We start from the raw sequence: 46,116 nt of genomic DNA, 5'->3' as shown, positions 1-46,116 counted from the left end.
ACCCAAAACTATGAGATGTATGCCTGTGCATTTGGGCAAGTTGCTCGCCCAGCGCCTCCGATGCCTTTTGCGTAGTATGCCCGGGTGCTATCCATTCCATTAATAAATAGCTTTCCGTATCCGTCTCGCCTTGTAACAGGACTTTCGGCACAGCTATAGTTTGGGTACTGCGGATAGTTTCCAGGCCTTGTGCTTCAAGATTAAACATGCCGGGGAAATTAAAACGGTCATTTACTTTTAACAAATAACTTTCTTTAACTGTTTGCAGATGGTAGACATGGTTGATACTACCACCGCTAACCGGGCTAACATTTGTAATGACTACGCCCAGCTTCGTTTCAATATCGTTAATAAGTTTCTTTGCAACAGACATTATTTCAGGATAATTAATTTATCAGGATAAACAGTTAATTTATTAGCCGTATGCAATTATCGGTTTAAAAAGTTATTTTTGCGGTTCAATGGAGCATATTCGTAATTTTTGTATCATCGCGCACATCGACCACGGCAAAAGCACACTTGCCGATAGGTTATTAGAATACACTAACACTATAACCCAACGCGAATCGCAGGCACAATTGCTTGACGATATGGATTTGGAACGCGAGCGGGGAATTACTATAAAAAGCCATGCCATCCAGATGGATTATGAGCTTAACGGGCAAAAATATATCCTTAACCTGATAGATACCCCCGGCCACGTAGATTTTTCATACGAAGTATCACGTTCTATAGCTGCCTGCGAGGGCGCTTTACTTATTGTTGATGCGGCACAAGGCATTCAGGCTCAAACCATATCCAACTTGTACCTTGCGTTGGAAAACGACCTGGAGATTATCCCGGTACTCAATAAAATGGATCTTCCCGGCGCTATGCCCGAGGAGGTTAAAGACCAGATTGTTGAGTTAATAGGTTGCAAACGCGAAGAGATTTTGGCAGCATCGGGTAAAACCGGTATGGGCGTACACGATATTTTACGTGCCATTGTCGAACGCGTCCCCGCCCCTGTCGGCGATCCTGAAGCTCCTTTGCAGGCTTTGATCTTCGATTCGGTTTATAACTCTTTCCGTGGTATTGTTGCTTACTTCAAAGTAGTAAACGGCGAGATCCGCAAAAACGATAAAGTAAAATTCTTTGCTACCGAAAAGCAATATATTGCCGACGAGGTTGGTACATTAAAGCTGAAGCAATCGCCCCGCGATGTTATCAAAACGGGCGACGTAGGTTATATCATATCTGGTATTAAAGAAGCACGAGAAGTTAAAGTTGGCGATACCATAACCCGGGTTGACCGCCCGTGCGAAAGCGGTATCCAGGGTTTTGAAGAAGTAAAACCAATGGTTTTTGCCGGTATTTATCCTGTTGATACCGACGAGTACGAAGAATTGCGCGAATCAATGGCCAAACTGCAGTTAAACGATGCATCATTGGTTTTTGAACCGGAATCATCGGCAGCTTTAGGTTTCGGTTTCCGTTGCGGCTTCCTCGGCATGCTGCACATGGAGATTATCCAGGAGCGGTTGGAGCGCGAATTTGATATGACGGTGATCACCACTGTTCCCAACGTATCCTATATCGCTTACACAACAAAAGGCGATCCTATTATTGTAAACAACCCATCAGACTTGCCCGATCCAAGCAGAATTGATTATGTTGAGGAGCCATACATTAAAGCTACCATTATCACCAAATCCGACTACGTTGGGCCGGTAATGTCGCTTTGTATCCAAAAACGTGGCTCGATCGTCAATCAATCGTATTTAACTTCAGACCGCGTTGAGTTAATATTTGAATTGCCAATGGGCGAAATTGTATTTGACTTTTACGATAAACTGAAAACCATATCAAAAGGCTATGCCTCGTTTGACTACCACCAGATAGGTTACCGCCGATCTGATTTAGTGCGTTTGGATATCCGTTTAAATGCCGAGCCGGTTGATGCTTTGTCGTCATTGATATTCAGGGGCAACTCGTACGACTTTGGTAAAAAGATTTGCGAGAAACTGAAAGAGCTTATTCCCCGCCAGCAGTTTGAGATTATTGTACAAGCCTCTATAGGCGCCAAGATTATCGCCCGCGAAACGGTAAAAGCTTTGCGTAAAGATGTTACCGCCAAATGTTACGGCGGTGATATTTCCCGTAAACGTAAATTATTGGAAAAACAGAAAAAAGGTAAAAAACGCATGCGCCAGGTAGGTAACGTAGAGATACCACAATCGGCATTTATGGCGGTTTTGAAACTCGATTAAGCCCCCCAGCCCCCTGAAGGGGGAGCTTTTTGATAAGCAAGGTTGGCTAATAACATAAATTATACACTATCGTTCCCCCTTTAGGGGGTTAGGGGGCTATACATGAGACTTCTCGACGGAAAATACGTATCAGAAAAACTTAAGGTTGAAATTGCCGAAGCGGCAGCAAAAATTTTGGCCGAAACTGGCAGGCAGCCACATTTAGTTGCTGTTTTGGTTGGCCACGATGGTGGCAGCGAAACTTATGTAGCCAGTAAAATTAAAAATTGCGAAAAGGTTGGTTTTAAATCAACCCTGGTGCGCTTTGAGGATACGGTTACCGAAGATGAGTTGTTAAAAAAAGTCGAAGAATTAAATGCTGATGCCGATATAGATGGCATTATTGTGCAACTCCCATTACCTAAACACATTGATCCCGAGAAAGTAACAGAACGTATCGACCACAGGAAAGATGTGGATGGATTTCACCCGGTGAATCTGGGTCGGATGCAGCGCAACCTGCCATCATTTATCCCGGCTACACCGTATGGCATCACATTAATGCTGAAAGAATATGGTATTGAAACCGCCGGTAAGCATTGTGTGGTTGTGGGCCGTAGTAACATAGTTGGCTCGCCTATGAGTATCTTAATGGCGCGGAATACTACTCCCGGCAATTGCACAGTAACCATTTGCCATAGCCGTACCCCGGATATTAAAAAATTTACGTTAGATGCCGACATTTTAATTGTAGCCATCGGCAAAAAGAATTTCATTACTGCCGATATGGTAAAAGATGGCGTTGTAGTTATTGATGTAGGCATGAACCGTGAAACATCAGCCCTAACCAAATCGGGCTTTAAACTTTATGGCGACGTTGATTTTGAAAATGTAGCTCCTAAAGCCTCGTGGATCACTCCTGTACCAGGTGGTGTTGGCTTAATGACCATTATCGGGCTACTGAAAAACACTTTAGCTTCGGCCAATAAAGAAGTGTATAGTTAGTTTGATTGGGTTGAGTAAGTTAGATTGACTAAGTTAGATTGAGTTGAATAAGTTGGATTGAGTTGATTAGGTTAGATTAAGTAAGCCGTAATAATATCTCACTTAGTCTAAATACCGTATCCAACTTATTCAACTCAATCCAACTTAATCAACCTATCACTTAAACGCCTGCTTCACCTTATCCCAAAAGGAATTAATACCAACGTAGATATCGTCGCCCCTTATATCTACAGTATAGGTTTCCAAAAAGTCATTCTGGCCCTCCCCGCCCTTGCCGGTAGTTAGGTTATAGGTGTAACGATGATAAGGGCAAACTATCTTCCCTTTAACGCACAAACCCTGGCTTAGGTCAAACCCGGCATGCGGGCAGTCAATTGCAGTTGCGTAAATCTTGCCCTCAAAGCCCACCAGGCAAATGCTTCTATTTCCGGCTTTAACTTTTTTGATGAATGGTTCAGGAGTATTTTTTATTTCGGCAATTTTATACCAGTTCATAGTTATTCAAAATATTCCAGTTTAGCTTGCCGTTCATCACCATAATAACCAATATCATATACAATTCTGGATAACATTGTTTTAATGGCTATCGTATCTTTCGCGTCGTACATATCATATCGATAAACCAACAGATCGTTCTCCTCACTTAACTTAAACCCTAAATTCCTGAATAAATGAAGTTGATTTGATTCAAGATCGTCCGGATCATCCCCGTCTACAAGATTACTTGCTTTCGTAGAGATATTTAATATTTTTTCCGGCCCCATCTCAAAATCAAGATAAAACGGTTCTCCCCTGTGAGAAAAATTCAACCTCAATTTAGCAAACTTGCCATCTCGTAAATTAAAAAGGGCGTCATCAATATTTTGAGTATCATTAAAATAAGTATTTGACTTGCGCCTTAATTGCAGAATTTCTTCTTTTTCCGCAAGAAGCCTTTCTTCCCAAAAAGACTTTAAATAAATATCTTCGTCTCTGGTGTAAAAATTCTGCATTCTTTCAAGACGGTTCTCTCTTTCATAAAAAGGGTCTTTAAAACAATTGAGCATAAATAACTGGCTATTAACTTTAATTAATGCCTGGCCATAGTGATGTACATTCAAATATTCATGTTCCTTAATATCTTGTTTTATATGTGATTCGAGTGACAGTTTCTCCGCTTCCAGTATTTCAATAAGTAAGTCGAGTTCAGATTTCATCAGTGGACATGAGTATTTGATCTTAAAAATCGATCTTCAAATTCATGACCGAAGGGTTTTTAATTACCTCGTCCATATTAGTTACCAGCGTAATGCTTCGCCTGTCGGCCGAGAGTACGGCTCTAGGGTTATTGAGTTTTTTTATCGGTTTGGCAAAATTTAACACCACCTTGTAGGGCATATCTATCAGCATGGCTTTAGCCATCATAAAAGTTGATTTTGTTTTCTTTAAAAACGCGTTAAACTTTATCTTATCAACTATGCGGTAAAACCGGTGCGGCGTTATCTCATAGGAGTAATAGTCCTGCCCGGCAACCATTTGTTTAGCATCAAGGGTTTTACTATTGTTCTGCCCGGTTGACAAGGCGCTGATTTGACTATTCAGGGCTATTTTAGATACGTTTTGAAGGTAATATTTAAGGTCGGCAGCATCTTTGGCTTTATGGTTGATTGCAACCTTCATAATGCTTTTCTTCAGGTTCATATTTACAGTAAGGTCGCTGCTTTTTGCCAGTTCAATTTCGGCAGCATTCATTTTTTGCTGCGTGCTATCGGGCATAGCATTGTAAAAATTGAGTGTGGTATCCTTAACTAAACTGAACTGAGGGGTTTGTTTCAATGAATCGGATACCAGGTTTACCAACACCGAAACAGCCTTGCTCATGTCGAAGCCATACGCAACGTTACAGCTGCCGTCGCTTTTAAAGTCATAATGCTCTTCAATATCAACGCATGAACTAAAACATAACAAAGCCAAAAAGATAATTGGAACGTACAGTTTTTTCATGGCGACAATTGTTTTACAAATTAATTATGATTTCATGACGCTAAATTACGATTCAAAACTTATTATTTACAGTTATACAGGCACTTAAATATTGTTTATTTGACAATAAGTACTAACAACCGTATGCCGGGTGTGCAAAACGCATAAACGTTTTACCCTGCGTTTACCATTCAGCTTCACGCTTTCGGCTTATTTAGGTACTTTTGCAAAATATTATGGCACACCAAATTCCAGATGATGGCACGCTGCTTCCTTTAATGGAAGAGTTTTATACAATACAGGGCGAAGGATACAACACCGGCAAGGCCGCTTATTTTATCCGCCTTGGCGGCTGCGATGTTGGCTGCCATTGGTGCGATGTAAAAGAAAGCTGGGATGCCGAACTACATCCGCTTACCGCTGCCGATCAGATTGTTGCCAACGCATCCGTACATCCTTCAAAGGCAGTTGTGGTAACCGGTGGCGAGCCGTTGATTTATAACCTTGATTATTTAACCAGCCAGTTACATGACCGGGGTATAAAAACTTTTATTGAAACATCCGGTGCATATCCGCTATCAGGCGATTGGGATTGGATTTGCCTGTCGCCAAAAAAGTTCAAAGCACCAACACCGCAGGTTGCCGAACATGCTCATGAGTTGAAGGTAATAGTATTTAATAAATCGGATTTTGAATGGGCCGAGTATCACGCCAAAATGGTATCGCCCGATTGCAAACTGTATTTGCAACCCGAGTGGTCAAAATCAAAAGAAATGACCCCGCTTATTGTTGATTATGTGATGAACAATCCCCAATGGGAAATTTCGTTGCAAACGCATAAATACCTGAATATTCCGTAATATTTGTAACTTACAATATAAATTATCGTATTGTAGCAGATGAGAGTTGTAATCGTCTTTGCCCTGTTTTTATTCTTTTCTGTTACTGCATGGTCTCAGCAAAGGCAATATTCTACCAAAAACAGTGAGGCAATAAAATATTTTGCCCAGGCCGGTCAAAACCTTGATGAGCATTACTACGATGATGCTATCGAAAACCTGCAAAAGGCAATCGCCGAAGATTCGAAGTTTGTTGAGGCCCATGCCCAGCTTGCCGACGTATTAAAAATGCGGCACCTTTATAAACAGGCAATTGATGAATACCTTAAAGTTATCCAGTTAAATCCTGAATTTAATCGCTCCATTTACCTGCGAATTGGCGAAACGGAAATTTTTGAAGCTAAATACCTTCAGGCACAACAACACCTCGAAAAATATCTCACCTATCCCGATTTAACGCCTCAGAATAATGCGTTGGCCCAAAAACTTATAGCCGATACAAAWTTTAGCATCCTGGCTTTACAGCACCCGGTGCCATTTAAGCCGATTAACATGGGCGCCAATATCAATACAGCCGATGATGAGTACCTGCCGGTGGCAACGGCCGATGAAAGTATGCTCATTTTTACCCGTAAGATAAATAAAAACGAAGATTTTTATAAAAGCCTGAAAGTAAAAGGTAAATGGGATACGGCCACCTACCTGAGCAACCGCATTAACACCGACCAATACAATGAAGGCGCGCAATCCATATCGCAGGATGGTAAATACCTTTTTTTTACCGGCTGTAACCGCCCGGATGGCCGTGGCCGCTGTGATATTTATATTGCACAAAAAAGGGGCGATGACTGGGGCAAACCTTTTGACCTGAGCCCGCCGATAAATACCCCGGGCTGGGAATCACAGCCATCCATTAGTGCCGATGGACGTACGTTATATTTTGTTAGCAATAAAAAAGGTGGCTACGGAGGCTACGACATATGGAAATCGTCGCTAACAGATAAAGGCTGGGGCGAGCCCGAGAATATGGGGCCAAATATCAATACCTCCTATGATGAGCAATCGCCGTTTATTCATGCCGACGACAGTACCTTTTATTTTTGCTCAAATGGCTGGCCGGGCTTAGGCAACAAAGATTTGTTTGTAAGCAGGCTCGGCAAAGACGGCAAATGGCAAAAGCCTCAAAACCTGGGCTATCCTATTAATACCAATGGCGATGAAAACGGCCTTACACTTACTGCTTACGGTAACTACGCCTTTTTTGCTTCAGATAACCTCAATGGTTTTGGAGGGTATGACATTTATACTTTTGAACTCCCCGCAAGCTTAAGGCCTCATATTGTAACTTATGTAAAAGGCAACGTAAATGATATAAAAACCCATGAGCCGCTGGAAGCCGCCGTTGAGATCATCGATCTGCAAAACAATACGCCGGTTTACCAGGATTACAGCAATGCCAACGAGGGCGACTTTTTGGCTACCATAACATCGGGTAAAAACTATGGACTTAATATTTCAAAAAGCGGCTATTTGTTTTATTCAGATAATTTCTCGCTGGTTGGTTACAAAGAGCAAAAACCTTTTCATATTAAAGCCCTATTATCCCCCATCGAAGTTGGCAATAAGGTAATTCTGAAAAATATTTTCTTTGATACAAATAAGTTCGACCTGCAGGCCGAATCAAAAGCAGAGTTACTAAAGCTTGTTGAATTCTTAAATGTAAACCCAACTGTTCATATCGAAATATCAGGCCATACAGATAACGTTGGCGCTGTTCAGTTTAATCAAACACTATCAGAAAACCGGGCGAAATCAGTCTATCAATATCTTGTTACCAACGGCATACCGGCTGCCCGCCTTGTTTATAAAGGCTACGGCGAAACCCAGCCTATTGCGCCAAATACCACCGACGAAAACAGAGCCAAAAACAGGCGTACAGAGTTCATGATTATTGCGAAATAAAACGGTTGTTGTTTAATCCTATGTTGATTTTGGTACCTTAGGCCAACTAACTATAACCTCAAAAATGAAAACCATTTTATTGTCCTTATTCGGTATAGCGTTTTTTTGCTGTGCCGCTACATTTCAATCGCCTGATGCCGGCAAACCCTGGCAAAATAAAATGCAGCAACTACCTGGCAGGCTGGAGTGTGAATTTTATAATATCGGCGGCGAGGGCGTAGCCTATCATGACAGCGACAGCACCAATAACGGCAGCGGCAAGCTTAACCCTGCCAACGGAACTTTTTTAAATGAGTTCAGGATGAAAGAAGGTGTTGATATATCGTACACCAAAGCTCATGACCATATTGACGATAATCCGTACAACAAGGTACCACGCGACATGAACAAATTTTATGTTGGTTGGACACAACCCGGCGAATGGATCAACTACACCGTTAATGTAACCAAATCAGGAACTTATGCTATCGGCGTCTTATATACATCAAATGGCGATGGTGCTATCTCTATAGATGTTGATAGTAAAGATGCCACCGGGCCCATGAAAATAGCATCAACCCACGATGATCAGGATACCACTTCGTGGCGGCAATGGCATCATTGGAATGGATCAAACTCCATAGGCTCAATAACTTTAACCAAAGGTGTACATGTGCTAAAGCTTCACATTGTTGCTAATGGTAACATGAACCTGGATTATCTTGATTTTAGATAAGCTGCACATGAATATGATCATCATGCCTTACGGCCCTGCATCCATGAAACCTTATTTTGGGGGTTGTTAACTTTAGCCTTGTCTTTAAATGGGGTTCAATGAATATTTTACCTATTGATTTTTCAGAGGCAAGTATTTCAACCAAATTTTTGKTACGGTTGCCATCAAATATAAAATTCGCTTTGTTTTTTTGAGGGACGATCTTCATCAGGAAACTATATTGCCAATAACCCTGTTCGCTGCAAAAAGCAGCCGTATTTATTTCATCGGGCTGCGGGGTTTCGCTAATACCATAGCCAATGGGTGATGGCGCAAGGTTTGTAGCTTTTGATGTTTTGCTATCGAGGTAACAAAAGGCAAAATCAAGCTTTTTGCCATCGTTGTGACTTAGGTGGGGACATAACGGAAACTTATTAATAAAAGGAAAACTGGCATCCAAATAATTTATAACCGTACCGGGATATCTTTCATTCATTTGCTTGGCGACATCAAAAGCAACGTCTTTTAGCTGTGGCCGCACATAGTTACGATTAAAAATACATGTCAGGATATTGAGCGGTTGCAGGTTATTGGTCTTTGTCATCGGCAGCGGCACCCGCCCCAATAACTTAGCCAACGGTGGTACAATTAAAAATGTGCATGCAACATAAAAAAACAGGAACGCAGCAGTTTCGATAGCAAATATGGCATAACGGTTAACAAATTTCTTTTTAATAAAGGCATGCGTTAAAAACGACAACAGGTACACAACCCCACCTATTTGAGTGAACAGCGTTAATATTCCAAAAATCAAAAATATCGCTATCAGTTTTAAAGCTTTTGCCAATTGATTTAAAATTAAGGTTTTTGGCCAATAAAAAAGGGAAACAATGATTGCTTCCCTTTTTTACCTATATCGTTTTATGTTAGTTCCCCATTTCGGATAGGAACTTAATCCTCATCAATTGTACTTCTTCACGGGTATAATCATCGTTACCTAATTCGGCAAGGGCATCATCTATCGAGTCGGCTTCGGCGGTGCGGAAGTAATCAAATACCTCTTCCTGCTTATCCTCATCAATCACCTCATCAATATAATAGTTAAGATTAAGTTTGGTACCCGAGTTAACTATGGTTTCAACTTCTTTCAATATCTCTTCGTAGGTAAGTCCTTTTGAGGCTGCAATGTCATCCAGGTTTAAATGACGATCGATGTTCTGAATAATGAAAACCTTAAGGGCCGATTTGTTGGCGGCACTTTTAATTACCATATCTACAGGGCGGTCAATGTCATTATCGTCTACATATTTCTGAATAAGGTCGGTAAACGGTTTACCAAACTTCAAAGCCTTACCGGCGCCCACTCCCGAAATTTGTTTCAGTTCCTCGGTATTCACCGGATAGTGTGTACACATTTCCTCCAGCGACGGATCCTGGAAAATAACAAACGGAGGCAATCCTTTTTGTTTGGCCAGCTTTTTACGCAGATCTTTCAGCATTTGCAGCAACTGGGTATCCAGGGCGCCACCGCCTTGTTTAGGGCCGTCTGCTTCATCATCGTCATCTGTCCCCTCTATCACATGGTTCATCACAAAACGGATGCTGTGCGGGTTCTCAATAAACGAATTACCCAGCTTGGTTAACCGGAGTAAACCATATTGGTCAATATCTTTTGATAAATAGTTACTGAGTAATGCCTGGCGCAACAACGAATTCCACAGGTTTTTACCCTGCTCCTTGCCCGACCCAAAGTAATCAAGGGCATCGTGCTCGTAATTTTTAATTTGCGCGTTATCCTCACCCATCAGTATGCTGATGATGTAATGATCGTCAAACTTCTCGCCAATGTGTTTAATCAGGCTCAGGGCTTTATGCAAATGTTCTTCGCCATCAAAATGATCTTTGTGGCCACAGCAATTATCGCACATGTTATTACAGCCGGCCTCGTTAAAGTTCTCGCCAAAATAATGCAATAACTGCTTACGGCGGCAAACCGACGACTCGCAATAGTCAATAACTTCCTTCAATATCTGTGTACCAATCTCGCGTTCGGCAACAGGTTTGTCCTTCATGAATTTTTGCAGCTTGTCAATATCTTTTTCCGAATAAAAAGCAACGCAAACACCCTCGCCGCCATCACGGCCTGCCCTACCGGTTTCCTGGTAATAGCCCTCCATGCTCTTAGGCACATCGTGGTGAATTACATACCTGACATCCGGTTTGTCAATCCCCATCCCGAAGGCGATGGTAGCCACAATAACGTCAACATCTTCCATCAGGAATTTATCCTGTGTATCGGCGCGCACCTTGGGGTCTAACCCGGCATGATATGGCAGGGCTTTAACACCGTTCAGGTTAAGGGCTTCGGCAACCTCTTCAACCTTTTTGCGGCTGAGGCAATAAATAATGCCCGATTTACCCTGGTTTTGTTTTACAAACTTTACAATCTCTTTAATCACGTTACGCTTGGCACGTACTTCGTAAAAAAGGTTTGACCGGTTGAACGATGATTTGTAAATGGTTGCATTGTTCATTTGCAGGTTTTTTTGGATGTCCTGCTGAACTTTTGGTGTTGCTGTAGCCGTCAACGCAATGATTGGTATATTATCGCCAATATTACTGATCACCTGCCTTATCTTGCGGTATTCGGGGCGAAAATCGTGTCCCCACTCCGAGATACAGTGCGCTTCATCTACCGCAACAAATGATACCTGGTTAAGGCGTAAAAAATCAATATTTTCCTGTTTGGTTAATGATTCAGGAGCTACATACAACAGCTTGGTTTTGCCGGCCAACACGTCTTCTTTAACCCGGCCAATATCTGCTTTGGTGAGCGACGAATTCAAAAAATGAGCTATACTATCTGAGCCTCCGAAGGCCCTTAACTGATCTACCTGGTTTTTCATCAGGGCAATCAATGGCGAAATTACAATTGCAGTACCATCGCTCATTAGCGCCGGTAACTGATAACACATGGATTTACCACCACCTGTAGGCATAATTACAAAAGTATCATTACCCGCCAGGATATTAGTGATTATCGCTTCCTGCTCCCCCTTAAAGTTGTCGAATCCGAAAAAATTCTGAAGGTTATCAAATAGCGACTTCTTAGTTTCTATCATTATCTTAAATAATCTTAAAGTCCGATTTAAAAGTTTAAAGTAACAAAAATTTATGAATAAACGAGGGATTTACTTTTTAATTTTAATCAAATATGATTATTAAGTGAAAAACATTTTTTTTACCTAATCCATTTTAATCCTTGGCAAATTTAACCTGCTATCGTTTAGTTTTATTTGAGTGATAAATAACAGATTATTATCTATTTTTGTTACTGCAAAACCAAATTTAAATTTCCGTAACAGCGTGTGAGCAAAAAACCATTAAGCTGATAGTTTGATCCTGGGGATTTCCTTTTTTGCTAACGGCCGGTAACAAAATATTTCTGTTATAACCTGTAGATATACACAACTCAATAAAAACCAACCACACCAAAACCAAAATTTTATGAAAATTGCTGTAATTATTGTACGCACACTTGTAGCCCTGATGTTTTTGTTTGCATCTGTAACCTATTTTGCCATGGTTTACTTTCATGCATTTGCTATGCCCCCTGTAACAGGCAATATGAAAGTTTTTAACGACGGATTGGAAGCCTCGGGTTATTTAATGTTGTTTATAAAAATAACCGAATTGGTTTGCGCGCTGCTTTTACTATTTGGCAGGTACGTGGCCCTGGCTTTGGTGGTTTTATTCCCGGTAATGATAAATATCGTTTTAGTGAACGCCTTTTTGTCGCCATCGGGGCTCACTATGGTTATACCACTGCTGGCAGGTGTATTATTCCTGGCTTATACACAACGCGATAAGTACGCGCCTTTATTTACAGCAAAATAAACAATTGGGCGATTAGTTTTAAGTTGAAACAAAATCCGCTGTTGTCAATTGTTATAATAAAAGGAAATTATCATGTTAAAAGAAAGCAAAGCATTCAGTGGTTTTTCGGTAAACGACATTGCCAAAGCAAAGGAATTTTATGGTAAAACATTAGGCCTCGAAGTAAAGGAAGACGTCTCGATGCCAGGCATTTTACACCTGGAAATTTTGGGCGGCAACGCAATTGTATTATACCCCAAGCCTAATCATGAGCCAGCCACCTTTACCATACTTAACTTCCCGGTACCGGATGTTGAAAAAGCTGTAGATGAATTAACAACCCGCGGAGTTAAATTTATTGTTTACAACGAAGAAAACTTCAAAACCAATCAAAAAGGCATATTTACAGCCGGCGGTCCCGTAATAGCCTGGTTTAATGACCCGGCGGGTAACATCCTGTCGATTATTGAAGAAGCTAAAAGCTAAATAAACAAAGCCGGAAATTAGCTTAAAATAGCCTGAAGTCGTAAGCCCGAAGTCATAAGTAAAACTAACTTCGGGCTTACGGCTTAACTGGCTGCCAATATATTATCTGTGGGCTTCTTTTTTAGTACCAATGCGGTAATAACGGCTACAATTAATCCTACAGGCAAAATCTCCATATAAGTAAACAACACCACAAAAACAGGGTTCTTGTACATTTGCTTATAGGTATCCATTTTAGCGGCTTGTTCGCTAAGTTCTTTTGCACTTGCACCGCTGGCCCTGGCTTCGGTGAGTGTATGGGTTGCGTACTTTTCCATAAAATCGGGCATAAATTTATAGTAGATGATTAGCCAGGTAACCACGTATAAGGTAGATGCGATGAGCGAAATATATAGCCCTATCATAAAACCCTTCCCAAAGGTGATTTCGCCGCCGTTATATTTATCCCTGTAGTTTTTAACAGCTACAAATATCATCGAGAACGCGATGAGCATGGTAGCGTACCCTAAGTACATGTTGCCGTGGGTTTTTCCATCGGCATAACACATGGTTACAGTCACACCCATCAGGGCGGAAACTATGGCGCCTGCAATTAGCCCAAAAGTGATTACATTTTTTCTCATCGTTTTAAATATTTGGTACAAATTTGAAGGTTTGTGATTAAGCAGCAGTCATACTTTAGGGTGATTTCGAACAAATCACCCTAAAGTAGCAGCTTTTCAGGCAATGATTCCCAGCTTTTTAGCTTTATCAACAGCCTGGGTACGGCGTTCAACGTCAAGTTTCCAGAATAAATTTGACGAGTGGGTTTTAACGGTATTTAACGAAACAAACAACCGGGCAGCAATTCCTGGTTACTTAAACCGCTGGCCATTAATTGCAGTACTTCCACTTCACGTTTGCTTAAATTGAGTTCGGCTAATGCGGTTTCGTTTAAAACAAAATTATCGCTTGGGTAAACGTAAACCTCCTTCTCAACCTGTATGGTTTTTACTTTTGGCGAACTTAGCTTTAATGCCAGCCAGATACCCAGCGATGTAAAAATAATGGCTATGGCACCAATATAAATCTCAAGGGCGTGGTCTATGATAATAAAACGATACTCCAGCCACCGCATTAAAAACAGCAGCACGGCGAGCGAGCCCCCATAAATAATAATATACTTATTTTTTGCAAACCGGTTCAAATGCTTTTCATGTTATTCCCTTCAAAAATATAAAATAGCAGTTCAATGTCTATGTAATATCAAATAGCACAGGGTTAAAAAATATCAACACATCAGGTATTTTTTTCCCTTTATTAAAAGCATCTACCCAAAATGGGAATATATTCCTCAACTGTAGATAGGATTCAGCTATAATAACCTAAACGAAAGCTATATTAACGCCTTAATTAATAGCTAAAAGCCTTGTTAGCAAATAAAAGCATTATTGGTGCCTTAGGTAAAATTTTTATCTGTATTTTCGGTACAGTAATTGACTTAATGCGGACAAACTGGTTACCTGCGTAAAGATTTTTAGGAAATTACACTAAAAACAAAACTCTCGTCATCATTTTAACGTACACCCGATTACTTTGAAAACCATTAAAAATATAGGAATTTTAATACAATTAAAGCCTGGCCTTTGCCCGAAATCATTATTAGTTTATATGTTTTAACTGCTTTACCAGATTCCCGAAATTAACTATATGAAGAAAACATTACTGATTGTCGATGACGATTTAAGCATACTAAAGTTACTCAGTTTTATCCTTTCTAAAGATTATGATTGCGTTGTTAAAAACAACGGCATTGATGCATTTGGATGGCTGGAAGAAGGGCATTTTCCAGACCTGATTCTTTCTGACCTTCAGATGCCCTATTTTGACGGGCAGTCATTTGCCAAAAATGTTAAAATAAGTGGTTTTTACCGGGATATCCCGGTGTTGTTGTTGTCTGCGGCACATGACCTGGATGAACAGGTAAGCAAAATGCCTTTTAAAATTGACGGCTACATGCACAAACCCTTCAAACCAAACGAACTAAAGTCAGCAATTAACCAACTTCTACAAGTTTATGAATCATCAAACGTCTGATTGGAACGAAAATTCCGGTTCGCACATCAGGATCGCTTATGCAGGGTTGGAATTAAAAGACCAGATATTAAGCGGCCTTAGCAACTTTAATCTCATTTGTAATGATACCATCACTCAGCTTGATGTTTACCTGGGCGAGCAATCTATTTTAACAGTTCCGGATATCATCCTGATGGAGATTGATAAAGAAGGCAAATGTTTTGCACTGGTAGAATCTATAAAACGAAGCTTTTTACTAAATGGCTCTATCATCGTTTTGCTATCAACCCAAAATGATAAAGCCCTCAAACAAAAAGCGCTGCAATTAAGGGTACATGATTATTACAGTGTTCCGTTTTCTGTTGATGATTTGCGCGAAAGGCTAAACTTCCTGGTAACTTTTAAACTGATAAAACCGAAGCTGCTTGAGTTATCAAAAGAAGTTGATACAACTTATAAGATGCCTTTTGGAAAACGTGTTATTGACCTGGTTATATCAGGCTCAATGCTTTTCTTCCTATCCCCCATTTACCTGCTTGTAGCCATAGCCATTAAGTTAGATTCAAAAGGGCCGGTATTTTATAAAAGCAAAAGGGTTGGCACAGGGTACAAAGTGTTTGATTTTTATAAGTTCAGATCGATGCGCACCGATGCCGATCAGCTATTGGCTAAACTATCTACCGAGAACAACCAGTACGCAACCGAAGGCGGAGCCAGTAAAGCAGCTTTTGTAAAAATCAAAAACGATCCGCGTATTACCAGGCTTGGTAATTTTTTGCGCAACTCCAGTCTCGACGAACTTCCGCAGCTTTTCAACATCCTCAGGGGCGATATGTCTGTAGTAGGTAATCGCCCTTTGCCTGTTTATGAGGCCGAGATGCTTACATCCAACGAATGGTCTATGAGGTTCCTGGGCCCCGCGGGACTTACCGGCTTATGGCAGATTAGCAAACGCGGCAAAGAAGATATGTCTGAAAGAGAAAGAAAGAAATTGGATAACTTTTATGCTCAAAAGTATTCTATTTGGTTAGATTTACGGATTATTGTAGGTACCGTACCCGCTCTCTTTCAAAAAGAAAAAGTATAAATTAATGAACAGAAATATAGTAGTTGCTTGCTTTTTGTTAACCATTACACTGTTTTCCAGGCAGGTATGTGCCCAGGAGACTTTTATAAACACTGTAAACATGACATACCTGGATAAACTGATAGCGACAGCTAAAAAGAACTATCCGGAGGTAAAGGCAAAGCAAAGCCAGGTAAAAATAGCCCGCAGCACTTACAATCAAACAAAATTTGCGTGGGTGGATGGCTTAACGGCATCGTACATTTACAGCCCGCAAAATCTAGTTAACCAGGCCAAGCCAAGCATATTTAAAGGCTATCAGTTAGCCCTAACGCTTAATATAGGCCAATTGCTTAGAAACCCATCTAATACCAATATTGCAAACGAATCATTTAAAATAGCCCAATACCAGCAAACAGAATATATGCTTAGTCTTGAAGCGCAGGTAAAAAGAAATTATTTTGCGTATTTGGCTGCTATGGCCGAATTGAGGCTTCGCTCGGGCGCGGTAACAGATGCAGGAACTGCTGTTAAACAGCTTAAATACGCATTTCAAAAGGGAGAAACCACATTCCAGATCTATAACGAGCAATTGAACGCATATTACAACCAAAATGCGTTTATGTTACAGGCTGAATTGGCCACCTGGACCGCCAAAACAAACCTGGAAGAGCTATTAGGAATTAAACTGGAAGACGTAAAGTAAAATGGAGTTAAGCTTTTTTTTAAAACTATTAAAAAAATACCGGTTAGTACTCATTTTTATACCACTTATAACAGGTATAGGTACTTTCTTTTTAGTTAAAAAACTGCCCGATACCTATATTTCGCATGCGCAAATTGCTACGGGTATAATTGATGCATCGCGGCACCTGCTGGATAAAGATGCAAACGCAAGTCTCCAAACCCAACAGGCATTCAGCGAGTTTAGTAACCTGATGGCCATCATGAAGCTTAAGCGGATAGTGAGCCAGGTTTCCTACTCGCTAATAATACATGACTTAAAGTACCCTACCTACCCGTATAGCAAACCAAGCCAGATGCTTGCAGAAATGGCCGAATACCAGCGCGACGCCGCGCTAAAGCTTTTTGAGTACAAATTTAACCACTTTGAACCCCTGTTGCTTTATAACAAACAGGAGCGCATTTTGAACGACCTCCTGCATTCCATGAAATATGATGACGAATCCTTGCGCAAGGACCTGATTATTTACCGGGACGAAGACAGCGATTTTATAACTATAACTTATAATTCGGCCAACCCGGAATTATCTGCAGATGTGGTTAATATATTGTGTACCCAATTTATCAACTATTATTCAGAAGCCGTAAAGAAAAACCAATCCAATGCCGTTTCATTTTTATCCGAGCTGTTAGTTCAAAAAAGAAACGCCCTTCGTGATAAAACGGCACAATTGCAAAAATACAAAATAGACAACGGAATAATAAACCTTGAAGAACAGTCAAGAGCCATCTTTAGCCAGATAATTAGCTATAATGACAAAAAACAGGATGCAGAAAAAGAAATTGCATCATATGACGGGACACTAAAAAAGATTGACAGCAGGTTTGATCCCGGCGACAGAAAATATTTTGAGTCGGTATCAAGCAAAATTAACCAGGCTATTACAGTAACCCAGGATGAACTTCATAATACTCAAAACAGGTACATCCGCAGCAATTACGATCCTAAATATAAGCCTGCTCTTGATTCGCTTCAAAAATCATTATCGGCTCAAATAAATGTCTCATCAGACCAATATATTACCAATCCGCTTACTCATAAAGACGACTTGGTTAAGCAAAAACTGGGCCTTGAAATAGCACGCGACCTGGCCAAATATGGCCTGCAATCTATCAATACCGAACTGGCCAAACTGAACGCCAAATTTGCAAGCCTGGTGCCGTTTGATGCCAAGGTAAAAACTTACGACTTTGACATCAACATTGCCAGCCAGGAATACCTTGACGTGTTGAATAAATACAATGCTACCAACCTTAAGTCGAATTTCAACATCGAGCTGATACAGGTAGAGAAAGCCGAACCCGAAGCCCCGCAGCCATCCAAAAAGATGCTGCTGATAGTTATTAGCGTTGTGGTAACGTTTTTTGGCTGTGTGTTTATATTGTTCCTGATGTTTTATTTTGATAATACCATAAAGGAGCCGGCCCAGCTTGTAAATAAAACCCAATTACCACTACTGGGCTACCTGAACAGGATACCTGGCACCGACCTGGATATCAGGAAACTTTGGGATATTGAAAACAGGGATAAAATGCAACAATATAAGGATTTGTTGCGATCTGTAAGGTTTGAGATTGACCAGGAATTACGCGGAGAAAAAATAGTAGCTATTACCAGTTTAAGCCCGCATGAGGGTAAAACACTTTTTGCGGCAAGCCTGGCATACTCCTATGCTATGATCAATAAAAAGGTTTTATTGATTGATGGAAATTTTGACAGGCCGGATTTAACAAATGCACTACACCCTTTGCTGTTTTTAGAGGATTATTTTAAAAACAATCCGCACAACAGTATAGATGTAAACAGCAGCGTGGCTACTACCCTGGGTAACCATGGCAGCGATGTTACCCTGCTTGAAATTGCCGATGAAGCCTTTATTAAAAACCGGTTTGACGACTTAAGGTCAAAATATGATATTATTATTATTGATACAGCTCCGTTAACTGCCTTAAATAAATCAAAGGAATGGTTACTGTTTGCCAACAAAACTATTGCCATTTTTGAGGCAAATAAAGAACTGACCAACACGCAAAAACCTCACCTGGCATTTTTAAAAACGTTGGGAAGCAAGTTTGGCGGATGGGTGCTTAATAAAACAACGGCAAATAAAAAGAGAACATAACCCTGTATAAGGCATTTGCCGGTTTATTTTCAACCAGGGTAATTTTAGCTTTAGTATTATGAGAATAGATCCCATTGAAGCAAAGCGAGAGCCCTTTGAAGATTTAACACCGCTTCAAAACAAGTCGCGCAAAGCGGCAATCACAATAGCCTTTATCGGCGTGTTTGTATGGGCAATTAAAATTTTGTTTTTGTAAACCTTTGGCCATAGCAAATGCAGCACGAAACAACTAATAATACTAAGGTGAACGAAACATTTGGGGAAAGGCTGCTGCGCCAAAAGTTTTCAAATCCTTTTGTGCTTATATTTTTAGTACTGGCCGCTTTGTTCGTAAGCGTTGTGGTGTATAAACTTGGTATTATTGGCGCTGGTGCTATCATGGCAATTGTAATAGGCCTGCCCGTTTTAGTTGGCATTGTTGCCTATCCAAAATTTGGGATAACGATACTAATAGTTGCATCATTTTTTATTAGCTACATTTCTGAATTTTTGCCTGCCCAGGTGCCAATAGGCACCTTGCTGGATGCTATTACCTATTTGCTTATCCTGGGGTTTTTTATTAAGCAAAAAAGCGAAAACGACTGGAGTTATTTTAAAAACCCTATTAGTGTATTAATTATAATTTGGCTTGCATACAATATGATTGAGGTAGCTAATCCAGCTGCTGCATCTGTGCTGGCCTGGATTTATACGGTACGTACGGTTGGCTTTATCATGCTCATGTACTTTGTGTTTGTTTATCATATACGTACGGTTAGCTTTATTAAATATTTGTTTAAACTGTGGCTCCTGCTCGATATTATTGCCGCCGTTTCGGCATTTCAACAGGAAAAATTTGGTTATTTATCTTTCGAAAAAAAATGGCTCTATTCTGACCCCCAACGGGTAAGTTTGTTGTTTATAAATGGGCACATGCGCAAATCGGGTATCTTTTCCGATCCCGTTACGTTTTCCTATAACATGGTTATAGGTGCGCTGCTTTGTATTGCACTTATCATGAGTAATATTAACATCCGCAAAAAAATAATTTTGGGATGTATAGCCATTTTTTTTCTTACGGTTCTGCTTTATTCAGGAACCAGGGCGGCCTACGTTTTATTACCGGCATCGTTACTTATTTTGGCCGTACTGAATTTTAACCGCAAGGTACTTATAGGAACCGTTACGGCTGGTTTAATGCTTGCTTTTTTGATTGTAATGCCTACATCAAACCCGGCAATAAAAAGGTTCCAGTCTGCTTTTAGCCCATCCAAAGATGCATCCTATAATGTGCGGGCCGAAAATCAAAAAAAAATAAAGCCATATATATTGTCTCATCCGATAGGTGGCGGGCTTGGATCGGTCGGGATCTGGGGCCGCCGTTTCTCCCCCAACTCTATGCTTGCCAAATTCCCACCCGATAGCGGATATGTACGGGTGGCGGTAGAGATGGGCTGGATAGGCCTTCTTTTATTCTGTACCCTGTTTTTTGTGGTATTAAAAAATGGCATCAACTCCTTTTTTCTGATAAAAAACCCCAGAATCAAAAACTATTGTATGGCCATGGTACTGGTTATATTCGCCTTTAACATCGGCAATTTTCCGCAGCAGGCCATTGTACAATACCCATCCAATATTATTTTTTACTTATCTATTGCCATTATTGTTGCCTGCATGCGGTTAGACCTTGAACAACAAGCCATAACGACGGGTAATAATACAGAAACCACAGCATTAACCGATTGAATTGAGCCGATGTCGATAGTAACCACCATAAAAACAAACCCGAGGTTAAAAAAGTTAGTCCACTGGATGCTGATACCAACTGGCGAATCGAGGCCCCGGCGTTGGGTGCGCTGGTTTATTACGCCGTTTTATTATCCGCGGGGCAAGGGGGCTATTGTAAGGTATTATGCACGGCTGGATATTTTTCCGTTTAACAAATTCTCGTTGGGCAGCAAAAGTATTATCGAAGATTTTGCAACCATCAACAATGGCGTAGGCGATGTTATAATAGGCAGCAATTGCGGCATCGGCATCAGCAACGTTATTATTGGCCCGGTTACAATGGGCAATTATGTAATGCTGGCGCAAAACATTGTTATTTCGGGCTTAAACCATGGTTACGAAGATATAAGCCTCCCTCCCAGGGCACAAAAAGTGATAACCAGGCAAATCATCATTAATGATAACGTATGGATTGGCGCCAACTGCGTAGTTACTGCGGGCGTAAATATTGGCAAACATGCAATAATAGGTGCAGGCAGTGTTGTTACAAAAAACATACCTGATTATTCAGTAGCGGTAGGCAATCCGGCAAGAGTCATAAAAAGATATAATTTCACAACAAATTGCTGGGAAAAGGCGTAACAAAACAAACCATGCCGTTTATTAAAAAGCTTATCAATAAGCATACACTTTCCCTGGCAAGCAATGCAATTATGCCGGTTTTGGGCATGGCCATACTGGGTGTAATGGCGCGGCATCTCTCTAAAGGCGACTTTGGTGATTATATATTTTTCCTTGTTGTATTTAACCTTGCCGATACGTTCAGAACAGGTTTTCTGCAAACGTCGCTCATAAAATACTATGCCGGGGCCAACATCGAAAGAGCATCCAATATAGCCGGATCTGCCTGGTACATTGGTTTAGTTATAGTGCTCATTTTTGGTTTGGGCAATCTGTTATTATTTTTCATTCTTTCGTATACCGGCACAAGCCCCAACATGTTTCTTATAACAAAATGGCTTGGCATCGTTTACTTATGCTCGCTTCCAACAACAATAACAATATGGATACTACAGGCCCAGCAGCGTTTTGACAGGCTTTTTTTAGTACAGTTAATTAACCAGGGCGGGTTTTTCCTGTTCGTGTTACTGCTTATCGTATTCCGCCAAATCAGTTTACAAAATTCAATTTATTGCTACTGCCTAAGCAGTGTTATCAGCAGCCTKTTCACCATTTTTATCGGATGGTCAAAAATCAAAACACTGGGCAACAGAAGCTGGGCTTCAATAAAAGACATGRCCCATTTTGGCAAATATAGCGTTGGCACATCAATCAGTTCATACCTGTTGCGCAGTTCAGATACAATTATTATTAAAATGATGTTCCCCACAAATTTGCTTGGTGTATATTACATTCCGCAAAGGCTAATGGAGATATTTGAGATTCCTTTAAGGGCCTTTATTGCTACAGCATTGCCTGTGATGTCTTCGGCGGTACACCGCGAGGATAAAAAGCAGGTATCGTATATCATGAAAAAATATGCGGGAATGCTTACCCTCGCACTAATACCTGTAGCTGTCCTATCCTTTTTATTAGCCGATTTTGTTATCGGTTTATTATTCGGCATCGGTTATCAGCACTCTGATGCAGGCAATATTTTCCGTATATTTATGTGTTTTGTAATGCTGCTTCCAATTGATAGATTTTTTGGGATAACCTTGGACATTATTGGGAAACCCCAATTAAATATGATAAAGGTTTTTATTATGCTGACAGTTAATGTAGTTGCCGATTTTACAGGTATATTCATTTTTCACAGTTTATACGGTGTTGCTATAGCATCCATTTTTACTTTCTTTTCGGGAGCCATTTTTGGTTATTGGGCGCTAAAAAGGCACTTACAGTTTTCTGTTAGGGATATGTTTTATTTAGGGTACCTTGAACTGAACCAACTTATCAGCACCGGATATAAAAAGATGAGGAACAGATAAACAAGCAATTTCCGTATGGAGCTCAGGAACCGCAATATCATCATATTTTCACAAATGCAGTTTGATGGCCGCCTGGAATCAACAAACTATACCTTGGCAAAATACCTGGCAAAAAACAATAAAGTATACTATGTTGACAGGCCCTTTACCTGGCGCGATTATATGATGTATAAAAATACGCCGGCTTTTAAAATCAGGAAGCCGCATTTCTTTTCACCTCCCAACAGCATTATTCAGACAGAGATACCCAACCTTAAAATAGTGATTTGCCCGCCGGTGCCATCCATTAATATGTTACCCGAGGGGAAAATATATCGCCTGGCTGTTAAAATGAATGAATTAATAGTTGCCTCGCGGGTAAAAAAAGTAATAAAACAATTTAGCATCGACGATTACATTTACATCAACTCGTACAACTACACCTACCCCAACTTTCATAATTTAATAAAGCCATTACTAACGGTTTACCATTGCGTCGATCCGCTGATAGAGGTTTACCAAACCAGGCATGGTTTAATATCCGAGGATATTGTTGTTAAAAACGTAGACCTGGTAATTTGCACCAGCAATGAATTAAGGAACAAAAAGCTTAAGTTAAATCATAACACGCACCTTATTCCAAACGCGGCAAACATCAACCACAGCCAAAAAGCGCTTGATCCTGAATTGCCTGTAGCTGCTGTTTTATCGGGTATCGGCAAACCAATAATAGGGTATTTTGGTAACATCGAACGCCGCGTTGATTACAACTTGCTCAAAGAATTATTAGATCAAAATCCCGACAAGAATTTCGCTTTTGTAGGCCCGGTGGATAATAATTACGCGGATATGTCGGTATTTGAACGGCCCAATGCCTTTTTAACAGGAGCAGTGCCTTATGAGCAAATGCCCGCAGTTTTAAAAGGTTTTGATGTAGCCATTATCCCATTCAAAAAAGATGAGGTAAGCAGTTCTATTTTCCCCCTGAAGCTTTTTGAATACCTTGGCTCGGGCAAACCAACGGTATCATCCAATTTTAATACCGATTTAAAAGAATTTACAAAAGATACGGTTGCTTACTGTAAAACTGCCGAAGAATTTACCATTGCCATAAACGAGGCTTTAAAGGACACGCCTGAACTACAGAAAAAAAGACTTGCAGTGGCTGCCGAAAATACCTGGGAGCACCGCGTTATTGAAATAGAAAAACTTTTGGCATTAAATTTAAAGCTAAAGCTTAAAGCGATAAATCAATAATAACGCAACTTTTTTATTAAAATACAGTAAAAGTTATAAAACATAATAAACAATGGAGATCATCAAGTTTATTGCTTCGGTAATCATGTGGGCGGCTTTTATATACCTGGGAATATATTGCCTGTACCTTTTTATCTTCTCGGTTTTAGGGAAGTTGGTACCTATAAAATATCCTCCCGCTGCTACTTCATTAAGCAAGTTTGTTATCTACATCTGCGCTTATAAAGAAGATGAAATTTTATTGAATTCTGCGGCAAACGCGTTAACGCTTGATTACCCTGGCGACAAATTCCATGTATGTGTGATAGCCGATTCGCTTAAGCCCGAAACTTTGGTAAAGCTAAGGCAAATGCCATTGCAGGTTGTTGAAGTGTTTTTTGAAAATAGCACCAAATCAAAAGCGCTGAACAAAGCTATTGAAAATACGGTGCCCGGATTTGATGCAGCGGTAGTTTACGATATTGACAACGTTGCTGCGCCCGACTTTTTGTACCAGATAAACAACTACCTGCAGGCAGGCGAAAAGGTGGTACAAGGCCACAGGATAGCCAAAAACAGTAATACCAATGTAGCAGTGCTTGATGGCATAAGTGAAGAGATTAACAACCACATTTTTAGGAAGGCGCAACGGGTATTTAATCTTTCGGCGGCTATTATAGGCTCGGGAATGGCGCTGGAATATAACTTATTCAAAACAACCATGGGCCAGATTGATGCTGTTGGAGGCTTTGATAAACAAATGGGGCTGATACTTACCCGCCAGAAAATTGGCGTTGCCTATGCCGAAAAAGCCTATGTATATGATGAGAAGGTAAGTAACCCCGAAGTATTTAAAAAACAACGTAAAAGATGGCTTTCGGCCCAGTTTAACTTGTTGCGCAAATACGGCATGAGCGGCTTTAGCGAATTATTTTTGCGAGGTAATTTTGATTATTTTAATGAGGTTTATCAAACTGCTATACTGCCCCGTGTGCTCATGCTTGGTTTAATGCCGTTTATGTTGGGCATATCTTTAATAATACCAGGTATTTGTCCCGCCTGGCAATTATGGCTGGCTGCAACCTGTTGCTGTTATATTGGTATTTTGGTTGCAATACCGGGTCAGTTTTTTAACGGCAGGTTACTTATCGCTGCTTTAAAACTGCCATTGATTTTTTTTACTATGTTATTTTTATTATTTAAACTTAAAGGAGCCAACAAAAAATTTATTCATACACCACACGATCATACAACATGACCAAAGCTCAATAAAAACTACTGGGTTATTTTTTGAAACCTCTTCTTTAAATTAAGGAAAGGGGTTTCATATGCATAAAATGATAGTGAGGCCAGTGCTATTGTGCAAGCAATTGTAAAGCAATAAATTATTATGTTTTGAACTACCAGGTTTGCCGACTGCATATATTTTTCTGTGATAAAAAGTATCAGGAATAACGGAAACTTGTGCAATAGGTAAATACCATATGAAATTTGCCCTATAAACTTCATGCTTTTACCCTGCAACGAGTAAATACTTGTATTTGTTTGACATAAATTTACTATCAGCAGCGAAGATAATATAGAAAGTATTACATCGCCGTGCGCAATATAATGGTTAAGGTAAAAAGCAGTAAAAATAATAAAGGCAAGCAAAATTAGTACCTGAAAATATTTATTAAACATCAGATCGAAAAGAGACTGCAATTTAAATTTAACTGTTGGGTGCTTAGTATTAAAATATAAAACAGCTACCACAGCCCCTATCATCATATTATCAAAACGGGCGTAATAAAAAAACTCATTAAATGTTTTCCAGATAAACCATTCATGAGGCAAACGCACAACAACAACGCCAAGCGTCCATATAAATAAAATGAAAACAAGCAACGTATAAAGGATATGTGAAATTTTCTTGATCCTGAAAAAATGTGGATGAAAAATATAAAATTGCTCTTCGGTACCTATAGACCATATGGTATCAAATACTACAGGCAGCAAGTGTAAGCAAAATGCAAGGTTGGGTAAAAACAATAAAGACAACCACAAAGCCTTGGTTGAACCCTCATGAGGATAAACAAAGAAACCTACAAAAACCGTAAGGAAATATAGTGGCCATATCCTTAGCGTTCTTCGGATATAAAAGTCTTTAAAATTTATAGCTGTAAAATTTCTCTTTTCCTCAAGCAACAGGTATGTTATTAAAAACCCGCTTAACGAGAAAAAAACAGTTACGCCAACTCTTCCGAAATTTAAAACATTTAAAAAATCAAGCCGTTTAAGATGAAAATCAACCTTGTGAAGTTCAATATGGCATACTAAAACCATTGAGGCTGCCAAGGCGCGTATACCATTTAAATTAGGAAAGTAGAGCTTCTTTTTACTGTTTAAAGTCGGCGTTTTGTTTAGTATATCATTCATATTTAAAATTCACAAAACATTTTTAAGCAATATACGCGAATATAGCCATAATATATTTAGGTAATCTATCTTGTAAATAGCGATTTATTATAAAAATGCAATTTGTTTTATTAAACTAAATAGTTAACTTTTGTAATTGTAAATCGCGCTAAACAATTATGTGTGTTATCTATAAATGAAAAAAGTTTCTATTATAACCATAAACTTTAACCAGCCGGCAGTAACCGAAGAGTTGCTATCGTCCATAGAAAAAACAAACACCTATGAAGGCCTGGAAGTAATTGTGGTTGATAACGCCAGTAAAACAAACCCAGTTCCCGGTTGGCTGGCAAAATATCCCAATATTAAATCCATCCGGTCGGAAGCTAACCTGGGCTTTGCCGGGGGTAACAACCTGGGTATTAAACATGCCACGGGCGATTATATTTTCCTGGTAAACAACGATACCGAATTTACGCCTGGCCTTGTAAGTGAATTGGTAACTATTTTAGAGACACATGATGATGTGGGCATTATCTCGCCCATGATAAAATATCACAGTGATAAAAGTTTAATTCAATACGCCGGCTATACGCCTATGGATTATTATACCTGCCGTAATAGTTGTATTGGCTTAAAACGAAAAGACCAGGGGCAGTTTAATCACATCACCGGCCCAACAGCCTATTGCCACGGTGCAGCCATGATGATTAAAAAAGAAGCCATTGACAAGGCCGGGCTTATGGCCGAAAATTTTTTCCTGTACTATGAAGAGGTAGACTGGTGCGAGATGATCAAAAGAGCCGGCTACCAGGCCTGGCTAAACACGGATGCATTGATATATCACAAAGAATCCATATCTGTTGGAAAAAAAAGCAAGCTTAAGGAATATTTCATGAACCGTAACCGCATCCTGTTTACGCGGCGTAATGCACCCGGCTACAAAAAGGTAATCTTTTTTATTTATTTTCTGTTGCTGGTGGTGCCGCGTAACCTGATAACTTATATTAAAAATAAAAACTACGATTTTATACCCATGCTTTTTAAAGCAATCTGGTGGAATTTCACCCACTCAAAAAACAGCACTAACTTAGGTTACAATATAAAAACCATAGCATGAAAATAATTTTACTGTTAAGCCTTTTTATTGTGTTTTATACGTTTGCAGGATACGGCATCCTGCTATACTTTATTATAAAACTAAAAAGAATGGTGAGGGGGCCCAAAAAACCTATAGCCGAAGATTTGAGCGTTCTCCCAACCTGTACGCTGGTTGTGGCCGCCTATAACGAGGAGTTTTTTATAAAAGAAAAAATAGCCAATAGCTTACTGCTCAATTACCCGGCAGGTAAATTGAAAACAATTTTTATAACCGATGGCTCGTCTGATAACACTCCGGGCATCATTGCGGGGTACCCCCAGATCCAGCTTTTGCATCAGCCGCAGCGCGCCGGTAAAATAGCTGCCGTTCATCGGGCTATGGAGTTTGTGGATACAGACGCCGTTGTTTTCACCGATGCCAATACCTTTTTGAACAAAGATGCGCTAATAAAAATCTGCAGGCATTACGCCGATCCTACCGTCGGCGCGGTGGCCGGCGAAAAACGCGTGCATTTTGACGAGAATGCCGATGCAAGCGCCGCCGGCGAAGGTTTTTACTGGAAATACGAATCGGCCCTTAAAAAATGGGATTCTGAATTATATTCTGTTGTTGGTGCCGCCGGCGAGTTGTTCAGTGTAAGGCGTTCGCTTTATTTGCCGGTACAGGCAGATACGGTATTGGATGATTTTATGATATCTATGCTGATTGCCGAAAAAGGCTACCGCATTGTTTATGAACCCGAAGCCTACGCTACCGAAACCGCATCTGAAAATGTATCCGAAGAGTTAAAACGAAAAATACGCATAGCAGCTGGTGGCATCCAATCAATATTGCGGCTAAAAAGTTTGTTTAATCCTTTCCCCTACCCAATCCTTTCCTTCCAGTACATCAGCCACCGGGTATTGCGATGGACAATTACCCCCTTCCTGCTCATCCTATCGTTTGTGCTGAATATTGTCCTGGCTTCAGAACCCGGCGCAACGGGATGGCAACTGCTATTGTTTGCGCAGGTATTATTTTACCTGCTGGCATTTTTAGGCTACATCATGGAAAAGAAACAATTACGGGTAAAAATATTGTTTATCCCCTATTACTTTTGTGTGATGAATTATGCTGTTTTAGCCGGTATCATCAGGTATTTTACCACTACACAAAGTGCCGTTTGGGAAAAAGCACAACGCCGGCAATAAAAATTATCATGTTGGCATACCTGCCGGAAAATTACCACCATGAAGCAAATTGAAGTGCACATTGAACTATTAACAAATATTTTATGGCAGCCCTCAACCGATTGCAGTTTTAAGTTAAATAGTGATGTTGACATTTGGCGGATTTATATCCCTTCGTATAAAAACCAAACTGCACAGTTTCTAAATATCCTGCAGCCCGATGATATTGTACGGGCAAACCGTTATGTACAGGAAAAAGATTGGATTCGGTTTATTATCAGCAGGGCGGCATTGAGGGAAATAATAAGCAGGTATATCAATCAACCGGCAAGGGATATCATCTTCGGCAGYGGCCCAAATAAAAAGCCATTTATTGCGGGAGCTGATTTGCGGTATAATGTATCCCACTCGGCAAACTGGGTATTAATAGCGATTGCAAAAACCGATGTTGGCGTGGATACCGAAACAATAGATGCCTCGTTTAATTTCCAATCCATACTGGAAGATTATTTCAGCCCCGCCGAAATTAGTTTTATAAATGATAACCCGGAAAATTTCTTTTTGTTGTGGACACGAAAGGAAGCCCTAATCAAAGCCACCGCCCAGGGCCTGGATGAAAACCTCAAACATATCCCCTGCCTCGACGGCATGCACATCACCAACACTACTATTTTAAAAACCGACAAAAACTGGTTGGTAAAAAGCTTCAAAACCGATGCTGAAAACCTGGGAAGCATAGTGTGTGAAAAAACCATTCAAAAGTTGCATTTTTTTGAAATAAACTTGTCAAAAAATGTATGATTTGTGTGGTTTTTTTGTTGCTTTTGTTTGAACTATTTACCTTTAAACAACCCGTATTTTAATATGCAGTAGATAGCCCTTACGCCATCCTTCCACCCTATTTTCTTGCCTTCTTCATAAGTACGGCCATAGTAAGAAATACCCACTTCGTAGATCCTGATTTTGGGTACCCTTGATATTTTGATGGTAACTTCGGGCTCAAATCCAAAGCGTTTTTCGGTAAGGGGGATAGCCTGTATCAACTTGGTATCAAATAGTTTATAGCAGGTTTCCATATCCGTTAGGTTAAGATTGCTAAACATATTTGATGCAAAGGTTAACCACCTATTACCTATGGTATGCCAAAAAAACAATATGCGGTGCGGGTTGCTCCCCATAAACCTGGAGCCGTAAACAACATCGGCAAAACCGTTTACTACCGGCTTCAGCAAATCGTTGTACTCGGACGGATCATACTCTAAATCAGCATCTTGTATTATAAGATATTCACCAGTTGCTTTTGAGATACCGGTATGCAGGGCTGCCCCTTTACCTTTATTTACATCGTGCTTAAAGTACTGGATATTAACATCCGGGTTGGATTGCCGGTATGAATTAATGGCAAACTCTGTATTGTCCTTTGAGCAATCATTTACAATAATAATCTCTTTTTGAATTTCATTGGTGAGGTTAACCGCTTTAATTTTATCCAAAATTAAGTGTATGGTATTCCCTTCGTTATAAGCCGGGATAATAATTGAAAGTTTTTGAATGCCCATTATATTGTTTATCAAAAAATCCGCTTCCGGATATGGTAGTGATATAAAGCTTAGTTATATCTTTATTGAAAATATTACTTAATGCAAGCTGTATTAAAACGAATAAAAACTTACTTAAAAAAACCAAAATTAATATTTCTGCTTGTATTCCTGTTCGTTTTAACCGTGTTGTTTTGGTTTTGTTTGCCAAAGCCACTATTTAAAAACCCTACATCATACGTAATCGACGATAATCAGGGCCAATTGCTGGGGGCATCTATCGCCAAAGATGGCCAATGGCGCTTTCCCTATAACGATAGCGTACCCGAAAAATTCAAGCAATGTATCATGGCCTTTGAGGATAAACGCTTTGAGCATCATCCCGGTTTTGATGCGCTGGCTTTTGGGCGTGCCATCAAACAAAACCTCAGCTCAAAAAAAATTGCCAGTGGCGGCAGTACGCTTACTATGCAGGTGATAAGGCTGGCTACCAAACACAAACGCAACATCTGGAACAAGCTGCTGGAGATTTTTATGGCGCTACGGCTCGAGCTCACTTACAGCAAAAAAGAAATATTAGCCCTTTACACCAGCAACGCGCCATTTGGCACCAACGTTATTGGCCTGGATGCCGCCTCCTGGCGCTATTTTGGTCGTAGCCCCGATAAACTATCCTGGGGCGAAATGGCCGCGATGGCTGTATTGCCTAATGCGCCGTCATTAGTACATCCAGGTAGGAACAGGCAAACATTGCTCAACAAACGGAACAGGCTGCTTAACCGGCTATATAAGCAGGGTGTTATCGACAGCATAACAGCCGAACTGGCAAAACTGGAACCCGTACCGGAAAGGCCCATGCCGCTGCCGTCCCTTGCTCCGCATTTACTACAGCGCTTTAAAAACGATTACGATGCCAAGCCAATGGGCGATACCCGTATTCGTACAAGTATTCGTTCGGGCTTGCAGCAACAAGTCAATGATATTTTGGAGCAACATCACCAGGTTTTAAAGGCGAACGACATTAACAATATCGCCGCTATTGTGCTGGATGTTGAAACCGGCGAAACGCTTGCTTATGCCGGTAACATTACCCATCATGAAGACCCGCAAATGGAAAGCGATGTAGATGTAATTGACGCCCCCCGCAGCCCCGGAAGTACGCTAAAGCCACTTTTGTATGCTTCGGCTATGCATAACGGGTTGATATTGCCTAATAGTTTACTGCCGGATGTACCAACCTTAATAGCCGGTTATCACCCGGAGAACTTCGATATGGGGTATGACGGTGCTGTACCTGCCTCGAAAGCCCTGGCCAGATCGCTTAACKTACCTGCAGTAAAACTACTGCAGCAGTATAAATTTGAGAAATTTTACGATTTTTTGCACAAAATTGGCATCACCACCTTAACCAAACCGGCAAACCATTACGGATTATCACTGATACTGGGCGGTGGTGAAAATACGCTTTGGGAACTTACAGGTGCTTATGCGGATATGGCCAGGGTGCTTAATCATTATGATAAATACAACGGCAGCTACGATCCTGGGGATTTTCACAACCCTGTTTATGGCAAACAGGAAGTTAAGAAACCCGACCTGGAAAAATCAGGCCTGCTTGATGCCGCTTCTATCTATGCCACTTTCCAGGCCATGGAAGAAGTAATGAGGCCGGGCGAAGAAATGCTGTGGCAGCAATTCAGTTCGAGCCAGCGCGTGGCCTGGAAAACAGGAACAAGCTTTGGCTTCCGGGATGGTTGGGCCATTGGTGTTACCCCAAGGTATGTGGTGGGTGTTTGGGTTGGTAATACCGATGGCGAAGGGCGGCCTGGTTTAACCGGTATTAACGCCGCTGCCCCTGCCCTGTTCGAGATTTTCAGATTGCTGCCCGTATCAAAAGACTGGTTTGCAATGCCAACCGGCGAAATGGTAAAAATTGACGTGTGCAGGCAAAGCGGCTACCGCGCCGGCCAGTATTGCCAGGATATTGACCAGGTACTGGTACCTAAAACCGGCTTAAGAGCGCCTGTTTGTCCTTATCACCAGCTTATTCATCTATCTGCCGATGGCCAATACCAGGTAAATGGTAATTGCGAACCACCGGATCAAATGCTTAACAAAAAATGGTTTGTGCTGCCACCATCCATGGAGTATTATTATAAATCCCGCAATTACCAATACCATGTACTTCCGCCGTTCCGGGCTGACTGCGCCGAGACGGAGAATGGGAATACCATGGAGGTGATTTATCCCAAAGATGGCGCAAAAATATACATCCCCCTTGAGGCCGATGGTACACGCGGACGGATGATTTGTAACGCTGCACACCGCTTACCGGGCATGAAAATATTCTGGCACCTGGATGATCAGTATATGGGTACTACCAAAGATTTCCACCAGATGGCTTTAAACCCACCGCCGGGCAATCATATCCTTACCCTGGTTGATGGTAATGGTAATACCGTTAATATTGGATTCGAGATATTAAGTAAGTAAGTGAGTGGTGAGACTTATTTCTGCGAAATAATAAAAAGAGAGGCCTTACACCCAACGTTTTTTGTGATTGATACGATGATGCAATAAAGAACATTAATCAGCTAAAAAAATGAAAAACTTAACTTACACAGTACTTATTTTATTACTTGCGTTCCTCACTATTTCGGGATGCACCAAAATTTCCGATCCGGCTAATAACGGGAAAATTGTAGCCAGTAAAACCGAAGTGAAAATAAACGAGCCAGATTCGCTGGTCTTAGTAGGTGCAAGCGCAACCGATTCTGTCCATTGGTCTGTTGCCCCGGCTGGCTTCAATATCCTTACAAGTTCTAATAACGCGTCGCGCATTGTTTTTACCAAATCCGGAAATTACACAGTTTCTGCAACAAAATTGGGTGCCTTGCCGGCAAGCATATCAATTAAAGTGAGCACGGATTCTGTCGTAACCACACCCGACACCGCAAAAATCGTTCAGCTTACCGGCGATCAGTTAACTATGAGTCCTGGAATTTATTTTAACGCCAAGGGGGATAGTCTTGGATTTGATTTTAACGTAACCACTGCCAATAGGTACTGCGCCAGTGGTTTACTCAAATACAACCAAAGTGTTGATGCCAATAATAATTTCAACATCGATTTTCTGTATGTGCAAGAGCCTAAGGTTTGCAAGAGTACCAATGATATACCGATGGTTGTAAGTCCGTTGAGGTTTTACCAAAAATACGAGGTAAATGGTACTTATCCGTTAAAGGTTACGCTTAATGGCAAAGTTTACACGGGTAGCATTGTCATAACTCCGGCTCAAGTAATTTTTAATTGGAATTATACGTCCGGAGTACTAATACCATTTAAAACCTATAACAGATCATCTAATACATTCCTGCATTAATTCTTTAATAACCGACTGATCCCAGAAAAGATCGGTCGGTTATTAAAGAATAAAAATATTAATCCTGTTATAATATTAAAAAATATTACTGTTTTTACCCAACGTTTCATGACTTTTACCCGAAGAGCATTTTACGTGCACACATATGTGTGATTTTTTTGAATGAATCTACCCAAAAAACAGGCTGAAAAACTGGTAAACGGATGCATTGATAACGACCGAACGGCGCAGGAAACATTGTATAAGCTGTTTCATGCAGAGATGCTTCGTGTATGCTATAATTACCTCCCCGACAAGCAGCTTGCCAAAGAGGCTTTTAATACAGGCTTCCTGAAAGTTTTTCAATCGATAAAGACTTTCGATACAGAAAAAGGAGAGCTTGGTGGCTGGATCAGGAAGATCATGATTTACACCGCTATTGATCTATGTCGCAAGGAATTAAAATTCAACACAACAAATACAAGCGAACTGGATCCGGATGAACATTTTATTTCACCGTTGGTGCTGGAGAAGCTTTACTTTGAGGACTTACTCCAAAACATCCGCACTTTGCCTTTTGCCACCCAAACCGTTTTCAATTTATCAGTTTTAGATGGTTTTAGCCACAAAGAGATTAGTGAACAATTGAATATAAGCGAGGGCACTTCCCGCTGGCATTTAGCCGAAGCAAAAAGAAAATTAAGAGAATTACTTGAACCATCAATAAGTAGCATCCGGCCAAAAGAAAGGAGTGAAAAAGCAAAATGAAAAACTCACTAAACTACCTTAAACTTTGGCAGCAAAAGCGTAGCGAATTACCTGTTAATGACAGCGCCCAGACAGACTGGCTGCAAATGCAAAACCTACTGGATTTGCATTTACCGTCGGCGGCACCTCATGATATTCCGCAAAGCGATAAAGTACTTAAGGCTTCAAAAATTATAAAAGCAGCTAAAGGATTTAAAGCACTTGTTTTACTTGTATCAACAACGGCAACTATCGTTACCGGCGTGTACACATACAGTCACTTCCATAAAATCAAGCACAGCGAGCCTGATAATGGGATCAAAAAACACATAGCACATGTAATTGCCGACAGTTTAAAAACTATTGATTCATTAAACCAGGCCGATAGCACAACTTATGGGGTCAACAACCCGCCGCAAATCAAATCCACCCCGGCAAACGCCGATAGCTTAGCTAATAATAACATGCCGGATAGCGGGTTGACCGGTAAAAATGTGCCGGTAAACAAAAATACCGGCATCAAAGCAAGTACCGGAAATTCTGTTTCAAATAAAAATTCCGGGCCATATGGTATATTAAAAGGAGGCAAAAACACAGGCACTTACACACTGGCAAATAGCCAAAACACAATGGTAAACCAACCTGCCCAACATGGCCACGCAGCAAATAGCAGCCATGCTTTATACACAAATAACAAGCAGCCATCGGGCGGCACTATGCCAACAAGCACCCCAAATGGATTAACCCAAGGCAATAGCAACTATAAACCACTTGTATTGTCTGTAAGCTTTCAAAAATCATACTACCGGGTATCTGGCATTGATAGCATTCAATCTGATGTCAATAATTATTTCACTAAACCGGCAATCAATAAGATCTTAAATTCCAACGCGAAGGGAAACAATGGAATACTAAAGCAAACTTCGGCACGTGTAAACGAAATTGTTGGCAAAATCACTAAATCGTCTCCAGATCTTTTAAAACTAAAAGCAGGTCAAAAACCTAAAAACGGTAAACAGGAAAAGGTTGTAAAAGCTAAACTATCGGCCCCCTTTAATTTTGATTGGGGCCTGCTTGCGGGCGTAAATGCATCTGGCAGCTTTACAACACAAAAACAAAACAGCAATTTTTATGGCAGCCTGCCCGTCGATCTGAATTTCGGGCTTTATGGCACTTATCATTTTAATGATCGATGGGCTATAAATGTGCAAGCCAAGGCCCTTAACCCACAAAAAATCAGCGGTTCCTATACCCATGCAAACGGTGCAAAAGCCGATAGCGGCGCTGTAGATTCGGGAAAAACCATCCGGGTAACAGATAGCCGTAAGGCATATTTTGTAAGCGTGCCTATTCAATTGGTTTACAAGCTTAATAATTACCTGGGTTTAAAAGCAGGCCCCGTTATAAACATACCCGTTAAGCAAATTACCGGCACCACAAGCTTTACACCTTTGGCTATAAAAACAGACACACCTTATTATACATCGGTAAATAACCAATTAAAAAATACCCGGTATGTTCCTGCTATCAACGTTGGCGTATCAGCCGGTGTAAGCCTGCAATATAACCGGTTTAGTTTTGAGGCTACCTATTTAAAAAGCATAAGCGGTTTCAAAGTCTCGTCGGATTTTGGGAGCTATAAATCAAACCCAGGCACTGTACAACTCACCGTTGGTTTCCAGTTAAATAACCCCAAAAAAAAATAAGGCGGCTTTAAAAATTACAAACGTATAACCTAAAATACACTGTCCAAAACCTGCCAGACTAAAACATTCATTATATTGCCTGCATAATTAAAACGTGGCATGCTTGAACATTATGACCTACATAATTTACTGGTAATCGACATTGAAACCGTGCCGCAGTATGGTACACACAATGAGGTGCCGGAGCATTTTAAAAAGCTGTGGGAGTTAAAGACCCAATACCAGCGTAAGGATGAATCTGCCGAAGATTATTACGGACGTGCAGGCATCTGGGCCGAGTTTGGTAAAATAGTTTGCATATCTGCCGGCGTTTTTACCAAAGGAAAAGAGGGTGTTGGCTTAAGAGTGAAATCATTTGCCGGGCATGACGAAAAGGATTTATTGGGCCGGTTTTCGAGTTTGCTATTTAGCCAGCCGGCTAACTTAGTTTTGGTGGCGCATAATGGTAAGGAGTTTGATTTTCCTTACATCTGCCGCAGGTTATTAATAAATGGTCTGCCATTTCCTCCTCAACTCCAATTAGCAGGTAAAAAGCCATGGGAAATTATTCACCTGGATACTATGGAACTTTGGAAGTTTGGCGATTACAAAAACTACACATCCTTAAATTTACTCACCGCCATTTTTGACATCCCCACCCCAAAGGATGATATTGACGGCAGCATGGTAGGTCATGTTTACTGGAACGAAAACCAGCTTGATCGGATTTGCACTTATTGCCAAAAAGATGTGGTTGCCACCGCGCAACTGATAAGGCGTTATCGTGGCGAAGATTTAATAAAAGATGAGATGATAACAATAGTCGGCCAATAATGCTGAAAGTAAAAAACCTGGAGGTTAGCTTTAAAACAGCAGATGGCTTATTTAAGGCTGTAAAAAACATATCGCTTAATTTACAAAAAGGCGAAACTATCGGGATAGTCGGCGAATCCGGTTCGGGTAAGTCTGTTACATCGCTTGCTTTGATGCGGCTTTTAGATGCCGATAAAACTGTTATCAATGGCGATGTGCTTTTAAACGATGTAAGTTTGTGCAAATTATCGGAAGCCGATATGCGCCACATCAGGGGCAACCGTATGGCCATGATTTTTCAGGAGCCCATGACCTCACTCAATCCGGTGCTTACCTGCGGCTTCCAGTTAACCGAGGCCATCCGGCTGCATTTGGGTTTAAGCAAGGTTGAGGCCAAAAAGAAAACTATCGAACTTTTTAACGAAGTACAACTGCCCCGCCCTGAAGCAATTTTTGATAGCTATCCGCACCAAATTTCAGGTGGGCAAAAACAAAGGGTGATGATAGCTATGGCCCTATCCTGCAATCCGGAGATATTAATAGCCGACGAGCCAACTACTGCGCTTGACGTAACGGTACAAAAAACAATTATTGAACTGCTGCTCTGCCTTAAAAAAGCTCGCCAGATGAGTCTCATTTTCATTTCGCATGACCTGGGGGTTATTAAGGAAATTGCCGACCGGGTAATGGTGATGTATAAAGGCGAAATTGTTGAAGAGGCCAATACGCCCGACTTATTCGATCATCCCAGTCACCCATACACTAAAGGCTTATTAGCATGCAGGCCTTCACCAAATCAACATTTAAAGAAACTGCCGATAGTTGCCGATTTTTTTGATGCAGAAAATATCCAAAACAAATCGGCGGTCACTATAGAAAACATCAGGACCTTGTATCATTATCCTGAAACTGAAATAAAAGCAAGAAGGATAGAACTTTATAAACAAGAACCTTTATTGAAGATCGGCCAACTCTCAACCTGGTTCCCGGTTAGTACGGGCCTGTTGGGTCTGTCAAAAAAAGTGGTTAAAGCGGTAAACAATGTAAGTTTTGAAGTTTACCCAGGCGAAACACTTGGCCTGGTTGGTGAATCGGGTTGCGGAAAAACAACATTAGGTCGTACCATACTAAGATTGATAGAGCCCACAGCCGGTAATATCAGTTTCGAAAATACAGATCTGGGGAGCTTAAAAAAGAATGAACTACGTGAGGTACGCCGCAATATCCAAATCATTTTCCAGGATCCTTACTCGTCTTTAAACCCTAAATTAACCGTCGGTCAATCCATCATGGAGCCTTTGCAGGTGCACCAGTTTTACGCCAATAATACCAAACGCAAAAAACACGTGTTGGAATTACTGGAACGTGTAAATCTGTTACCAGAACATTTTAACCGTTACCCCCACGAGTTTTCAGGAGGCCAGCGGCAACGTATCGTGATAGCACGGGCGCTGGCGCTGCAGCCCAAATTTATCATCTGCGACGAATCAGTGTCGGCGCTTGATGTATCTGTCCAGGCACAGGTGCTTAACCTGATCCGCGAATTACAGCAGGAGTTTAAACTTACCTATATCTTCATCTCGCATGATCTTGCCGTTATTAAACATATATCCGACAGGATGATGGTGATGAATAAAGGCGAGATCATTGAAACAGGTTACCCGGACGATATTTATTACAGGCCAAAGGACGAGTACACCAGGAATTTGATTGCATCGATTCCGCAGGGGTGATAGCAAAGGCAAACGCATCTAAACTGGGTTAATATAACTTAACACATTTCAGCTATTTAATTTATAAATATCTGATAATAAACATTTTATAATTTAACATGGTTAACATTCAACTAAGATTTCGCGCAATTTAGCTAATCGATATTTTGCACTTGTTGTTGGTCAAAACATTGCCAAATTCTTACTATCTTAAGTTGTGCAGCCTATCAATCCAAAAATTTGTGAAATTAGATTAAATTTAGCCGGATTGGCATGCATTCGTGTCTAACTCAAAAAATGGGCTCCTGTCGATTGCCCAAATTCACAACCTCAGATTCAAAATCAATTTCCTTAACCCTGTCTTTTTCGTCTTCTCCCCCAAACACCAAAATTCCGTATCTTAGCACAAATACTTTTGTATGTCTAAAAAAAAGAAAAATAATTCTTCTATCGTTCAGGTACTTACCCAAATGGTACTTGATGTATTTGAACAAAACGGCAATACGCCACTTAATTATAAACAGGTTTCTGCAAAATTAAACGTCCGCGATCCCGAATCGCGCGAAATTATATTTGATATTCTAAAAGACGAGGCTTTTAAATCGGTACTTAAAGAGGTTTCGCCAGGCAAGTTCCAACTTCTTGAGTTAAAAACATTTATGGAGGGCCGTGTCGATCTGACGAACGACGGTTCGGCATTTATAGTTACTGACGATGAATTGGAAAGCGACATTTTTGTTGCCCCACGCAAGCTTCGCAATGCTTTACATGGCGACCGTGTTAAAGTTTACGTATACGCCATCAGTAAAGGCAAACGTAAAGAAGGCGAGATCATTGAGATATTGCAGCGCGCCAAAATGGAGTTTACCGGAATTGTAAAACTATCTGAGCGTTTTGCATTTTTCATCCCGGACGACCGTAAAATGATGCATGATATTTTTATCCCGATGAGCGAGCTAAACGGGGCTAAAAACGGGATAAAAGCAGTTGCCGAAATTACCGACTGGCCGGCTGAGGCCAAAAACCCCATTGGCAGAATAAAACACATTTTGGGTGCACAAGGCGAGAATGACACCGAGATGAACGCCATCCTTGCCGAATATGGTTTTCCGTTATCCTTCCCGGTCGAGGTTGAACATGAGTCGGAAGAGATATCGGATGTGATCACCAAAGAGGAAATTGCCCGCCGAAGAGATTTCAGGGATATTACCACATTTACTATCGACCCCTTTGATGCCAAGGATTTTGACGACGCATTATCGTTTAAAATACTCGAGAATGGCAATTACGAAGTTGGTGTGCATATTGCTGATGTATCGCATTATATAGCACCCGATTCTGCCCTGGATAAAGAGGCGTTCGATCGTGCTACTTCTGTGTACCTGGTTGATCGGGTTATCCCGATGCTGCCCGAGCGCCTTTCAAATGGCCTGTGCTCGTTGCGCCCTAAAGAAGAAAAGCTATGCTTTTCGGCAGTTTTTGAACTGGACGAGAATGCATTTATCCAAACCGAATGGTACGGAAAAACCATCATTTACTCTGACAGGCGCTTTACTTATGAAGAAGTTCAGGAAGTAATTGAAAGCAAAGAAGGTGATTTTAAAGACGAGATTCTTAAGCTAAATGCCTTGGCTTATAAACTGCGCGACCGGAAATTTAAAAATGGCGCCATCAGCTTTGAAACTACCGAAGTTAAATTTAAGCTTGATGAAACAGGCAAGCCCATTGGAGTTTATGTAAAAGAACGTAAAGATGCCCATAAGCTAATTGAAGATTTTATGCTGTTGGCCAACCGTAAGGTGGCCGAACATGTAAGCAAAATGGGTAAAGGCAAGCACAAATACACATTTGTTTACCGTGCGCATGATTCCCCTAAACCCGATGCCCTGGCCAATTTTGCACAGTTTGCGGCCCGGTTTGGGTATAAAATAAATACTAAATCAGATAAAGAAACTGCAAAATCGTTAAACTTCCTGATGGAGGATGTAGAAGGTAAAAAAGAACAAAACGTACTTACCCAACTGGCCATCAGATCGATGGCTAAGGCGATATATACTACAAAAACCAGCAGCCACTACGGCCTGGCGTTTGATCATTATACGCACTTTACCTCCCCTATTCGCCGGTACCCGGATGTTATGGTACACCGCCTGCTGTTTCATTATTTAAACGGCGGACAATCGGTAAATGCAGAACATTACGAAAAGCTATGTTCCCATAGTTCGCAAATGGAAAAAAAGGCAGCCGATGCCGAACGCTCATCTGTTAAATATAAACAGGCAGAATACCTGCGCGACCAGGTTGGCAATACTTTTACGGGTATTATCTCGGGAGTTACCGAGTGGGGTATGTATGTCGAGATCATCGAAAATAAATGTGAGGGCATGATTCGCCTGCGCGATATATCCGATGATTTTTATACTTTGGACGAAAAAAACTATTGTATCATCGGTCAGCGTAAAAAGAAAACTTACCAGCTGGGCGATGAGGTAAAAATCAGGGTTAAAAATGTTGATTTGACCAAGAAGCAAATTGATTTTTCGTTAGTGCAGGATTGATATTTTAGGTGAGTGGTTGATTGGGGTGATTAGGAGAGTGGTTGAATTTTTAACTCGATCAACTTAATCCCACTCAATCAACTTAATCAGCCGTTAACTACAAACATGAAACAACTTACAGAACTACATGCCATGGTGAGCAAGGCGGTAGACGAACTTACTTTTCCGGCATATCCTACCGATCTTTACGAACCTATAAGCTATATACTTTCGCTTGGCGGTAAACGCCTACGCCCTGCCCTGTTGCTAATGGCATGCGACCTGTTTGGCGGCGACGTGGAAAAAGCGATAGAGCCGGCCCTGGCCATCGAAGTATTTCACAACTTTACGCTGATGCACGATGACATTATGGACAAGGCTCCCTTGCGCCGTGGTAAAATTACAGTGCACGAAAAATGGAACGCCAATGTAGCCATACTATCCGGCGATGCTATGATGGTAGAAGCCAACAAATTCATGATGAAGGTTGACGATTGTATTTTGCGCCGGGTAATGGATGTTTTTAACGAAACTGCCACGGGTGTATGCGAAGGCCAGCAAATTGACATGAGTTTTGAGCAGCGCAATAACGTGCAGATTGACGAGTATCTGGACATGATACGGCTTAAAACCGCCGTACTATTAGGGGGAACGCTAAAAATAGGCGCAATTATTGGCGGCGCTACATCAGCCGATGCGCAATTACTGTATGATTTTGGTGTAAATGTTGGCATAGCTTTCCAGCTGCAGGACGATATCCTGGATGTTTACGGTGATCCCGAAAAATTTGGCAAGCAAGTTGGCGGTGATATATTATCCAACAAAAAAACCTACCTTCTTATTAAGGCCCTTGAACTGGCAAAAGATAGCGAGGCCACAACACTCGAAAACTGGCTGAGCATAGAACAATATAACCCCTCCGAAAAGGTCGCCGCGGTGACCGGCATCTACGATAGCCTTGACATCAGGAATTATGCCGAAGATGCTATGCGAGCCTATGCCGATGCCGCCTTTAGCGCGTTAGACCAGATCAAGCTGTCGGAAGACAGGCGACAGTATTTGAGGCAGTTTGCCGATAATTTGTTGGTGAGAGAGTATTAATTATATTTAAGGATGGAAAAGAGTATTTTGCTTTTGTTAACAGGTTTGTTATGCTCAATTTCTGTCAAGGCACAAATCCCGGCAATTGGACCGAACGATTCTACACAATATATTCTTATTTGCCCAATTGAACCCCAGCCATCATTTCCAGGTGGGTACGACGCTTTTAAACTTTTCCTGCAAAAGAACTTAAAAAACCCTGACCCGCAACTTGATGTTCAAGGTAGGGTTATCATTTCTTTTATTGTAGAAAAAAACGGCTCCCTGACTCATTTTGAAATAAAAAGAGGGTTGCAGAATAAATTTAACGAAGAAGCATTAAGGGTGCTCAAACTTTCACCTAAATGGATTCCTGTTAAATTAAACGGCAAACCTATAAGATCAGGATATACAGTTCCCATAAATTTCACATTAGGCCAGTAAAACACAAAATGAAGAAAACACTCTTTGTAATATTCACGCTGATCGTCGGGACAATAGCAAACGCCCAAACCCTAACCTCCGGCGGCAAGCTCAAACCTGAGCAAGCCATTATGGACGTGCGTCATTATACAATCGCGTTAAGCGTTGATCCGGTTCAAAAAACGATAGATGGTTATACCACTATTGATGTAATCATGGCGCAGCCTACTAAGGTGTTACTTTTTGATCTGTTGGATTCATTAAAGATCAGCAACGTATTGGTAAATGGTAAAAAGGAATCCTTCACTTACCAAAACAACCTCATCAGCATCAATGCTGCCAAGGAATTACCTGCAGGCAAAGCCAGTGTTAAAGTGATATATTTTGGCAAGCCCCATGTTGCCCGTCGCCCGCCCTGGGATGATGGATTCACCTGGACGAAAGATTCTACCGGGCATGCCTGGGTTGCCATCACAGCCGAGGGAACCGGGGGCAAACTTTATTTTCCGTGCAAGGATCATCCTTCGGATGAGCCAAATGACGGTGTTGATATGCTGATAACCGTACCTAAAGACCTGGTAGTTGCCGGCCCGGGATTGTTGTTAAAAGTCACTAAAAACAATGATAAGGCTACCTATCATTGGAAAACCAATTATAGCATCAACAATTACAGCATCCTGTTTAATGTCGGCGATTATACTGTTGTAAGCAGGCCATATAAAACCGTTAATGGAACAACTGTGCCTATCCAGTTTTATGTATTAAAGGAGGATGCCGCTAAGGCCAACCGTCACCTTGATATTTTCGAGCAAACCATCCGCATACAAGAAAAGTATTTTGGCGAGTATCCGTGGGCTAAAGAGAAAATAGGCATTGCCGAAACGCCGCACCTGGGTATGGAGCATCAAACCATGAATGCCTACGGCAACAAATTCAGGTACAGCAAACTCGGCGGCAAAGATTTTGACTGGCTGATGCATCACGAATTTGGCCATGAGTGGTGGGGCAACAAAGTAACAGCCAAGGATTGGGCCGATTACTGGATCCACGAAGGTATTTGCACCTTTGGTGATGCCATGCCCATACGCGATTTGGAAGGCGAACAAGCATATATTAAACACTTCCAGCAAGCTGCCCTTTCATTTGGCAACAAAATCCCCTTGGTAATAGGAAAAGATATCGACGAAGAGGCGGCTTATAATGGCGACATTTACGGCAAAGGTGCTTTCTTTATGCATACGCTGAGATATATTATGGGCGACACTATCTTCTTCCCAACTATAAAAAACTTCGTTACAAGTCCTAAATACACCTACAGCAACATGGTTACTACGGCAGATGTGCAGGAATATTTTAGCAAAGCAGCCGGTATTGATTTGAAGCCCTTATTTGATCTCTATATTTACTCTGTTAATAAACTCGAAGTTCATGTAACTGCAAAACGCGGCGATAAGTACCTCATCCAGCTTCAAAATATTGACATGCCATTACCGGTTGACATTAGTGCCGATGGCCTAACCAAGCGATACACCCTGGACAAAAAGGGACTGACAATTACCAGCAAAACAATGCCTGTGATTGATCCGGATACGTATTATTTTAAGAAGCTTATTATTGAATAGATACCATTCGACATTATTGCTAAGTTCATTTGCTCATGAAAAAAACCTTAACCTTGTTAATTGTATTTATCGCAGTGTGTACCTATCGGGCCAAGGCCCAAAATACAGGTCGGGCAGATTCCGTTTACAGCATGGCAGATGTAATACCTGAATTTCCCGGAGGCGAGCGTCAGTTTTCGTCGTTCCTTGTCAAAAATATGCGATACCCGGCGAGTTGCCTCAAAAGAGGGATTAAGGGAACGGTGTTCGTAAAGATGATAATTGAAAAAGATGGAGCGGTAAAATATGCCTATTGCGTCCGCTCGGTAGATGCAGATATTGATAATGAGGCTATACGTGTTTTAAAACTCTCGCCAAAGTGGAAACCGGGAACAGTGGGTGGTAAACCTGTAAGAGTGTATTATACAGTACCAATCTCCTTTACTCCTACCGCAATAAAGCAATAAAAAAATCCCCGATCAAGTTTGACCGGGGATTTTTTATATCATCTATAAAGCTTTGCTAATTATTCAGCTGCTGCTTCTTCAGTATCAGCTTTTTTAGCTTTTGGTGCTGCTGCTTTCTTTGCTTTTGGAGCTTCTTCTGCAACAGGTGCTGCTTCAACTACCGCTGGTGCTGCTGCTACTTCGGCAACTGCTTCTGTAGCCGGAACAACTGAAACGTATGAACGGTTATCAGCTTTTTTACGGAAAACTACAATACCTTCGGCTAAAGCGAATAAAGTATGATCTCTGCCGATACCTACGTTAACGCCTGGGTTGTGTTTAGTACCACGCTGACGAACGATGATATTACCTGCAATTGCGGGCTGACCACCGAAAATTTTGATACCTAAACGTTTGCTATGCGACTCGCGGCCGTTTCTGGAACTACCGGCCCCTTTTTTGTGTGCCATTGTTTATATCTTTTATGAGCTGATAAATCGGCTCGGTTTAAAACTTTAAATTATAATGTGATACCAGTGATCTCGATCTTGGTAAATTGCTGACGGTGACCGTTTTTCTTTTTGTAACCTTTTCTACGTTTCTTTTTGAAAACGATTACTTTATCACCTTTTAAATGAGACAAGATCTTAGCCGATACTTTAGCGCCTTTCAAATCAGAACCTAATTTGAATGAACCTTCGTTTTCTGCTAACAATACACTGTCAAATTCAATACTAGCGCCCTCGTCACCTTGTAACCTGTGTACAAAGATCTGCTGGTCTTTTGCAACCTTAAATTGCTGTCCTGCTATACTTACTATTGCGTACATGTTTGTTAATTATTGTTTTAAAATTCGAGGTGCAAATATAGGGATTGGTTATTTAATAAACAACACCGCAACCTTTTATTTTTTAACTCTTCGTTCTGCGGTTGTTAAACTTTGATCAATTTCTTTGATCAGTTGTTTATTGGCATCTATCAATTTAGGATCGCCCGCAAAGTTCGAATCAAAAACAACCCGTTTTGTTTTGGTTTTATATTTAAACTCGATGACGTAACGCACCGGCTTTTCTTTAACGGTATCTCCTATCTCGTTCGACGGAAAATCCCAAAAACCAAGGTCGGCCGCTTTATGGTGCAGGTATAACAGGTCGTTATCAGTAAGTTTCACGTGCGTTTTCACCAGCGAATCTCTTTTATTAATATACTGGTAATCGCCGGCGAGGGAGTTGAATTTATTCACCAGGCTATCTTTGGGCCCATAAGCGATAGATATCGATTGGAAATCGGCATATCGGTAAGGCGCATTTTTTATCATCATACCGTAGTAGTAAAAACAGTATAAAAGGAACGGAACAACAATAGTGAAGATGAGGAATATTTTTTTAGTTCTTGAAGACATTTAATTAATTATTGATTTACTGAATTATCGAATTATTGAGTTGGTACCATTACATCCGTCATTGCGAAGAATGAAGCAATCCCCGATGTGCAAAGCGAATTTGTATGCTTATTCTTATGTTTAAATCGGTTCCATTTCCGGTGTTTTATC

Annotated in this window: 42 protein-coding genes and 1 pseudogene; 30 read left to right on the top strand and 13 right to left on the bottom strand. The window is 40.9% G+C overall.

Features of this window, described 5'->3' with window-relative positions:
• Positions 1-373: fructosamine kinase family protein (locus AC1DU2_RS27880; RefSeq protein WP_477388577.1), on the bottom strand; the 373-nt coding region annotated here is incomplete at its 3' end.
• A gap of 88 nt (positions 374-461) precedes the next feature.
• On the opposite strand from AC1DU2_RS27880, the gene lepA reads away from it, so the two are divergent.
• On the top strand, positions 462-2,249 hold the full coding sequence (lepA, locus tag AC1DU2_RS27875; RefSeq protein WP_477358376.1) for a translation elongation factor 4: 1,788 nt from the start codon (positions 462-464) through the stop codon (positions 2,247-2,249).
• A gap of 102 nt (positions 2,250-2,351) precedes the next feature.
• Complete coding sequence (locus AC1DU2_RS27870) at positions 2,352-3,233, top strand: bifunctional 5,10-methylenetetrahydrofolate dehydrogenase/5,10-methenyltetrahydrofolate cyclohydrolase (RefSeq protein WP_477358374.1); 882 nt, start codon at positions 2,352-2,354, stop codon at positions 3,231-3,233.
• 156 nt (positions 3,234-3,389) lie between these two features.
• Here AC1DU2_RS27870 and AC1DU2_RS27865 read toward each other — a convergent pair whose 3' ends face one another.
• From AC1DU2_RS27865 to AC1DU2_RS27855, 3 genes are read right to left on the bottom strand one after another with little or no spacing between them, the layout of a single operon-like run.
• Entirely contained in the window at positions 3,390-3,728 is a 339-nt protein-coding gene (locus tag AC1DU2_RS27865; RefSeq protein WP_477358372.1) for a Rieske (2Fe-2S) protein, read from the bottom strand.
• Between the two features lie 2 nt (positions 3,729-3,730).
• A complete protein-coding gene (locus tag AC1DU2_RS27860; RefSeq protein ID WP_477358370.1) occupies positions 3,731-4,429 on the bottom strand; it encodes a hypothetical protein in 699 nt (232 codons plus the stop codon).
• A gap of 22 nt (positions 4,430-4,451) precedes the next feature.
• Positions 4,452-5,216, bottom strand: coding sequence for a hypothetical protein (locus AC1DU2_RS27855; protein ID WP_477388574.1), 765 nt, complete (start codon positions 5,214-5,216; stop codon positions 4,452-4,454).
• A gap of 215 nt (positions 5,217-5,431) precedes the next feature.
• Here AC1DU2_RS27855 and AC1DU2_RS27850 point away from each other — a divergent pair, with 215 nt between their 5' ends.
• The 3 genes from AC1DU2_RS27850 (at position 5,432) to AC1DU2_RS27840 (ending at position 8,711) form a co-directional block, all read left to right on the top strand.
• Entirely contained in the window at positions 5,432-6,055 is a 624-nt protein-coding gene (locus AC1DU2_RS27850; RefSeq protein ID WP_477388572.1) for a 7-carboxy-7-deazaguanine synthase QueE, read from the top strand.
• A 39-nt stretch (positions 6,056-6,094) separates the two neighbouring features.
• Positions 6,095-7,996, top strand: coding sequence for an OmpA family protein (locus AC1DU2_RS27845; protein ID WP_477388570.1), 1,902 nt, complete (start codon positions 6,095-6,097; stop codon positions 7,994-7,996).
• Between the two features lie 64 nt (positions 7,997-8,060).
• Entirely contained in the window at positions 8,061-8,711 is a 651-nt protein-coding gene (locus tag AC1DU2_RS27840; protein ID WP_477388568.1) for a carbohydrate-binding protein, read from the top strand.
• On the opposite strand, the gene AC1DU2_RS27835 is transcribed toward AC1DU2_RS27840, so the two are convergent.
• Positions 8,704-9,537, bottom strand: a complete 834-nt coding sequence (locus AC1DU2_RS27835; RefSeq protein ID WP_477388566.1) for a hypothetical protein — start codon at positions 9,535-9,537, stop codon at positions 8,704-8,706. The two genes, AC1DU2_RS27840 and AC1DU2_RS27835, sit on opposite strands and share 8 nt — an antisense overlap.
• 79 nt (positions 9,538-9,616) lie before the next feature.
• Positions 9,617-11,809, bottom strand: a complete 2,193-nt coding sequence (gene recQ, locus AC1DU2_RS27830; protein WP_477388579.1) for a DNA helicase RecQ — start codon at positions 11,807-11,809, stop codon at positions 9,617-9,619.
• 388 nt (positions 11,810-12,197) lie between these two features.
• Between recQ and AC1DU2_RS27825 the strand changes: the two genes are divergently transcribed.
• On the top strand, positions 12,198-12,587 hold the full coding sequence (locus AC1DU2_RS27825) for a DoxX family protein (RefSeq protein ID WP_477358355.1): 390 nt from the start codon (positions 12,198-12,200) through the stop codon (positions 12,585-12,587).
• Between the two features lie 72 nt (positions 12,588-12,659).
• On the top strand, positions 12,660-13,052 hold the full coding sequence (locus tag AC1DU2_RS27820) for a VOC family protein (RefSeq protein ID WP_477388564.1): 393 nt from the start codon (positions 12,660-12,662) through the stop codon (positions 13,050-13,052).
• An 83-nt stretch (positions 13,053-13,135) separates the two neighbouring features.
• Here the strand turns inward: AC1DU2_RS27820 and AC1DU2_RS27815 are convergent, their stop codons facing one another.
• The gene (locus AC1DU2_RS27815; RefSeq protein ID WP_477388562.1) at positions 13,136-13,675 is read right to left on the bottom strand and encodes a DUF4199 domain-containing protein; all 540 of its coding nucleotides are present in this window, start codon (positions 13,673-13,675) and stop codon (positions 13,136-13,138) included.
• A gap of 96 nt (positions 13,676-13,771) precedes the next feature.
• Positions 13,772-13,926 (bottom strand): annotated as a pseudogene (locus tag AC1DU2_RS27810) (helix-turn-helix transcriptional regulator).
• An 815-nt stretch (positions 13,927-14,741) separates the two neighbouring features.
• Between AC1DU2_RS27810 and AC1DU2_RS27805 the strand changes: the two are divergent.
• The 9 genes from AC1DU2_RS27805 (at position 14,742) to AC1DU2_RS27765 (ending at position 25,211) form a co-directional block, all read left to right on the top strand.
• The gene (locus AC1DU2_RS27805; protein WP_477358347.1) at positions 14,742-15,128 is read left to right on the top strand and encodes a response regulator; all 387 of its coding nucleotides are present in this window, start codon (positions 14,742-14,744) and stop codon (positions 15,126-15,128) included.
• Positions 15,109-16,194, top strand: a complete 1,086-nt coding sequence (locus tag AC1DU2_RS27800; RefSeq protein ID WP_477358345.1) for a sugar transferase — start codon at positions 15,109-15,111, stop codon at positions 16,192-16,194. The genes AC1DU2_RS27805 and AC1DU2_RS27800 overlap by 20 nt, the downstream gene beginning before the upstream one ends.
• 4 nt (positions 16,195-16,198) lie before the next feature.
• Positions 16,199-16,879, top strand: coding sequence for a TolC family protein (locus AC1DU2_RS27795; RefSeq protein ID WP_477358342.1), 681 nt, complete (start codon positions 16,199-16,201; stop codon positions 16,877-16,879).
• Between the two features lies 1 nt (position 16,880).
• Positions 16,881-19,040, top strand: a complete 2,160-nt coding sequence (locus AC1DU2_RS27790; protein WP_477358340.1) for a GumC family protein — start codon at positions 16,881-16,883, stop codon at positions 19,038-19,040.
• 213 nt (positions 19,041-19,253) lie between these two features.
• Positions 19,254-20,765, top strand: a complete 1,512-nt coding sequence (locus AC1DU2_RS27785; RefSeq protein WP_477388560.1) for an O-antigen ligase family protein — start codon at positions 19,254-19,256, stop codon at positions 20,763-20,765.
• 9 nt (positions 20,766-20,774) lie between these two features.
• Positions 20,775-21,389, top strand: coding sequence for an acyltransferase (locus AC1DU2_RS27780; RefSeq protein WP_477388558.1), 615 nt, complete (start codon positions 20,775-20,777; stop codon positions 21,387-21,389).
• An 11-nt stretch (positions 21,390-21,400) separates the two neighbouring features.
• The gene (locus AC1DU2_RS27775; protein ID WP_477388556.1) at positions 21,401-22,738 is read left to right on the top strand and encodes an oligosaccharide flippase family protein; all 1,338 of its coding nucleotides are present in this window, start codon (positions 21,401-21,403) and stop codon (positions 22,736-22,738) included.
• Positions 22,739-22,753: 15 nt separating this feature from the next.
• Entirely contained in the window at positions 22,754-23,974 is a 1,221-nt protein-coding gene (locus AC1DU2_RS27770) for a glycosyltransferase family protein (RefSeq protein ID WP_477358330.1), read from the top strand.
• A gap of 52 nt (positions 23,975-24,026) precedes the next feature.
• Positions 24,027-25,211, top strand: a complete 1,185-nt coding sequence (locus tag AC1DU2_RS27765; protein ID WP_477388554.1) for a glycosyltransferase family 2 protein — start codon at positions 24,027-24,029, stop codon at positions 25,209-25,211.
• A 17-nt stretch (positions 25,212-25,228) separates the two neighbouring features.
• On the opposite strand, the gene AC1DU2_RS27760 is transcribed toward AC1DU2_RS27765, so the two are convergent.
• A complete protein-coding gene (locus AC1DU2_RS27760; RefSeq protein ID WP_477358326.1) occupies positions 25,229-26,371 on the bottom strand; it encodes an acyltransferase family protein in 1,143 nt (380 codons plus the stop codon).
• A 175-nt stretch (positions 26,372-26,546) separates the two neighbouring features.
• Between AC1DU2_RS27760 and AC1DU2_RS27755 the strand changes: the two genes are divergently transcribed.
• From AC1DU2_RS27755 to AC1DU2_RS27745, 3 genes are read left to right on the top strand one after another with little or no spacing between them, the layout of a single operon-like run.
• The gene (locus AC1DU2_RS27755; RefSeq protein ID WP_477388552.1) at positions 26,547-27,470 is read left to right on the top strand and encodes a glycosyltransferase family 2 protein; all 924 of its coding nucleotides are present in this window, start codon (positions 26,547-26,549) and stop codon (positions 27,468-27,470) included.
• Positions 27,467-28,642, top strand: coding sequence for a glycosyltransferase family 2 protein (locus tag AC1DU2_RS27750; RefSeq protein ID WP_477388550.1), 1,176 nt, complete (start codon positions 27,467-27,469; stop codon positions 28,640-28,642). The genes AC1DU2_RS27755 and AC1DU2_RS27750 overlap by 4 nt, the downstream gene beginning before the upstream one ends.
• Before the next feature lie 39 nt (positions 28,643-28,681).
• Positions 28,682-29,422: a 4'-phosphopantetheinyl transferase family protein gene (locus AC1DU2_RS27745; protein WP_477388548.1), complete on the top strand. Its 741-nt coding sequence runs from the start codon at positions 28,682-28,684 to the stop codon at positions 29,420-29,422.
• Between the two features lie 32 nt (positions 29,423-29,454).
• Here AC1DU2_RS27745 and AC1DU2_RS27740 read toward each other — a convergent pair whose 3' ends face one another.
• Positions 29,455-30,180, bottom strand: coding sequence for a glycosyltransferase family 2 protein (locus AC1DU2_RS27740; protein ID WP_477358318.1), 726 nt, complete (start codon positions 30,178-30,180; stop codon positions 29,455-29,457).
• An 81-nt stretch (positions 30,181-30,261) separates the two neighbouring features.
• On the opposite strand from AC1DU2_RS27740, the gene pbpC reads away from it, so the two are divergent.
• The 11 genes from pbpC (at position 30,262) to AC1DU2_RS27685 (ending at position 44,585) form a co-directional block, all read left to right on the top strand.
• Positions 30,262-32,652: a penicillin-binding protein 1C gene (gene pbpC, locus AC1DU2_RS27735; RefSeq protein WP_477388546.1), complete on the top strand. Its 2,391-nt coding sequence runs from the start codon at positions 30,262-30,264 to the stop codon at positions 32,650-32,652.
• 109 nt (positions 32,653-32,761) lie between these two features.
• Positions 32,762-33,541, top strand: coding sequence for a hypothetical protein (locus AC1DU2_RS27730; protein ID WP_477388544.1), 780 nt, complete (start codon positions 32,762-32,764; stop codon positions 33,539-33,541).
• Between the two features lie 162 nt (positions 33,542-33,703).
• Positions 33,704-34,288, top strand: a complete 585-nt coding sequence (locus tag AC1DU2_RS27725) for an RNA polymerase sigma factor (protein ID WP_477388542.1) — start codon at positions 33,704-33,706, stop codon at positions 34,286-34,288.
• Positions 34,285-35,973, top strand: a complete 1,689-nt coding sequence (locus tag AC1DU2_RS27720; RefSeq protein ID WP_477388540.1) for an outer membrane beta-barrel protein — start codon at positions 34,285-34,287, stop codon at positions 35,971-35,973. The genes AC1DU2_RS27725 and AC1DU2_RS27720 overlap by 4 nt, the downstream gene beginning before the upstream one ends.
• 99 nt (positions 35,974-36,072) lie before the next feature.
• A complete protein-coding gene (locus AC1DU2_RS27715) occupies positions 36,073-36,786 on the top strand; it encodes a 3'-5' exonuclease (protein ID WP_477358307.1) in 714 nt (237 codons plus the stop codon).
• On the top strand, positions 36,786-38,498 hold the full coding sequence (locus AC1DU2_RS27710; RefSeq protein WP_477388538.1) for an ABC transporter ATP-binding protein: 1,713 nt from the start codon (positions 36,786-36,788) through the stop codon (positions 38,496-38,498). The genes AC1DU2_RS27715 and AC1DU2_RS27710 overlap by 1 nt, the downstream gene beginning before the upstream one ends.
• A 398-nt stretch (positions 38,499-38,896) precedes the next feature.
• Positions 38,897-41,035 carry a ribonuclease R gene (gene rnr, locus AC1DU2_RS27705; RefSeq protein ID WP_477388536.1) on the top strand — a complete coding sequence of 713 codons (2,139 nt, stop codon included), beginning with the start codon at positions 38,897-38,899 and terminating at the stop codon, positions 41,033-41,035.
• A 105-nt stretch (positions 41,036-41,140) separates the two neighbouring features.
• Positions 41,141-42,115: a polyprenyl synthetase family protein gene (locus AC1DU2_RS27700; RefSeq protein ID WP_477388534.1), complete on the top strand. Its 975-nt coding sequence runs from the start codon at positions 41,141-41,143 to the stop codon at positions 42,113-42,115.
• Between the two features lie 12 nt (positions 42,116-42,127).
• Positions 42,128-42,538, top strand: coding sequence for an energy transducer TonB (locus tag AC1DU2_RS27695; RefSeq protein WP_477358298.1), 411 nt, complete (start codon positions 42,128-42,130; stop codon positions 42,536-42,538).
• An 8-nt stretch (positions 42,539-42,546) separates the two neighbouring features.
• The gene (locus AC1DU2_RS27690) at positions 42,547-44,139 is read left to right on the top strand and encodes a M1 family metallopeptidase (protein ID WP_477388532.1); all 1,593 of its coding nucleotides are present in this window, start codon (positions 42,547-42,549) and stop codon (positions 44,137-44,139) included.
• A gap of 35 nt (positions 44,140-44,174) precedes the next feature.
• Complete coding sequence (locus tag AC1DU2_RS27685; RefSeq protein ID WP_477388530.1) at positions 44,175-44,585, top strand: energy transducer TonB; 411 nt, start codon at positions 44,175-44,177, stop codon at positions 44,583-44,585.
• Between the two features lie 59 nt (positions 44,586-44,644).
• Here AC1DU2_RS27685 and rpmA read toward each other — a convergent pair whose 3' ends face one another.
• The 3 genes from rpmA to AC1DU2_RS27670 all read right to left on the bottom strand — a co-directional run bounded on the left by rpmA (position 44,645) and on the right by AC1DU2_RS27670 (position 45,966).
• Positions 44,645-45,034 (bottom strand): 50S ribosomal protein L27, encoded by a 390-nt coding sequence (rpmA, locus tag AC1DU2_RS27680; RefSeq protein ID WP_090650785.1) that lies wholly within the window; start codon positions 45,032-45,034, stop codon positions 44,645-44,647.
• A 50-nt stretch (positions 45,035-45,084) separates the two neighbouring features.
• Complete coding sequence (gene rplU / locus AC1DU2_RS27675; protein ID WP_090650782.1) at positions 45,085-45,393, bottom strand: 50S ribosomal protein L21; 309 nt, start codon at positions 45,391-45,393, stop codon at positions 45,085-45,087.
• Positions 45,394-45,468: 75 nt separating this feature from the next.
• The gene (locus tag AC1DU2_RS27670) at positions 45,469-45,966 is read right to left on the bottom strand and encodes a hypothetical protein (protein WP_477388528.1); all 498 of its coding nucleotides are present in this window, start codon (positions 45,964-45,966) and stop codon (positions 45,469-45,471) included.
• Positions 45,967-46,116 lie beyond the last annotated feature (150 nt).

This window comes from Mucilaginibacter sp. P4_C11 (assembly GCF_056402115.1).
Note: the sequence above shows the minus strand (reverse complement) of the source record. Positions and strands in the feature narration are given on the sequence as shown.

Excerpts from the sequence above, each read along its gene's own strand:
- lepA (WP_477358376.1), top strand. The coding sequence starts at position 462 with ATGGAGCATATTCGTAATTTTTGTATCATCGCGCACATCGACCACGGC.
- AC1DU2_RS27870 (WP_477358374.1), top strand. The coding sequence starts at position 2,352 with ATGAGACTTCTCGACGGAAAATACGTATCAGAAAAACTTAAGGTTGAA.
- AC1DU2_RS27865 (WP_477358372.1), bottom strand. The coding sequence starts at position 3,728 with ATGAACTGGTATAAAATTGCCGAAATAAAAAATACTCCTGAACCATTC.
- AC1DU2_RS27860 (WP_477358370.1), bottom strand. The coding sequence starts at position 4,429 with ATGAAATCTGAACTCGACTTACTTATTGAAATACTGGAAGCGGAGAAA.
- AC1DU2_RS27855 (WP_477388574.1), bottom strand. The coding sequence starts at position 5,216 with ATGAAAAAACTGTACGTTCCAATTATCTTTTTGGCTTTGTTATGTTTT.
- AC1DU2_RS27850 (WP_477388572.1), top strand. The coding sequence starts at position 5,432 with ATGGCACACCAAATTCCAGATGATGGCACGCTGCTTCCTTTAATGGAA.
- AC1DU2_RS27840 (WP_477388568.1), top strand. The coding sequence starts at position 8,061 with ATGAAAACCATTTTATTGTCCTTATTCGGTATAGCGTTTTTTTGCTGT.
- AC1DU2_RS27825 (WP_477358355.1), top strand. The coding sequence starts at position 12,198 with ATGAAAATTGCTGTAATTATTGTACGCACACTTGTAGCCCTGATGTTT.
- AC1DU2_RS27820 (WP_477388564.1), top strand. The coding sequence starts at position 12,660 with ATGTTAAAAGAAAGCAAAGCATTCAGTGGTTTTTCGGTAAACGACATT.
- AC1DU2_RS27815 (WP_477388562.1), bottom strand. The coding sequence starts at position 13,675 with ATGAGAAAAAATGTAATCACTTTTGGGCTAATTGCAGGCGCCATAGTT.
- AC1DU2_RS27805 (WP_477358347.1), top strand. The coding sequence starts at position 14,742 with ATGAAGAAAACATTACTGATTGTCGATGACGATTTAAGCATACTAAAG.
- AC1DU2_RS27800 (WP_477358345.1), top strand. The coding sequence starts at position 15,109 with ATGAATCATCAAACGTCTGATTGGAACGAAAATTCCGGTTCGCACATC.
- AC1DU2_RS27795 (WP_477358342.1), top strand. The coding sequence starts at position 16,199 with ATGAACAGAAATATAGTAGTTGCTTGCTTTTTGTTAACCATTACACTG.
- AC1DU2_RS27790 (WP_477358340.1), top strand. The coding sequence starts at position 16,881 with ATGGAGTTAAGCTTTTTTTTAAAACTATTAAAAAAATACCGGTTAGTA.
- AC1DU2_RS27785 (WP_477388560.1), top strand. The coding sequence starts at position 19,254 with ATGCAGCACGAAACAACTAATAATACTAAGGTGAACGAAACATTTGGG.
- AC1DU2_RS27780 (WP_477388558.1), top strand. The coding sequence starts at position 20,775 with ATGTCGATAGTAACCACCATAAAAACAAACCCGAGGTTAAAAAAGTTA.
- AC1DU2_RS27770 (WP_477358330.1), top strand. The coding sequence starts at position 22,754 with ATGGAGCTCAGGAACCGCAATATCATCATATTTTCACAAATGCAGTTT.
- AC1DU2_RS27765 (WP_477388554.1), top strand. The coding sequence starts at position 24,027 with ATGGAGATCATCAAGTTTATTGCTTCGGTAATCATGTGGGCGGCTTTT.
- AC1DU2_RS27760 (WP_477358326.1), bottom strand. The coding sequence starts at position 26,371 with ATGAATGATATACTAAACAAAACGCCGACTTTAAACAGTAAAAAGAAG.
- AC1DU2_RS27755 (WP_477388552.1), top strand. The coding sequence starts at position 26,547 with ATGAAAAAAGTTTCTATTATAACCATAAACTTTAACCAGCCGGCAGTA.
- AC1DU2_RS27750 (WP_477388550.1), top strand. The coding sequence starts at position 27,467 with ATGAAAATAATTTTACTGTTAAGCCTTTTTATTGTGTTTTATACGTTT.
- AC1DU2_RS27740 (WP_477358318.1), bottom strand. The coding sequence starts at position 30,180 with ATGGGCATTCAAAAACTTTCAATTATTATCCCGGCTTATAACGAAGGG.
- AC1DU2_RS27730 (WP_477388544.1), top strand. The coding sequence starts at position 32,762 with ATGAAAAACTTAACTTACACAGTACTTATTTTATTACTTGCGTTCCTC.
- AC1DU2_RS27725 (WP_477388542.1), top strand. The coding sequence starts at position 33,704 with ATGAATCTACCCAAAAAACAGGCTGAAAAACTGGTAAACGGATGCATT.
- AC1DU2_RS27720 (WP_477388540.1), top strand. The coding sequence starts at position 34,285 with ATGAAAAACTCACTAAACTACCTTAAACTTTGGCAGCAAAAGCGTAGC.
- AC1DU2_RS27715 (WP_477358307.1), top strand. The coding sequence starts at position 36,073 with ATGCTTGAACATTATGACCTACATAATTTACTGGTAATCGACATTGAA.
- AC1DU2_RS27710 (WP_477388538.1), top strand. The coding sequence starts at position 36,786 with ATGCTGAAAGTAAAAAACCTGGAGGTTAGCTTTAAAACAGCAGATGGC.
- rnr (WP_477388536.1), top strand. The coding sequence starts at position 38,897 with ATGTCTAAAAAAAAGAAAAATAATTCTTCTATCGTTCAGGTACTTACC.
- AC1DU2_RS27700 (WP_477388534.1), top strand. The coding sequence starts at position 41,141 with ATGAAACAACTTACAGAACTACATGCCATGGTGAGCAAGGCGGTAGAC.
- AC1DU2_RS27695 (WP_477358298.1), top strand. The coding sequence starts at position 42,128 with ATGGAAAAGAGTATTTTGCTTTTGTTAACAGGTTTGTTATGCTCAATT.
- AC1DU2_RS27690 (WP_477388532.1), top strand. The coding sequence starts at position 42,547 with ATGAAGAAAACACTCTTTGTAATATTCACGCTGATCGTCGGGACAATA.
- AC1DU2_RS27685 (WP_477388530.1), top strand. The coding sequence starts at position 44,175 with ATGAAAAAAACCTTAACCTTGTTAATTGTATTTATCGCAGTGTGTACC.
- rpmA (WP_090650785.1), bottom strand. The coding sequence starts at position 45,034 with ATGGCACACAAAAAAGGGGCCGGTAGTTCCAGAAACGGCCGCGAGTCG.
- rplU (WP_090650782.1), bottom strand. The coding sequence starts at position 45,393 with ATGTACGCAATAGTAAGTATAGCAGGACAGCAATTTAAGGTTGCAAAA.
- AC1DU2_RS27670 (WP_477388528.1), bottom strand. The coding sequence starts at position 45,966 with ATGTCTTCAAGAACTAAAAAAATATTCCTCATCTTCACTATTGTTGTT.